The organism is Microbacterium sp. BH-3-3-3 (genome assembly GCF_007679045.1).
GTDB classification, from domain to species: Bacteria; Actinomycetota; Actinomycetes; order Actinomycetales; family Microbacteriaceae; genus Microbacterium; species Microbacterium algihabitans.
This window is the reverse complement of sequence record NZ_VEFS01000004.1, coordinates 1-56137: the sequence shown is the minus strand read 5'-3', so window position 1 is coordinate 56137 and position 56137 is coordinate 1. Positions and strand designations below refer to the sequence as shown.

Annotated in this window: 55 protein-coding genes, 1 tRNA gene and 1 pseudogene (1 of these 57 cut by a window edge); 23 read left to right on the top strand and 34 right to left on the bottom strand. The window is 70.9% G+C overall.

Annotation, left to right across the window (positions count from 1 at the left end; genetic code table 11):
• Positions 1-145 carry the end of a response regulator transcription factor gene (locus tag FS769_RS12500; protein WP_055838218.1) on the top strand. The gene continues 548 nt to the left of window position 1, outside the view, so only the last 145 of its 693 coding nucleotides appear in the window; its start codon lies off the left edge, out of view; the stop codon is at positions 143-145.
• A 137-nt stretch (positions 146-282) separates the two neighbouring features.
• Positions 283-1953 (top strand): cell wall metabolism sensor histidine kinase WalK, encoded by a 1671-nt coding sequence (locus tag FS769_RS12495; RefSeq protein ID WP_186325539.1) that lies wholly within the window; start codon positions 283-285, stop codon positions 1951-1953.
• 224 nt (positions 1954-2177) lie between these two features.
• Here FS769_RS12495 and groL read toward each other — a convergent pair whose 3' ends face one another.
• The 5 genes from groL to FS769_RS12470 all read right to left on the bottom strand — a co-directional run bounded on the left by groL (position 2178) and on the right by FS769_RS12470 (position 6200).
• Positions 2178-3797 (bottom strand): chaperonin GroEL, encoded by a 1620-nt coding sequence (groL, locus tag FS769_RS12490; RefSeq protein WP_144833920.1) that lies wholly within the window; start codon positions 3795-3797, stop codon positions 2178-2180.
• Between the two features lie 169 nt (positions 3798-3966).
• Entirely contained in the window at positions 3967-4167 is a 201-nt protein-coding gene (locus FS769_RS12485) for a cold-shock protein (protein ID WP_144833918.1), read from the bottom strand.
• Between the two features lie 144 nt (positions 4168-4311).
• The gene (locus tag FS769_RS12480) at positions 4312-4911 is read right to left on the bottom strand and encodes a LytR C-terminal domain-containing protein (protein ID WP_144833916.1); all 600 of its coding nucleotides are present in this window, start codon (positions 4909-4911) and stop codon (positions 4312-4314) included.
• A gap of 35 nt (positions 4912-4946) precedes the next feature.
• On the bottom strand, positions 4947-5201 hold the full coding sequence (locus FS769_RS12475; RefSeq protein ID WP_144833914.1) for a DUF3263 domain-containing protein: 255 nt from the start codon (positions 5199-5201) through the stop codon (positions 4947-4949).
• A 9-nt stretch (positions 5202-5210) separates the two neighbouring features.
• Positions 5211-6200, bottom strand: a complete 990-nt coding sequence (locus tag FS769_RS12470; protein ID WP_144833912.1) for a DUF2332 domain-containing protein — start codon at positions 6198-6200, stop codon at positions 5211-5213.
• Positions 6201-6272: 72 nt separating this feature from the next.
• On the opposite strand from FS769_RS12470, the gene msrB reads away from it, so the two are divergent.
• A complete protein-coding gene (msrB, locus tag FS769_RS12465) occupies positions 6273-6704 on the top strand; it encodes a peptide-methionine (R)-S-oxide reductase MsrB (protein WP_144833910.1) in 432 nt (143 codons plus the stop codon).
• Entirely contained in the window at positions 6701-7270 is a 570-nt protein-coding gene (locus FS769_RS12460) for a nitroreductase family protein (RefSeq protein ID WP_260979758.1), read from the top strand. Before msrB ends, FS769_RS12460 begins: the two co-directional genes overlap by 4 nt.
• A 60-nt stretch (positions 7271-7330) precedes the next feature.
• Here the strand turns inward: FS769_RS12460 and FS769_RS12455 are convergent, their stop codons facing one another.
• Positions 7331-8308, bottom strand: coding sequence for a DMT family transporter (locus FS769_RS12455; RefSeq protein WP_144833908.1), 978 nt, complete (start codon positions 8306-8308; stop codon positions 7331-7333).
• Between the two features lie 84 nt (positions 8309-8392).
• Between FS769_RS12455 and FS769_RS12450 the strand changes: the two genes are divergently transcribed.
• The 3 genes from FS769_RS12450 to FS769_RS12440 all read left to right on the top strand — a co-directional run bounded on the left by FS769_RS12450 (position 8393) and on the right by FS769_RS12440 (position 11131).
• Complete coding sequence (locus FS769_RS12450) at positions 8393-10300, top strand: amylosucrase (protein ID WP_144833906.1); 1908 nt, start codon at positions 8393-8395, stop codon at positions 10298-10300.
• 9 nt (positions 10301-10309) lie between these two features.
• A complete protein-coding gene (locus FS769_RS12445) occupies positions 10310-10588 on the top strand; it encodes a hypothetical protein (RefSeq protein WP_144833904.1) in 279 nt (92 codons plus the stop codon).
• A 69-nt stretch (positions 10589-10657) separates the two neighbouring features.
• Positions 10658-11131, top strand: coding sequence for a nucleoside deaminase (locus FS769_RS12440; RefSeq protein ID WP_144833902.1), 474 nt, complete (start codon positions 10658-10660; stop codon positions 11129-11131).
• 55 nt (positions 11132-11186) lie between these two features.
• Here FS769_RS12440 and FS769_RS12435 read toward each other — a convergent pair.
• The 3 genes from FS769_RS12435 to FS769_RS12425 form a co-directional block, all read right to left on the bottom strand.
• Positions 11187-11259 (bottom strand) — tRNA-Thr (locus tag FS769_RS12435).
• Between the two features lie 61 nt (positions 11260-11320).
• Entirely contained in the window at positions 11321-11698 is a 378-nt protein-coding gene (locus tag FS769_RS12430) for a hypothetical protein (RefSeq protein WP_144833900.1), read from the bottom strand.
• A gap of 42 nt (positions 11699-11740) precedes the next feature.
• Positions 11741-12724, bottom strand: coding sequence for a thioredoxin domain-containing protein (locus FS769_RS12425; RefSeq protein WP_144833898.1), 984 nt, complete (start codon positions 12722-12724; stop codon positions 11741-11743).
• 212 nt (positions 12725-12936) lie between these two features.
• Here FS769_RS12425 and FS769_RS12420 point away from each other — a divergent pair, with 212 nt between their 5' ends.
• Both FS769_RS12420 and FS769_RS12415 read left to right on the top strand, forming a co-directional pair.
• Positions 12937-14040: an ABC transporter ATP-binding protein gene (locus FS769_RS12420; RefSeq protein ID WP_144833896.1), complete on the top strand. Its 1104-nt coding sequence runs from the start codon at positions 12937-12939 to the stop codon at positions 14038-14040.
• 78 nt (positions 14041-14118) lie between these two features.
• A complete protein-coding gene (locus tag FS769_RS12415) occupies positions 14119-15441 on the top strand; it encodes a DUF4032 domain-containing protein (protein ID WP_144833883.1) in 1323 nt (440 codons plus the stop codon).
• Between the two features lie 79 nt (positions 15442-15520).
• Here the strand turns inward: FS769_RS12415 and FS769_RS12410 are convergent, their stop codons facing one another.
• The 3 genes from FS769_RS12410 to FS769_RS12400 form a co-directional block, all read right to left on the bottom strand.
• Positions 15521-16162: an NAD(P)-dependent oxidoreductase gene (locus FS769_RS12410; RefSeq protein ID WP_144833881.1), complete on the bottom strand. Its 642-nt coding sequence runs from the start codon at positions 16160-16162 to the stop codon at positions 15521-15523.
• Positions 16163-16291: 129 nt separating this feature from the next.
• Positions 16292-17689, bottom strand: coding sequence for a 2-oxo acid dehydrogenase subunit E2 (locus tag FS769_RS12405; RefSeq protein WP_144833879.1), 1398 nt, complete (start codon positions 17687-17689; stop codon positions 16292-16294).
• A complete protein-coding gene (locus FS769_RS12400) occupies positions 17689-19878 on the bottom strand; it encodes a thiamine pyrophosphate-dependent enzyme (RefSeq protein ID WP_144833877.1) in 2190 nt (729 codons plus the stop codon). The genes FS769_RS12405 and FS769_RS12400 overlap by 1 nt, the downstream gene beginning before the upstream one ends.
• 150 nt (positions 19879-20028) lie before the next feature.
• On the opposite strand from FS769_RS12400, the gene FS769_RS12395 reads away from it, so the two are divergent.
• Positions 20029-20553, top strand: coding sequence for a VOC family protein (locus FS769_RS12395; RefSeq protein WP_144833875.1), 525 nt, complete (start codon positions 20029-20031; stop codon positions 20551-20553).
• On the top strand, positions 20550-21233 hold the full coding sequence (locus FS769_RS12390) for a GntR family transcriptional regulator (RefSeq protein WP_144833873.1): 684 nt from the start codon (positions 20550-20552) through the stop codon (positions 21231-21233). Before FS769_RS12395 ends, FS769_RS12390 begins: the two co-directional genes overlap by 4 nt.
• Here FS769_RS12390 and FS769_RS12385 read toward each other — a convergent pair.
• The 8 genes from FS769_RS12385 to FS769_RS12350 all read right to left on the bottom strand — a co-directional run bounded on the left by FS769_RS12385 (position 21226) and on the right by FS769_RS12350 (position 32038).
• Positions 21226-21930, bottom strand: coding sequence for an SDR family oxidoreductase (locus FS769_RS12385; RefSeq protein WP_144833871.1), 705 nt, complete (start codon positions 21928-21930; stop codon positions 21226-21228). The genes FS769_RS12390 and FS769_RS12385 overlap by 8 nt on opposite strands.
• Positions 21927-22832 (bottom strand): NAD(P)-dependent oxidoreductase, encoded by a 906-nt coding sequence (locus tag FS769_RS12380; protein ID WP_144833869.1) that lies wholly within the window; start codon positions 22830-22832, stop codon positions 21927-21929. Before FS769_RS12380 ends, FS769_RS12385 begins: the two co-directional genes overlap by 4 nt.
• Entirely contained in the window at positions 22832-24214 is a 1383-nt protein-coding gene (locus FS769_RS12375) for a Xaa-Pro peptidase family protein (RefSeq protein WP_144833868.1), read from the bottom strand. The genes FS769_RS12380 and FS769_RS12375 overlap by 1 nt, the downstream gene beginning before the upstream one ends.
• 50 nt (positions 24215-24264) lie before the next feature.
• Complete coding sequence (locus FS769_RS12370) at positions 24265-26778, bottom strand: ATP-binding cassette domain-containing protein (protein WP_144833866.1); 2514 nt, start codon at positions 26776-26778, stop codon at positions 24265-24267.
• A complete protein-coding gene (locus FS769_RS12365; RefSeq protein ID WP_144833864.1) occupies positions 26778-27965 on the bottom strand; it encodes a substrate-binding domain-containing protein in 1188 nt (395 codons plus the stop codon). Before FS769_RS12365 ends, FS769_RS12370 begins: the two co-directional genes overlap by 1 nt.
• A gap of 103 nt (positions 27966-28068) precedes the next feature.
• Positions 28069-29094, bottom strand: a complete 1026-nt coding sequence (locus FS769_RS12360; RefSeq protein WP_144833862.1) for an ABC transporter permease — start codon at positions 29092-29094, stop codon at positions 28069-28071.
• The gene (locus FS769_RS12355; RefSeq protein ID WP_144833860.1) at positions 29091-30470 is read right to left on the bottom strand and encodes an amidohydrolase family protein; all 1380 of its coding nucleotides are present in this window, start codon (positions 30468-30470) and stop codon (positions 29091-29093) included. Before FS769_RS12355 ends, FS769_RS12360 begins: the two co-directional genes overlap by 4 nt.
• 134 nt (positions 30471-30604) lie before the next feature.
• Complete coding sequence (locus FS769_RS12350) at positions 30605-32038, bottom strand: amidohydrolase family protein (RefSeq protein WP_144833858.1); 1434 nt, start codon at positions 32036-32038, stop codon at positions 30605-30607.
• Between the two features lie 125 nt (positions 32039-32163).
• Here FS769_RS12350 and FS769_RS12345 point away from each other — a divergent pair, with 125 nt between their 5' ends.
• Positions 32164-33204, top strand: a complete 1041-nt coding sequence (locus tag FS769_RS12345) for a ketopantoate reductase family protein (RefSeq protein ID WP_144833856.1) — start codon at positions 32164-32166, stop codon at positions 33202-33204.
• 118 nt (positions 33205-33322) lie between these two features.
• On the top strand, positions 33323-34015 hold the full coding sequence (locus FS769_RS12340) for a helix-turn-helix domain-containing protein (RefSeq protein WP_144833854.1): 693 nt from the start codon (positions 33323-33325) through the stop codon (positions 34013-34015).
• A 6-nt stretch (positions 34016-34021) separates the two neighbouring features.
• Here the strand turns inward: FS769_RS12340 and FS769_RS12335 are convergent, their stop codons facing one another.
• Genes FS769_RS12335 through FS769_RS12325 form a run of 3 tightly spaced genes read right to left on the bottom strand, consistent with a single transcriptional unit; the run spans position 34022 to position 36870 of the window.
• A complete protein-coding gene (locus FS769_RS12335; RefSeq protein WP_260979765.1) occupies positions 34022-35077 on the bottom strand; it encodes a zinc-binding dehydrogenase in 1056 nt (351 codons plus the stop codon).
• A 5-nt stretch (positions 35078-35082) separates the two neighbouring features.
• On the bottom strand, positions 35083-35394 hold the full coding sequence (locus FS769_RS12330) for a Dabb family protein (RefSeq protein ID WP_144833850.1): 312 nt from the start codon (positions 35392-35394) through the stop codon (positions 35083-35085).
• Between the two features lie 9 nt (positions 35395-35403).
• A complete protein-coding gene (locus FS769_RS12325) occupies positions 35404-36870 on the bottom strand; it encodes an amidohydrolase family protein (RefSeq protein ID WP_144833848.1) in 1467 nt (488 codons plus the stop codon).
• Positions 36871-37012: 142 nt separating this feature from the next.
• Between FS769_RS12325 and FS769_RS12320 the strand changes: the two genes are divergently transcribed.
• Positions 37013-38017: a ketopantoate reductase family protein gene (locus FS769_RS12320; protein ID WP_144833846.1), complete on the top strand. Its 1005-nt coding sequence runs from the start codon at positions 37013-37015 to the stop codon at positions 38015-38017.
• A gap of 4 nt (positions 38018-38021) precedes the next feature.
• On the opposite strand, the gene rlmB is transcribed toward FS769_RS12320, so the two are convergent.
• A complete protein-coding gene (rlmB, locus tag FS769_RS12315; protein ID WP_144833844.1) occupies positions 38022-39017 on the bottom strand; it encodes a 23S rRNA (guanosine(2251)-2'-O)-methyltransferase RlmB in 996 nt (331 codons plus the stop codon).
• Entirely contained in the window at positions 39010-40410 is a 1401-nt protein-coding gene (cysS, locus tag FS769_RS12310; protein WP_144833842.1) for a cysteine--tRNA ligase, read from the bottom strand. Before cysS ends, rlmB begins: the two co-directional genes overlap by 8 nt.
• 68 nt (positions 40411-40478) lie before the next feature.
• Between cysS and FS769_RS12305 the strand changes: the two genes are divergently transcribed.
• Positions 40479-40940 carry a GNAT family N-acetyltransferase gene (locus FS769_RS12305; protein ID WP_260979756.1) on the top strand — a complete coding sequence of 154 codons (462 nt, stop codon included), beginning with the start codon at positions 40479-40481 and terminating at the stop codon, positions 40938-40940.
• Here the strand turns inward: FS769_RS12305 and ispD are convergent.
• Complete coding sequence (ispD, locus tag FS769_RS12300) at positions 40937-42139, bottom strand: 2-C-methyl-D-erythritol 4-phosphate cytidylyltransferase (RefSeq protein ID WP_144833840.1); 1203 nt, start codon at positions 42137-42139, stop codon at positions 40937-40939. The two genes, FS769_RS12305 and ispD, sit on opposite strands and share 4 nt — an antisense overlap.
• Positions 42140-42255: 116 nt before the next feature.
• Positions 42256-42738: a CarD family transcriptional regulator gene (locus FS769_RS12295; RefSeq protein WP_056229249.1), complete on the bottom strand. Its 483-nt coding sequence runs from the start codon at positions 42736-42738 to the stop codon at positions 42256-42258.
• A gap of 181 nt (positions 42739-42919) precedes the next feature.
• Between FS769_RS12295 and FS769_RS12290 the strand changes: the two genes are divergently transcribed.
• Complete coding sequence (locus FS769_RS12290) at positions 42920-43483, top strand: DNA modification methylase (protein ID WP_144833838.1); 564 nt, start codon at positions 42920-42922, stop codon at positions 43481-43483.
• A 67-nt stretch (positions 43484-43550) separates the two neighbouring features.
• On the opposite strand, the gene FS769_RS12285 is transcribed toward FS769_RS12290, so the two are convergent.
• Positions 43551-44234 (bottom strand): response regulator transcription factor, encoded by a 684-nt coding sequence (locus FS769_RS12285; RefSeq protein WP_144833836.1) that lies wholly within the window; start codon positions 44232-44234, stop codon positions 43551-43553.
• Positions 44231-45442 (bottom strand): cell wall metabolism sensor histidine kinase WalK, encoded by a 1212-nt coding sequence (locus tag FS769_RS12280; RefSeq protein ID WP_144833834.1) that lies wholly within the window; start codon positions 45440-45442, stop codon positions 44231-44233. The genes FS769_RS12285 and FS769_RS12280 overlap by 4 nt, the downstream gene beginning before the upstream one ends.
• Before the next feature lie 171 nt (positions 45443-45613).
• Here FS769_RS12280 and phoU point away from each other — a divergent pair, with 171 nt between their 5' ends.
• Complete coding sequence (gene phoU, locus FS769_RS12275) at positions 45614-46297, top strand: phosphate signaling complex protein PhoU (RefSeq protein WP_144833832.1); 684 nt, start codon at positions 45614-45616, stop codon at positions 46295-46297.
• A 57-nt stretch (positions 46298-46354) separates the two neighbouring features.
• Here phoU and FS769_RS12270 read toward each other — a convergent pair whose 3' ends face one another.
• Positions 46355-47101: a phosphoglyceromutase gene (locus FS769_RS12270; protein WP_144833830.1), complete on the bottom strand. Its 747-nt coding sequence runs from the start codon at positions 47099-47101 to the stop codon at positions 46355-46357.
• A 59-nt stretch (positions 47102-47160) separates the two neighbouring features.
• Here FS769_RS12270 and FS769_RS12265 point away from each other — a divergent pair, with 59 nt between their 5' ends.
• Positions 47161-47949, top strand: a complete 789-nt coding sequence (locus FS769_RS12265; protein ID WP_144833828.1) for a class I SAM-dependent methyltransferase — start codon at positions 47161-47163, stop codon at positions 47947-47949.
• A 2-nt stretch (positions 47950-47951) separates the two neighbouring features.
• Here the strand turns inward: FS769_RS12265 and FS769_RS12260 are convergent, their stop codons facing one another.
• From FS769_RS12260 to FS769_RS12245, 4 genes are all read right to left on the bottom strand, one after another.
• Positions 47952-49061 (bottom strand): aromatic acid exporter family protein, encoded by a 1110-nt coding sequence (locus FS769_RS12260; RefSeq protein ID WP_144833826.1) that lies wholly within the window; start codon positions 49059-49061, stop codon positions 47952-47954.
• Positions 49058-50146, bottom strand: a complete 1089-nt coding sequence (locus FS769_RS12255; RefSeq protein ID WP_144833824.1) for a folate-binding protein YgfZ — start codon at positions 50144-50146, stop codon at positions 49058-49060. The genes FS769_RS12260 and FS769_RS12255 overlap by 4 nt, the downstream gene beginning before the upstream one ends.
• A gap of 2 nt (positions 50147-50148) precedes the next feature.
• Positions 50149-50748, bottom strand: coding sequence for an FABP family protein (locus FS769_RS12250; protein WP_144833822.1), 600 nt, complete (start codon positions 50746-50748; stop codon positions 50149-50151).
• Between the two features lie 133 nt (positions 50749-50881).
• A complete protein-coding gene (locus tag FS769_RS12245) occupies positions 50882-51172 on the bottom strand; it encodes a hypothetical protein (RefSeq protein WP_144833820.1) in 291 nt (96 codons plus the stop codon).
• A gap of 117 nt (positions 51173-51289) precedes the next feature.
• Here FS769_RS12245 and FS769_RS12240 point away from each other — a divergent pair, with 117 nt between their 5' ends.
• From FS769_RS12240 to FS769_RS12220, 5 genes and pseudogenes are all read left to right on the top strand, one after another.
• Positions 51290-51982, top strand: coding sequence for a winged helix-turn-helix domain-containing protein (locus FS769_RS12240; protein WP_144833818.1), 693 nt, complete (start codon positions 51290-51292; stop codon positions 51980-51982).
• A 67-nt stretch (positions 51983-52049) separates the two neighbouring features.
• Positions 52050-54218: an RNA degradosome polyphosphate kinase gene (locus FS769_RS12235; RefSeq protein ID WP_144833817.1), complete on the top strand. Its 2169-nt coding sequence runs from the start codon at positions 52050-52052 to the stop codon at positions 54216-54218.
• Positions 54215-55153, top strand: a complete 939-nt coding sequence (locus FS769_RS12230) for an NUDIX domain-containing protein (protein WP_144833815.1) — start codon at positions 54215-54217, stop codon at positions 55151-55153. The genes FS769_RS12235 and FS769_RS12230 overlap by 4 nt, the downstream gene beginning before the upstream one ends.
• Positions 55150-55656, top strand: coding sequence for a 4-phosphopantetheinyl transferase (locus FS769_RS12225; protein WP_144833813.1), 507 nt, complete (start codon positions 55150-55152; stop codon positions 55654-55656). The genes FS769_RS12230 and FS769_RS12225 overlap by 4 nt, the downstream gene beginning before the upstream one ends.
• A gap of 239 nt (positions 55657-55895) precedes the next feature.
• Positions 55896-56137, top strand: a pseudogene (locus tag FS769_RS12220) (HNH endonuclease); the annotation flags it as partial.

The window sequence follows — 56137 nt, the reverse complement described above, 5'->3', positions numbered from 1 at the left end:
GGAGTACGACTTCAACGGCGACGCGGGCATCGTCGAGAGCTACATCTCGTACCTGCGTCGCAAGATCGATCCGCACTCCTCGGAGCCGCTCATCCAGACCAAGCGCGGCTTCGGCTACATGCTGAAGTCGGGCAAGACCGCCTGAGCGGAAGGCATCGCCCCCTGTCGCACTCCGACGATTCCCTCACGCGCTGGTGGCGCGGCCTGAGTCTGCGCACCAAGGTCACCGGCGTCACCGTCGCGCTCCTCGCCATCGGTCTGTTCACCGCGGGCATCGGCACGATGGTGTTCCTGCGCACGACCCTGGTGAACAACCTCGACGAGCAGCTCGCGCAACAGGCGGCGGGAAGCATCGCCAACAGCATCTTCACCACGGCGTCGGTCGACGGGCAGACGGTGTTCTCGCAGGTCGACAACGCCCCGCAGATCGGTTCGATGGTCGTCGTTTACGGCCCCGACGGCCAGCGCGAGGCCTTCTACAACGGGACCGCGTCGACGTCGCTGCCCGACATCCCGCAGACCTTCACGCTCGAGCAGACCTACCTGCAGATCGACAAACGCATCGAGCTCGAAGACCCCACCTCGGGGCAGCACTTCCTCGCGCGCGTCGGGGTGCTGCAGCCGCAGGGCAATCCCGGCGTCTACACGCAGATGGTGATCCAGCCCCTCGCGCCGACCGATCGGATCGTGGCGGCCTACCTGGGCATCTACGCGTTCGTCGCCCTGCTCATCCTCATCGCGACCGCGTTGCTGACGCGTCTGCTGGTCACCCTCGCGTTCCGCAACCTGCGCCAGGTCGAGACGACCGCGATGGACATCGCCGCCGGTGACTTCAGCCAGCGCCTCACCGACATCGTGCCCGACACCGAGGTGGGTCGACTCAAGACCGCGATCAACGCGATGCTCGCCCGCATCGACGGCGCCATCGGCCAGCGCGACGCGACGGTCCGCCAGATGCGCCGGTTCATCGGCGACGCCAGTCACGAACTGCGCACGCCGCTGGTCACCATGCGCGGCTACGCCGAGCTGTACCGCATGGGGGCGATCCGCTCCGACGAAGACGTGGCCCAGTCGATGGAGCGCATCGAGAAGGAGGCGATCCGCATGGGCGCCCTCGTGGAAGACCTGCTGGCCCTCGCCCGCCTCGACGAGCGTCGCGACGTCTCCATCACCGAGCTCGATCTGCGCCCCATCGCGCGCGACGCCGCCCTCGACCTGCGCGTCACCTCTCCGCAGCGCGAGGTGACGGTCGACGACACGACCTCTCGAGGCGAGCTGGTGCTGCCGACCATCACCCTCGATCCGCTGCTCGATGCCGGCGGTCGCCCCTCGACCGCGGCCAGCCGTCGCCGCGCGGCGCCCCCGACCTCGGCGATGGCGATCGCGGGCGCGACGCTCTCGCGCCTCCGCCGCCGGTCCAAGGACGCGTCCGACCCGGCGACGAACACGGGAGAGACCCCCGCGGCCGCGCCCGGTGCGGGTCTGCTGCGCGCGACCCCGCGTCTGGCCCCCATCGTGCTGGGCGACGAGAACAAGGTGCGCCAGGTGGTCGCGAACCTCCTCGGCAATGCCCGCCGGTTCACCGCCGACGACTCCCCCATCGGCCTGCGTGTGGGGGTGGATGCCGAGAGCGACATGGGGTGGATCGAGATCATCGATCACGGCGAGGGCGTTCCCGAGCAGATCCGCGAGCAGATCTTCCAGCGCTTCTGGCGCGCCGACACCTCGCGCACGCGCGAGACCGGAGGCTCGGGGCTCGGCCTGTCGATCGTCGCGTCGATCGTCGACCTGCTGCACGGCACGGTCGAGGTCGTCGACACCCCCGGCGGGGGTGCGACCTTCCGCGTCTCGCTCCCCCTCGCCGACCGACGCGACGTCGAGGAGCACGCGCTGATCGAGACGCAGCCCCTCGAGCGTCTCCCCGAGGACTACCGGCCCGATCCCGACGCCTGACTCCCGACGCGCTCTCAGCGCCAGGTCCGGCTGAGCAGATCCGCAGCGCCCCGATACCTGGCGAGCCGAGCTCCGGGTGAACCGCAGCCAGGGAGCGGACTTCTCCGTCGGCCCACGGCACGAGGTCGGTGGCCTCCATGCCCGGTCGACTCCCGGCGGATCCGGCCCGGCAACGAAGAACGCCCCCTCCCGGAGGAGGGGGCGTTCTCAGGCGTCAGCGTGGATCAGAAGTCCATGCCACCGGTCGGGTCGCCCGCGGGAGCGGCGGCCTTCTCGGGCTTGTCGGCGACGACGACCTCGGTCGTGAGGAACAGACCTGCGATCGACGCGGCGTTCTGAAGCGCCGAGCGGGTCACCTTGGCCGGGTCGATGATGCCCTGTGCGAACAGGTCACCGTACTCACCGGTCGCGGCGTTGAGGCCGTGGCCCACGGGGAGCTCGGCGACCTTGTTCGCCACGACACCGGGCTCGAGACCGGCGTTGAGCGCGATCTGCTTGAGCGGGGCCTCGATGGCGACGCGAACGATGTTGGCACCCGTGGCCTCGTCACCGACGAGGTTCAGGTTGCCGAGAGCGTTCTTGCCGGCCTGGATGAGCGCGACGCCACCACCGGCGACGACCCCCTCTTCCACAGCGGCCTTGGCGTTGCGCACGGCGTCTTCGATGCGGTGCTTGCGCTCCTTGAGCTCGACCTCGGTCGCGGCTCCGGCCTTGATGACGGCGACGCCACCGGCGAGCTTCGCGAGGCGCTCCTGGAGCTTCTCGCGGTCGTAGTCGCTGTCGGTGTTCTCGATCTCGCGGCGGATCTGGGTCACGCGACCCTCGATCAGCTCCGACTCACCGGCACCCTCGACGATCGTGGTCTCGTCCTTGGTGATGATGACCTTGCGGGCACGGCCGAGCAGGTCGACGGTCGCGTTCTCGAGCTTGAGGCCCACCTCTTCGGTGATGACCTGGCCGCCGGTGAGGATCGCGATGTCCTGCAGCTGCGCCTTGCGACGGTCGCCGAAGCCGGGAGCCTTGACGGCGACCGACTTGAAGATGCCGCGGATCTTGTTGAGCACGAGCGTCGCGAGGGCTTCGCCCTCGACGTCCTCGGCGATGATGAGGAGCTCCTTGCCCTCCTGGATCACCTTGTCGACGATCGGCAGAAGGTCCTTGATGTTGGAGATCTTCTGGTTCGCGATCAGGATGTACGGGTCTTCGAAGACCGCTTCCTGACGCTCGGGGTCGGTGACGAAGTAGGGGTTGATGTACCCCTTGTCGAAGCGCATGCCCTCGGTGAGCTCGAGCTCGGTGCCGAAGGTGTTCGACTCCTCGACGGTGACGACGCCTTCCTTGCCCACCTTGTCGATGGCCTCGGCGATGAGCTCGCCGATCGCGGGGTCGGCGGCGGAGATCGACGCGGTGGCGGCGATCTGCTCCTTGGACTCGACCTCCTTGGCGGAGGCGAGCAGCTCGTCGGTGACGGCCTTGACGGCCTTCTCGATGCCCTTCTTGAGCGAGATGGGGTCGGCGCCGGCCGCGACGTTGCGCAGGCCCTCGCGCACGAGCGCCTGGGCGAGAACGGTGGCGGTGGTGGTGCCGTCACCCGCGACGTCGTCGGTCTTCTTGGCGACCTCCTTGACCAGCTCGGCGCCGATCTTCTCGTACGGGTCGTCGAGCTCGATCTCCTTGGCGATCGAGACGCCGTCGTTCGTGATCGTGGGGGCGCCCCACTTCTTCTCGAGCACGACGTTGCGACCGCGGGGGCCCAGGGTCACCTTGACGGCGTCGGCCAGCGTGTTGAGGCCGCGCTCGAGACCGCGTCGGGCCTCTTCGTCGAAAGCGATGATCTTTGCCATAAGTGTGTCGTCCCTCCCGGACGGGTGACTTCCAGATTTGGCACTCGACGAATGCGAGTGCTAATTCATTCTGGCACTCGCCCCTGGGGAGTGCAAGCCACCGGACCCCCGTGGAACGACGAACGCCGTGGCATCCGGAGTGCGGATGCCACGGCGTTCGATGCAGCGGTCAGGCCAGGCGCACGGACTCCGCCTGCGGGCCCTTCTGCCCGTTGCCGACGGTGAATTCGACGGCCTGTCCCTCCTCGAGGACGCGGAAGCCCGACATCTCGATGCTCGAGTAATGGACGAAGACGTCCTGCCCGTCAGCGACGGTGATGAAGCCGAAGCCCTTCTCGGCGTTGAACCATTTGACAGTGCCCTGGGTCATGCGAATCTCCTGTTGCTGTACGACGAGGTCATCGTAAGCACGCCGGCTACCGCCGCGAGGGGGTTCGCGGGCATTGTTGACGCGCGTGCCCCCAAGTTGTTACGCCGCGGAAACACGCGGCTCGCGGGGGCTCGCTCGCAGCGATCAGCCCGTGGGTGCGGGCGTGGCGCCGCCGGCCCGGTCGAGGCCGATCACGACGATGAGACGCTTGACCGCGCTCTCGTCGTCGGGGGTGCCGGGGTCGTCGGCCGGCTGCAGGAAGTCGCTCTGGGCGGTCTGCGCTCCGCCGATGGTCTGGGCGAGCCCCTCCGCCGCGGCGGCGTCGGCCTCGCCCTTGTAGTAGACGGTGGTGGTGGCGAAGTCGGTGGTGTCGGAGTTGCCCGTCTCGACGTCGTCGCCCGACCATCCGGCGGCGACGATCTGCTCGCGCAGCGACGCGGCCAGACCGTCCTGCGGGGTGCCGTTGAGCACGACGACCGTGTACGAGGTGTCGATCACCGACGGCGTGGTGGGCTCGGCGGAGATGACGGGCGCGGGGGCGTCGGCGTCGCCGAACGACAGGCGTCCCGACAGGACGAGCGTGGCGAAGACGCCCGCGATGATCAGCACGAGGGTGGCGATGGCCGCCCACAGGAACACGATCCAGCCGCGCGAACGCGGACTCTCGGCGCGGTGCGCCCCGACGCGGCCGGAGGCGTCCGGCAGGTCGTCGAAGCGATCCCGCGGGAAGGTCGATCTGGCCATTCGACGATGCTACCGGTCGGAGTTTTCGGGTCTTCTCAGCGAGACGCGGTACGCCCGAGGCGTGCCCGGTGGCGGTCCGCGGCCTCATCGCGACGGCGGCGCAGACGACGCACCAGCATCGGGTCGTGGGCGAGAGCCTCGGGGGTGTCGATGAGACGACCGAGCAGTTGGTAGTACCGCGCGGGCGTCAGGTCGAATTCCGCGCGGATCGCCTCCTCCTTCGCACCCGCGTGGCGTCTCCACTCACCCTCGAAGGCGAGGAACGCGAGATCACGGTCGGTCAGAGGCACGCCTCGACGTTACTGCGGGGCGCCCTGCGATCCCGGATGCCACGCCACCCACGCCCCGAGCGGATCGACCTCCGCGACGACGTCGCCGTCGAGGGCGAGGGCGAAGCCGCCGCGGGTGACACGCGGGGGCTGCGACCAGGCATCGTGAAGCCCGGGGTCGTCGAGGGTGATCCACCGCCCGGCGGCGCGGGCCGCGGCGATCACCTCCCCGCGATGGGCTCGCGGAACGTGGGCGAGCACCCCGGGCGTCGTCACGACGAGCGTGGCATCGCGCGGAGCCCGAGCGGCGAGCGCGGGCAGCGCCGCGGCCCCGTCGCCGGCGACGAGCAGGGGCGGGTCGGCCGCGGCGACGTCCAGCGCTCCCACGATGCGCTCTCGACGCCCCTCCTCCCCCGGCCACACGAGGCCGGTCAGCCAGGCGCGGTCGCCGTCGTCGCGCGCGTCGAGGGGGTTCAGGTCGATGCCCGCGCGCCACACGATCTGCGGCATCCGTAGGTCGGGCGAGCCCGTCAGCTCGCTCTCGAGCGTGACGGTGCCCGCACCATCGGTCGGATCCAGGGCGATCGTCTCGGAACCCCGGCGGTAGCGGTACGCGTAGCGGTCGGGGTAGAGGCACAGACCCGCGCTCGCCCCCACCTCCAGCAACGCGATCGGGCCGTCGATGAGCGAGAGCGCGGGGAGCAGAGCAGCGCACCGCAGCGGCTCGTTCGTCTGCACGCTGCGCCGCGCGCATTCGGCCGCCACCTCGTCGGCGTTCGCGACGACCCACCGCGCCCACGCGTCGACGTCGTCGAGGGGCGCTCCGAGAAGACGCAGTACCGCGAAGACGAGCGGCGGTTGCCGGCGCGTCTCGGGGATCCGCGCCAGAGCGGACGCGACCGCGGGGTCGTCGACGACCCGCTGCGCCCACGCCTCGTAGACCGCCGAGCGGCCGGGGGCCTCGTCTCGCGCGAAGCGCCCGTAGCGGGCGACGGTCGTCGTCACGGCATCCGGATCCACTCCCCGATCATCCCAGCTCGACCCGATCGCCCGCGCCCAGGGGAGAATGGAGGAGACGAAGGAGAGAACCCCATGACCTACGCCGTCGACAAGTCCGACGACCAGTGGCGCGCCGAGCTCAGCCCCGAGCAGTACGCCGTGCTGCGCCAGGCGGGCACCGAGCGCGCCTGGACCGGTGAGCTGCTCGACGAGAGCCGCGCCGGTTTCTACACCTGTGCCGCGTGCGGCAACGAGCTGTTCCAGAGCGGCACCAAGTTCGACTCGCACTGCGGATGGCCGAGCTTCTACGAGTCGGTGCGCCCCGAGGCCGTCGAGCTCATCGACGACAACAGCCACGGCATGCAGCGCACCGAGGTCCGCTGCGCGAACTGCGGCTCGCACCTGGGCCACGTCTTCCCCGACGGGTTCGGCACGCCCACCGGCGACCGCTACTGCATGAACTCGCTCTCGCTGAACTTCACCCCCGCCGACTCCCCCACCGACACCCCCGCTGACGGAGCATGAGCGCGCTCGAAGCCATGCGCGACCGCCGGTCGTGGTCGAAAGTCACCGACCTCGCCCCGACCGGACCCGAGCTCGAGGCGTTCGTCGCCGCGGCAGGTCGCGTCGCCGACCACAAGACCCTGCGGCCCTGGCGCCTCATCGAGATCCGGGGAACCGACCGCGACGTGCTCGCGCGCGCGCTCAACAAGGCCGACGGCAAGAAGGGGCTCTCGTCGAAGCCCCGCCGCGCCCCGCTGATCATCGCGGTCGTCGCCGATCTCAGCTCGAAGAAGATCCCCGCGTGGGAGCAGGAGGCCGTGGCATCCGGAGTCGCCCACATGCTGAGCCTCGTGCTCGACGAGGCGGGCTTCGGCGTGTTCTGGCGCACCGACGACAACACCCGCAGCAAGGTGCTCGCCAAAGCGCACGGTCTCGCCAAGGGCGAGGTGCTGCTGGGGTGGCTCTACGTCGGGGGCAAGCCGCAGCGCTCGCGCCCCGTGCGCCGCAAGACGGTGGATGCCGCGAAGCACCTCTCGCGCATGCCCGGAGGCAAGAGGCGTCGAACGCTCGACGAGACCCGCCTCTGAGGTGATCCCCACGACGCCGTCGGCTCCGGCCGGCGGCGTCGTCGTGTGCGCCGGGACCGATCAGGTGCGTCGACGCCGCCGCCACGGCACGGCCGCCACCACGACACCCGCGATCGCGACGACCGCCGCGAGCAGGGCGACCGGGGTCGAGGGGGCGGCGGGCGCGGGCCAGAGGGCGTCGAGCAGCACCGAGGTCGACAGCAGGCCGACGACGGATCCGAGTCCGAGCAGCAGCACGCCGGTGCGGCGCACGACCACCGCCGACAAGAAGATGTAGACGACCCCGACCGCCCCTCCCACGTAGAGCCACGGCGCGGTGGGGATCGCGCGCGGCGCCCCGACGACGCTGACGTGGACGAGGGCGGCGATCACCAGCACGACCGTTCCGCCGATGAAGTTCACCAGGGTCGCCGTCAGCGGGCTCTCCACGCGCACGCGCAGGCGGCCGTTCGTCCCCTGCTGCCAGGCGACGCCGGCACCGGCGACCGCGGGGACGATCAGCATCCACAGCGGCACGCCGCCGAGGGCGTCTCCCGACAGGCACACCACGACGCCGGCGATCGCGAGCACGGCGCCGACCACGCGGCGCACGGTCACCGGCACGACACCGGCCGGGCCGAAGCCGACGCGATCGAGCACGAGACCGCCCGTGGTCTGACCGGCGACGAAGCCGACCGTGAACAGGGCGACGCCGATGGTGGCGACCGTGAGGCCCTGGCTGGCGACGGTGAACGCCCCCGCGAGCCCGCCGAGCAGCATCCACGGCGGCACGGAACGCGACCGGATGCCGGCGACCAGTCGCCCGAAACCGCGGCGCCCTTCCGGCACGATCAGCGACAGGGCGATGAGGATGACCAGGCCCGAGCTGAACGAGATCGCCGCCGCGACGATGCCGTCGCCGACCTCGGCGCCGAGCGAACCGTTGATGCGCGCCTGCAGGGCCGTGAGGGCGCCGATGAGCACCGCTCCGGCGACGGCGATGCCGACCGATCCGCGCTCCGACACCGCTCTCCCTCCGCGCTCCCGCTCGGGAGCCATCGTCGATCGTACGGGCCGGGGCGGGCCCCGCAGAGCCGCCTCGGCGCCCATCGATCCGCGGCGGTGTCGCCCGCAGGGCCGATCATGCGTCAGGCTTTGCTCGTGACACAGCTGCACTCCGGATCCCACGACGTCGCGCGGATCCTCTCCTCCCTCACCGACGCGCAGGCCGAACGCGAGTTCCTCGCGGGCGCCGAACTGCACCTCCCGCGCCTGCACGAACTCTTCGTGCGCCTGTACGGCGACCGCCCCGACGGGCTCGAGCGCCTCGCGTCGGTCGTCGATCTGGCGCGACGCTCGTGGGTCTCGCGGCCCCGCGCGCTCAAGGCGCTCGATCGCGAACGTGCGAGCGACCCCGACTGGTTCGAGAGCGAGCGCATGCTCGGAGGGGTCTGCTACGTCGATCGCTACGCGGGCGGGCTCAGCGGCATCCGGGATTCCATTCCGTACTTCCGTGAACTCGGCCTCACGTACCTGCACCTCATGCCGCTGTTCGATAGCCCCGAGGGCAACAGCGACGGCGGCTATGCGGTGTCGAGCTACCGACGCGTGAATCCGAAGCTCGGCACCATGGAGGAGCTCGCCGAACTGGCGGCCGACCTGCGCCGCGCGGGCATCTCGCTCGTCGTCGACTTCATCTTCAACCACACCAGCAACGAGCACGAGTGGGCGCAGAAGGCCATCGCGGGCGAGGCGGGGTACGAGGACTTCTACCTGATCTTCCCCGACCGCGAGATGCCCGACGCGTACGAGCGGACGACCCGCGAGATCTTCCCCGACGACCACCCCGGCTCGTTCGTACAGCTCGACGACGGCCGCTGGATCTGGGCGACGTTCTACCACTTCCAGTGGGATCTCAACTACGCCAACCCCGCCGTCTTCGAGGCGATGGCGGGCGAGATGCTCTTCCTCGCCAACCAGGGCGTGGAGATCCTGCGGATGGATGCCGTGGCCTTCATCTGGAAGCAGCTCGGCACCCCCTGCGAGTCCCTCCCCGAGGCGCACCTGCTGCTGCAGGCGTTCAACGCGGTGCTGCGCATGGCCGCCCCGGGCATGTTGTTCAAATCCGAGGCGATCGTGCACCCCGACGAGGTGGTGTCGTACATCTCGCCCGACGAATGCCAGATCTCGTACAACCCGCTGCAGATGGCGCTGACCTGGGAGGCGCTCGCCACCCGTGACGGCCGCCTGCTGCAGCAGGCGCTCGAACGCCGCCACGACCTGCCGGAGGGCACCGCGTGGGTCAACTACGTGCGCAGTCACGACGACATCGGCTGGACCTTCGCCGACGAGGATGCCGCCGAGCTCGGCATCGACGGGTACCCGCATCGCCGCTTCCTCAACGACTTCTACGTGGGCCGGGCCGAGGGCTCCTTCGCCCGCGGCGTGCCGTTCCAGGAGAACCCGCGCACCGGCGACGCCCGGGTGACCGGCACCACGGCCTCGCTCGCGGGGATCGAGGCCGGCGACGCGGGGGGCGAGGACCGCGTGATCCTCGCGCACGCGCTCGCCCTGTCGACGGGCGGGATCCCGCTGCTCTACCTCGGGGACGAGGTCGCACAGCTCAACGACTACTCCTACGCCGAGCGCGCGGAAGAGGCCGGCGACAGCCGCTGGGTGCACCGACCGCACCGCCCCGCCGAGAGGTACGCCGAGCGGACGGATGCCGACACCGCGGCCGGACGCGTGTACTCGCGTCTCACGCGGTTGACCGAGGTGCGCCGGTCGACGCCGGAATTCGCGGGCAACGAGCTCGTCGCGTTCGACACGCACGTGGCATCCGTCGTCGCCTTCCTGCGCCCGGGCGACGTCGGCTTCGCGGTGCTGGTGCTGGCGAACGTCGCCGACTCCCCCGCCGAGATCGACGCCGTCACGCTGTCGGGGCTCGCGCCCGAGGCGCTCGATCTGGTCGCGGTGCACCCCGTGTGGCTCGGGGCGGGTCTCACGCTCGCCCCGCACGGCGTGCGATGGCTGCGCGTGCGCCTGCGCTGACGGATTCGCGTGGGATCCGACGAACCCCCTCCGGGCCACCCGCGGCACGTGCTCGCGTTCGTGGCCGGTGTCGTCGCGCTCTCGACCGCCGTGTGGGCCCCCGCCGGCCTGCTCGGCGCCCTGGTGATGCTGGTGGTCGGCGTCGCGGCGTTGATGTTCGCCTGGGAGGCGGGTACGCGGCCGGGTCCGCTGCGCTGGGCGGGCATCGCGGGCGCCCTTCTGGCCGGCCTCGTGACGGTGTCGTCGGGGTTCCTCTTCCTCGTCGCGCTCGCACGGACGTTCTCGTGACGCGGTAGCACGAACCGGCCCGACGGCACACCCCGGTCCGCACCGGAGGCGCTCGCCTAGCGTCGAGCCATGAACCACCAGCAACTCTCGGCACTGACCATCTCGCGCGCGAAGGAGAACGTCGACGCCGGCGGCAAGCCGTTCGCGTGCCTCATCGTCAAGGACGGCGAGATCGTCGTCGAAGCCGTCAACCACGTCGCCCAGGAGGGCGACCCGACGGCGCACGCCGAGATCCGCGCCATCCGCGCCGCCGCCGAGAAGGGGATCAGCGACCTCTCGGGCCACGACATGTACGTCACGGCCTACCCCTGCCCCATGTGCCTGGGGGCCGTCTACTACGCGCAGCCGGACCGGCTCTTCTTCGCCGTCACCCGCGAAGAAGAGGGCGAGCACTACGAGGACGGCAACCGTCTGATGACGCTCGCCACCTTCTACGACGAGTATGCGAAGCCCGTGTCGGAGCGCGCACTCGAGAGCGAGCAGGTCGCGGTCGACGACGCGACGGCGCCGTTCCGGGAGTGGACGGCTCGGCACGCGTCGTAGGCGGGCGCGGACGCGCCTGAGCCCGCGGCATCCGGGACGGACGTCTGGAGAGAGGTGCCGGCTACAGGACTTGAACCTGCAACCCCCGTATTACAAGTACGGTGCGCTACCAATTGCGCCAAGCCGGCGTGAGACGCAGAGCATCTCGATCGACGAGTCTAGAACGGCGGACGCGCCGTTCCTGACGGGTCAGGAGCGGTGCGTCCCGCTCTCGCGGTCCCACTCGAGCGACTTCCACTGCAGGAACGAGCACAGGTTGCCCGCGACCACGAGTTCGGCGGCGAGGCTCGCCATCTCGTGCGGGGTCAGCGTCAGATCGTCGGGACGCGAGGTGAGCGTCGCCTCCCAGAGGGGCTCGTCGTAGCCCGTCGGCTGCATGTAGATCGACGCCTTGGCGTTCATCAGGTTCATCACCACGAGACCGGTGTCCTGGCTGTCGGCGTCTTCTTGCTCGACGACCTTGAGCTGACCCGCGAACAAATGACCCTGCTCGCGGAACTCCGCCACCCACGCATTCAGCTGATCACGGGACCGCCGCGGCGGGGAGTCCTCGAGCTCATCGTTCATGTGACCAGAATCCCACATGAAACCGCCTTCGGAGCGGATCGTTCAGCCCGCCGGGGTCGCAGACGGCGTCGCCGAGGGAGTCGCAGACGGAGTCGGCGTCGCCGTCGAGTAGTACGCGTTGCTGTCGACCGTGAGCACGAACTGCGCGAACTCCTTGGGGTCGTCCATGTTTCCGACGTACTCGGTGCCGTTCACCAGCACGGTGGGCGTGGCGGTCAGCGCCTGGCCGTCGGTTCCGGGCAGGCCTTTGATGGCACGGTCGGTCGCCGCCTTGGCCCACGCGGTGTAGGTCTCGTCTTCGATGCACTCGCGCACCGTGGCGATGTCGCTCACGCCCGCGCCCTGCGCCATGTCGGCCAGCTGCTGGTCGCTGTAGCCGTCGGAGTCGACCGCGGGCTGATTGGTGAGCAGCTCGTGGTTGAAGGCGAAGAAGCGGTCCGACGAGTGCGTGGCCACGCACGCGGCGGCGCCGGCGGCGCGCAGGCTGTACTTGGTGCCGTTCGACTTCGAGGTGAGCATCGCGACCGGGTAGTACGTCAGCGTCGCGGCCTTGTCGGTGACCCACTTCGACAGCTGCCCGGCGTTGGCCGTCTGGAACTCGCGCGCCTCGGTCGACATGTAGTCGACGTACACGCGGATGTCGACGGGGGCGGCGGTGCCGGTGGGCTCGGGGGTCGCCGCCGCGGAGGGCTCGGCGGTGGGCGCGGCCTGCGCCGACATGCTCGCGGCGCTGCCGTCGACGGTCTGGTCGGCGAGGGGGTCTTCGACCGCCGAGGCGCTCGTGACGACGAAGCCGTCTTCGTTCGCCGCATCGGGGAGGGCCTGCGACCGCGCCTCGCGCGAGTTGAGGGCCAGCGAGACTCCGACCGCGCCGACGGCGATGACCGCGACGGCGCCGATGCCGATCAGCGAGCGACGGGCGATGCGCCACCGCGTCTGCTTCGCCTTGACCTGCTGCGCCTTCTCGCGCACCGCCTCGCGACGATCGCGTTCGGCGGGCACGTTCGGGGACTGGTCGTGGGACATGAAACCTTCCGGGCGCGGACGACGCCGCACGAAATCAGGGGGGCCGCGCGGGTGGGGCGACCGCCCATCGATGGTAGCCAGGCTGGCTGAGAAATGACCAGACACGTGCGATACTGACCCTGCGTCCAACGTCGGGCGCACGGGGTCGCCCCCGTTCATTCCATTCACTACGGATCGTCCGGCACGTACCTGCCGGTGAAGGAGAAGAAAACATGGCGTCCGTCACCTTCGACAACGCAACCCGTCTGTACCCGGGCGGAACCCGCCCCGCGGTCGACAAGCTCAACCTCGACGTCGCAGACGGCGAGTTCCTCGTTCTCGTCGGCCCCTCCGGCTGCGGCAAGTCCACGTCGCTGCGCATGCTCGCCGGCCTCGAAGAGGTCAACTCCGGCCGCATCCTCATCGGCGACCGCGACGTCACCGACGTCCCGCCCAAGGACCGCGACATCGCGATGGTCTTCCAGAACTACGCGCTGTACCCGCACATGACCGTGGCCGAGAACATGGGCTTCGCGCTCAAGATCGCCGGCGTCGGCAAGGAAGAGCGCGCCGCCCGCGTGCTCGAGGCCGCCAAACTGCTCGACCTCGAGCAGTACCTGACCCGCAAGCCCAAGGCCCTCTCGGGTGGTCAGCGTCAGCGCGTCGCCATGGGCCGCGCCATCGTCCGTCAGCCCCAGGTCTTCCTCATGGACGAGCCGCTGTCGAACCTCGACGCCAAGCTCCGCGTGCAGACGCGCACCCAGATCGCGTCGCTGCAGCGTCGCCTCGGCGTCACCACGGTCTACGTCACCCACGACCAGACCGAGGCGCTCACCATGGGCGACCGCATCGCCGTGCTCAAGGACGGCCTGCTCCAGCAGGTCGGCACCCCGCGCGACCTGTACGAGACCCCCAAGAACGTCTTCGTGGCCGGCTTCATCGGCTCGCCCGCGATGAACCTGTTCACGGCCGACCTGGCCGAGGGCGGCGTGCAGTTCGGCAACCTGGTCGTTCCCATCGAGGCCGACACCATCGGCAAGGCCAACGGCTCCGAGGTCACCATCGGCGTGCGCCCCGAAGACATCCAGGTCGCCCCGGCCGACGGCCGCGGCCTCACGGTCGTCGTCGACCTCGTCGAGGAGCTCGGCGCCGACGGCTACCTCTACGGCCACACCGAAATCAACGGCAAGCGCACCGACCTGGTCGCGCGCGTCGACGGTCGCCGTCACCCCAACGCGGGCGAGACGGTCGTGCTGGCCCCGGTCCCCGGACACATCCACGTATTCGACCTCGAGTCGGGCGAGCGCCTGACCGACCGGGCCATCGCTTCGGCCTGACCCACGCACCGACGCGGCGCGTCCCCGATCCCGATCTTCTCGGGCGGGGGCGCGCCGCCTCATTTCCCGGAGGCATCCGTGTCCGAATCGCTCAGCATCACCGCCAGCACCGTCGACCCGGGGCTTCTGCAACTCCCCTGGTCGACCGGTCTCGCCGACTGGCCCAGCAGCCACATCGTCGCCCTGCCGAAGGGCATCTCGCGTCACCTCGTGCGCTTCGCCAACCTCTCGGGGCGGGTCGTCGCGATCAAAGAGACGACCGAGGAGATGGCCCGTCGCGAGTACGACATGCTCGGCAACCTCGATCGCCTCGCCGCCCCGTGCGTCGACCGCGTCGCCGTCATCGCCGGGCGCACCGACGCCTCGGGTCGCCCGCTTCCCGCGGCGCTCGTGACGGCGCACCTGCGCTTCTCGCTCCCCTACCGCGCCCTGTTCACCCAGGTGCTGCGCCCCCACACCGCCACGCGTCTCGTCGACGCCCTCGCGGTGCTGCTCGTGCGTCTGCACAACGTCGGCTTCTACTGGGGCGACGTCTCGCTGTCGAACACGCTCTTCCGCCGTGACGCGGGCGAGTTCGCGGCCTACCTCGTCGACGCCGAGACGGGCGAGCTGCACGGCAACCGACTGACCCCCGGCCAGCGCGCCCACGACCTCGACATCGCGCGCATCAACATCGCGGGCGAGATCATGGACCTCGAAGCCGGCGGACGCCTCGAGGGCGGGGTCGACGCGGTCGCGGTCGCCGACGGCCTCGTGTCGTCCTACCACTCGCTGTGGGGCGCGCTCACCGACAAGGAGTCCTTCGGCGTCGACGAGTCGTGGCGCATCACCGAGCGCGTGCACCGTCTGAACGCCCTCGGCTTCGACATCGGCGAGATGTCGATCCGCACCGCGAGCGATGGCACCCGGGTGTCGATCCAGCCGAAGGTGGTGGATGCCGGTCACCACCAGCGTCGTCTGCTGCGGCTCACCGGACTCGACGTCGAAGAGAACCAGGCTCGTCGTCTGCTGAACGACCTCGACGAGTTCCGCGCCCGCGTCTCGCGTCTCGGCGCCGACGAGGAGATGGTCGCGCACGAGTGGCTCACCCGCGTGTTCGAGCCGATCGTCATGGCCATCCCCTGGGACCTGCGCGCCAAGCTGGAGCCCGCCGAGGTGTTCCACCAGGTACTCGAGCACCGCTGGTACATGTCGCAGGCGCGGGGCCGGTCGGTGCCGCTGGCCGAGGTGGTCAGCTCGTACATCGACGACGTGCTGCGTCACCGCCGCGACGAGGCCACCGTGATGGGGCCTCCCACCGACACGCTGTCGATCCCGACGGTGTCGGACGCCGACGCCCCGTCGACGGGCGAGGTGCCGACCACCGACACCGACCTGGTCGATTGGCGAGACCTGGTCTGACGGACCACGCACCGCAGAACGACCGAGGCCGCGGCATCCGGAAGCTGATCCGGATGCCGCGGCCTCGATGTTCCGCGGGTCAGTACCCGACGGTGAAACGCTCGCGCGAGTGCTTCGGGTTCTCGATCTCGTCGACGACGGCAACGGCGAAGTCCGCGCCGCCGATGAAGGAGTTGCCCTCGTCGTCGGTGACGAGCACGGCGCCGCCGTCACGGTACGAGCCGGTACGCTCGCCCGGAGCCCAGGCGCCGAAGCCGCCCGCGGGGTGCACGTAGAACCAGTCGCGTCCGGTGTCGTCGGCCTCGAGGTCTTCGAGGATGCCGATGGCCTCGCGCGCCTCGGGCTTGTACTCCTCGGCGAAGCCGTCGGTGTCGATCAGGCGCGGCCCGCCCTCGGCGACGAGCGATCCGCCCGCCCCTCCGACGACCCCGATGCGCACGTTCTCCGGCAGGGCCGCGACGAGCTCGGCGACCGCGGGACGCAGTTTGCCCTCCATGTCGCCGCGCGGGGCGACGGCCGAGACGACCACATCGACGCCCTCGAGCTCCGCCACCAGGCCGGGGACGTCGAGCACGGTGCCCTCGATGTAGGTGGCGCCCTCGACGCGCTCAGCGGGAACCGTGCGCGCGACCGAGACGACCGTGTGACCACGGCGCACGGCCTCGGCCACGATGTTGCTGCCGGCGTAGCCGGTGCCTCCGATGACGGCGATGCGGGGCATGGGCGTTCCTTTCGTGAGTCCAAGGGACGAGACCTCGTCCTCGACCCAGCGTGCCGTGATCTCACCGTGCGGGCAACGCGACCCGGGGTGTTCGGCGCGCTTTCGGAGGAGAATCCTCGGCGCGGGGCCTCAGAGCAGGATCTGCAGCGGGTTCTCGATGCGGGCGACGAACGCCGCGAGCCAGCGGGCGGCGAGCTCCCCGTCGAGAACGCGGTGGTCCGCCGACAGGGTGACCGACATGACCGTCGCCACCGCCAGCTCGCCGTCGTCGTCGACGACGGGACGCTTCGTCGCCGCGCCGACGGCCAGGATCCCCGCGTGCGGCGGGTTGATGATCGCCGAGAACGCGGTAGTGCCGTACATCCCGAGGTTCGACACCGAGAACGACCCGCCCTCGATCTCGCGCTGCTTGAGCGTGCCGGCGCGCGCCCGCTCGGCGAGGTCGCGCACGGTGGCGGCGAGTTCCGACACCGAGAGGCGATCGGCGCCCCGGACCACCGGCGTCGACAGCCCGCCCGGCACCGACACCGCGACGGCGATGTCGGCCGAGGTGAAGCGGCGCGTGGCGTCGTCGGTCCAGATCGCGTTCGCCTCCGGCACGTCGCGGAGGGCTCCCGCGACGGCCTTCACCACGAGATCGTTCACCGAGATGCGCGAGCTGCGTCCGTCGTTGATGCGGGCGCGGAGGGCGAGCAACTCGTCCACCCGGCAGTCGGCCTGCAGGTAGAAATGCGGGACCGTCGCTTTCGACTCCGTGAGACGTCGGGCGATCGCGCGGCGCATGCCGGTGTGGGGCACGTCCTCGTAGGCGGCGCCGGCGGGGTCTGCGCTCTCCGCGGGGTTTCCGGCGGGCGCGGCGACGGGAACGGACGCGCTCGGGGCCGCTTCGTCGACCCCCGCGGCGGCGGGAGGGACGTACGCGTCGAGGTCACGGCGCACGATGCGGCCGCGCGGGCCGGAGCCGGGCACGTCGCGCAGGTCGATGCCCCGTTCGCCGGCGAGACGCCGCACGAGAGGCGAGGCGAAGAGTCGCTGCTCCTCCCCCGCGGGGGCTGCGACCGGAGCCGCGTGGGGGGCGGGAGCGGTCGGGGGCGTCGCGGGAGCGGAGGGGGCGGATGCCGCTTCCTCGGGCGCGGCGGCGATGACCTCGTCGGCACCGCGGGCGGGCACGGCGGGCACGCGGGGGGCCGCGGCGGCGGCATCCGTCTCCTCGCTCTGGTCGTCGGCGGGAACAGCATCCGTCGCGGAGGAGCCGCCGACGGCGGCGAGCGCGGCATCGACGCTCTCGCCCTCCTCGGCGAGCACGGCGATCGGCACGCCGACGGCCGCGGCCTCCCCCGCCGCGAGCAGGATGCCGGCGAGCACGCCGGAGCGCTCAGCCTCGTAGTCGACGACGGCCTTCTCGGTCTCGATCTCGACGAGCGCCTGACCCGCGCGGACGGGGTTCCCGACCTCGACGAGCCAGCTCTGGATGGCGGCCTCGGCGGCCCCCGTGGCGATCTCGGGCATGCGGACGACGATGGCCATCAGTTCATCCCCCCTGCCGCGCGCACGCGTTCCAGACCCGCGGCGACCTCTTCGGTGCGGGCGATGGCCGCCCTCTCGAGCACCCGCGAGATGCTGGGGCTCGCCTCGCCTCCGGTGACGCGTTCGACGGGCTGGTCCAACCAGTCGAAGAAGCGCCGTTGGATCTCGTCCGAGAGCCACCCGCCGTACGACGGACCGCGCGAGCCCTGCTCGACGATGAGGACGGCATTGGTCTTGCGGATGCTCTCGCCGATCGTCTCCCAGTCCAGCGACGCGCGGTCGAGCCAGCGCAGGTCGATCGCCTCGGCATCCACCCCCGTCTGCTCGACCGCCTCGAGGGTGTGTCCCACCATCGACAGGTAGGTCAGCACCGTCACGTCTTCTCCCTCGCGGCGGACGGCCGCGCTTCCGGGCGGAATGATGTAGTCGAGGTCGGTGTCGGGCACGCGGTCGGGCGTGCCGTACAGGTCGACGTGCTCGATGACGAGCACCGGATCTTCGAGGGCGAGCGCGGCGTTCATGAGTCCCACGTAGTCCGCGGCGGTCGAGGCCGCGACGATGCGCCACCCGGCCTGCGTGGCGAAGATGCCCGCGGGGTCCATGAGGTGCTGCGAGCCGTAGCCCGACCCCATCGCGACCTTGGTGCGCAGAACGAGAGGCATGGTGTTGTTGTCACCGAACATGTGGCGCGCCTTGCCGACCTGGTTGAACACCTGATCGGCTGCCACCCACATGAAGTCGGGGTACATGAACTCCACGACCGGCCGGAAGCGGCCGTCCATCGCGATGCCGCCGGCGGCGCCGAAGAACCCGTTCTCGCTGATGGGCGTTCCGATCACGCGATCGGGGCCGTACTTCTCGGCGAGTCCCTTCGTCGCCCCGTTGGTGCCGCCGCCGAGGCGGTGCACGTCTTCGCCGAGCACGATGATGCGCGGGTCGGTCTGCATCCGCCGGTCCATCGTCTGGGCGACGGCCTCGACGAACTTGGCCTCGCGCCACGGCCCCGACCACTCGCTCGGCTCGGTCGCCGTGAGGTCGGCCAGTTCGGAGGCGTCGCCGCGGATGCCCGTGTCGACCACGGCGGGATCGGGCCAGAGTTCGGGGCGGATGCGGCGGCGACCGGGGCGATCGGGGTCGGCCTCGACGATCGCGGCGACCGACTGCGCGACGGCGGTGACCGCCTGCTCGCGGACGGCGGCCGCCTCGGCCTCGTCGATCTGCCCGAGGCGTCGCATCTCGCTCGCGACCCGCTCCAGCGGATCGCGCGCGCGCCACTGCCCCTCTTCGTCTTTGGTGCGGTAGCCGAAGGCGCTCCCCGGGTACGGGCCGTTCTGGTGGAAGAAGCGGTACACCTCGGCCTCGACGACCGCGGGACCCTCACCGGAGCGCATGCGCTCGAACGCCTCGCCCATGGCCAGGTGCACGGCGAGGGGATCCATTCCGTCGACGCGCCAGGCGGGGATCGAGAAGCCCTGCCCGCGCACCGAGAAGCGGGTGTCGGCGCTGGCCTCGTCGGCGCGCGTCGAGACGGCGTAGAGGTTGTTCTCGATGAAGAAGGCGACCGGGAGCTTCCAGGTCGAGGCGAGGTTCATCGACTCGAGCACCGACCCGATCTGGCTCGAGCCGTCGCCGAAGTAGTTGACCGAGACGTCGGTGGTGCCGGCGTGCTTCTGCGCCCACGCGTGACCGGTGGCGAGCGGCGCACCTCCGCCCACGATGGCGTTCGTGCCGAGGGCCCCCGCCTCGAGCCACTGCAGGTGCATCGAGCCGCCGCGACCGCCCGAGAAGCCCGACGCCAAGCCGAGGATCTCGGACAGCGTGCGGTCCAGCAGGGTCTGCACGTCGGGGGTGACGAGGGCGCTCGGATCGAGCACTCCGTTCGACACGTGGGTCAGGGTCTTGGCGAGGAACTGGTGGTGTCCGCGGTGCGAGCCGTTCACGGCATCCGTCGACCGCATGCCGACGATCGAGCCGACTGCTCCGCCCTCCTGGCCGATGCTGGAGTGCGCGGGGCCGTGCACGAGGCCGGCGCCGGCGAGGTCGAGGACCGCCTCCTCGAACGCCCGGATGAGGTGGAGCTGACCGAGCATCGTGCCCAGCAGGGCCGGGTCGGCCGCCTTCCAGTCGGCGGGCGTCGTCTCGAGCTGCACCCACTCGACACCGGTGGTCAGCCTCTTCCGCTTGGCCATGTCGCTCCTCACGCGTCGTTGCGTCTGTCTATACAGAATGTTCACCGTCACTGTACGATGCGATTGTCTCCAATACAAGGCGCGAGACCAAAGAAGTGCGGCAGTATGGGCGCAGAAGACGTCCGACTGGATCCAATGGAGGAGAACGGCATGGGACTTCCCGGACTGCGCGGCAGCGACCACATCGGCGTCACCGTGCCCGATCTCGACGAGGCCGAGACCTTCCTCGTCGGCGTCCTTGGAGCGGAGTTGGTGTACACCCTCCCGGGCCGCAGCGGAGAGGGCGACTGGATGACACGGCAGCTCGGCGTGCACCCGCGCACGGCCATCCGCGAGATCCGCTTCTACCGACTGGGCATGGGCACCAACCTCGAGGTGTTCGCCTACGACGCCGCCGACGGGCAGGCCCCTCCCCCGCGCAACAGCGACATCGGCGGCCACCACCTCGCCCTGTACGTCGACGACCTCGACGCCGCCGTCGCCCACCTGCGCGCGCACGACGTCGAGGTGATGGGCGAGCCGGTCTCCAGCGGGGCCGCATCGGCCGGGCAGCGGTGGATCTACTTCCGCGCGCCGTGGGGCATGCAGTTCGAGCTCGTCAGCTCCCCCGAAGGCAAGGCGTACGAGCGCGACGCGCCCACGCTGCTCTGGCACCCCGCGAGGCCCGCCGAATGAGCGGCGCCCTGCCCCCGACGCGTGATCACGGGCGAGCCGGCACCGGGATCGCCGACGTGCTGCGCGACGAGATTCTGCGCGGTGTCCACCCGCCCGGCACGCGGATCCGGCAGGAAGACCTCGCCGCCCGGCACACCACGAGCCGCCTCCCCGTGCGGGAGGCCCTGCGTCTGCTCGAGTCCGAGGGACTCGTCACCCTCGTCGCGAACTCCGGCGCGTGGGTCTCGCGCCTGACCCTCGCGGAGTGCGAGGAGCTGTATCTGGTGCGCGAGCGGATCGAACCGGTGCTGCTCGGCCTCAGCGCTCCCCTGCTGACCCCCGCCGACCTCGACGAGCTCGACGGTCTCGCCGATCTCATGGAGGGGGCGGATGCCGAGGAGTTCCTCGTGCACGACCGCGCCTTCCACCTGCTCACGTACGCCCCCGCGCGCACCGTGATGCTGGGCGACACCGTCGTCGGCCTCTGGAACCGGACGCACCACTATCGCCGCGCGTTCGTCGCCGCCGCGCACGCGCGACACGACGGCGCGGCCCACCACGACCATCGCCTCCTCGTCGCCGCCCTGCGCCGCGGCGACGCCGAGGAGGCCGCACACGTGCTCGAGCGGCACATCCGACGCACGCGCATCGAGCTCGAGCGGCATCCGGAGATCTTCGACGCCGACGCCGCACTCAGGTGATGCGCCACCCGCGGTCGACGTAGAGGTTGGTCGCCGAGACTCCTTCGTTGTGCAGCAGGAAACGGGTTGCATCGACGACGTCGGCCATCGTCGCCAGCTCGCCTCCGGGAGTCCGTGACGAGTACGCCTCGAGCACGCCCGAGGGCTTGCCGGCCCAGAAGGGGCTGTCGCCGATGATTCCCGGATGCAGGGCGTTCACGCGCAGGGGCGCGAGCTCCAGCGCGAGCGCGGTGGTGAGTCCCTCGACCCCGCCGTTGATCGTCGAGACCGTGACCGACCCGGGGTAGGGCGCGTCCTTCGCGCGACCGCCGAAGAGCACGATGCCCGTCGAGCGCTGGGGCACGAGCCGATCGAGCAGCGCGTGCACCGTCTCGGTGTACCCCACGAGTTTGAGGGTGACGAGACGCCGAGCGCGGGCGATGTCGTACTCGCGCACGGTGTTGGCGTCGCGCTCGATGGCGGCGAGCACCAGGCCGTCGAGAGGACCGACGTCGGCGAGGGCGGGCGCGATGTGCTCGGGCTCGGAGATGTCGACGGCGATGCCCCGCACGTTCGGTCCGATCTCGGCCGCCACCGCCGCCGCGACGCCCGCATCGCGACCCGTCAGGGTCACCTCGTGTCCGTCGGCGGAGAGGGAGGCGGCGATCTCGCGCCCGATCCCCGAGGTCCCGCCCACCACCAGATATCTGCGCGTCACGCTGCGCCTCCTCTTTCGTCGTCGTCGGATGCCGCGAGCAGACCACGGCGGGTCACTTCGGCGGCCGCACCCCAGTCGAGCTCGGCCAGGTCGGGGTCGTCGAGCGCGCGCTCGAACACGGCCGTCAGCGCGGCGAGGGTCGGAAGGTGCGTGCCCGTCTCGGCGGCGATCTCGGCGCTCAACCTCAGATCCTTGTAACCGAGACCGACGGTGAAGCCGGGCGGGTTGTACGCCTGCGCGGCGATCATTCCGCCGTACCCGCCGTAGACGACTCCTCCGAAGAGCGTGGAGGTGAGGATCTCCACGAACAGGCGCGGGTCGACCCCCCGCGCCTCGACCAGGGCGACCGACTCGCCGATCGCCTGGATCGCGTGGATGATGTCGTAGTTCACCGCGATCTTGACCGCGTTGGCCGTCGGAGCCTCGGCGCCGAGGGGCCAGAGGCGCGCGGCGAAGAGCTCCAGGAACGGCTCAGCGGTCTCGACGGCGGTCGCGTCCCCCGCGACGAGCACGTTGAGCTTGCCCTCCGCGGCCACCGCGGGCCGGCCGAGGACGGGCGCCGCCACGTACCCCGATCCCGCCGCGGCGAAGCGCGACCGCAGCTTCGCCGCCGCCGCCGGGCTGATGGAGGCGAGGTTGACGTGGACGCCTCCGGAAGCGGATGCCACCGCGCCGGCATCCAGCACCCCCAGGGCCGCGGCGTCGTCGGCGAGCATCGAGAACGACACCTCGAACGCCAGGGCGTCCGCGGGGGCCGCGCACGCCACCGCGCCCGCCGCGACGAGATCGTCGACGGCTCCGCGCGAGCGGTTCCACACGTGCACGTCGTGACCGGCGTCGACGAGCCGGCGCGCGAGGGCCGCGCCCATCGAGCCGAGGCCGAGGAAACCGACGGATGCCATCACTGCTCCCCGCGGCCCCACGTGGTGTTCAAGTGCGACTGCGAGTCGCGCTGGTTGTTGAGCGGACCGCCGACGGCGATGTAACGCGGGCCCGCGATGAGCAGCTCCTCGGCGGGGAACTTGGTGATGACCTCGCATCCGTCGGCCGTCACCACGACCTCCTCCTCGATGCGCGCCGCGCCCCATCCGTCGGCCGAGGGCCAGTACGTCTCGAGGGCGAAGACCATGCCCTCCTTGAGCTCCTCGGGGTGATCGAACGAGACCAGACGCGAGAAGATCGGCTTCTCCCAGATCGACAGCCCCACCCCGTGGCCGTACTGCAACGCGAACGCCGCCTCCTCGTCGGCGAAGCCGAACTCCTGCGCCGTGGGCCACACCGAGACGATGTCGGCCGTCGTCGCACCGGGCCGCACGAGCGCGATCGCACGATCCATGTACTCGCGGGCCCGCGTGTACGCGTCCTTCTGCTTCGTGCTCGCCGACCCCACCGCGAACGTGCGGTAGTAGCAGGTGCGGTAGCCGTTCCAGCTGTGCAGGATGTCGAAGAACGCGGGGTCGCCGGGGCGGATGAGCCGGTCGGAGAAGACGTGCGGGTGCGGGGAGCACCGCTCGCCCGAGATGGCGTTGACGCCCTCGACGTACTCCGAACCGAGGTCGTAGAGGGTCTTGGCCACGAGACCCACGGCCTCGTTCTCGCGGACGCCGGGGCGGAGGAAGCGGTAGAGGTCCTCGTACGCGGCATCCACCATCGACGCGGCCTGGGTCAGGAGTCGGATCTCATCGCCGGTCTTGATGCGCCGGGCCTCCATGAACACCTGCTGACCGTCGACGACGCGGATGCCGACCTGCTGGAGCGCGAAGAGGATCGGCAGTTCGATCACGTCGACGCCGAGGGGCTGGTCGGCGACGCCGAACTTCTCGAGCTCGCGCTTGATCTTGCGCGCGACCTCCTCGGCGATGCCGGCATCCGGGGGGAACGCCCCGCGCAGCGTCGAGATGCCCGCGCGGGCACCCGACTCGAGGCGCGGACGCTTCGTGCCCTCGTGCGGGGCGTGGGGGTCGGCATCCATCTCCGAGGTCGTGACGTCGAGCCACGGGTTGTACAACGCGTGATGCTTCGCCGCGGATCCGAAGTCCCACGAGATCGGATCGGTGTTGCGGGTGAGCAGGCTGAAGCGGATGAGCTTGTCCATCGCCCACGTGCCGATGTGGGTCGCCGTCATGTAACGGATGTTGGAGAAGTCGAAGGCGAGCACCGCCCCGAGCTCGGAGCGGTCGAGCTCGGCCTTGACCCGCGCCAGCCGTTCGTCGCGCAGGCGATCGAAGTCGACGCGCGCCTCCCAGTCGACACCGTTGGTGCCCGTGGTTCCGGTGTTCTTCATGTTGGGCCTTCCTAGAGGGCTGAAAGAGGGGATGTCGCGGTCGGAGGCGTTCAGCCCGACCGCACGCTCGAGGGGCGGCGGCGGCGGACGAGCAGCATGACCAGCGGCACGACGGCCGCGAACAGCACGAACGCGCCCTGGATCCAGTACTGCCACGACAGACCGAGCGAGAGGAACGCCAGGGCGCTCGTCACCGTCTGCAGGAGCAGCCCTGCCGCCGCGACGGCGAGCGCCGACCCCGACCCGCCGAAGATGCTCGCGCCGGCGATGACGACGGCGGTCACCGAGGTGAGCGTCAACGCCTGCGCGGCGTTGGCGTCGCCGATACCCGACCGCGAGTACACCGCGAGACCCGCGACGGCGGCGAGGGTGCCGGCGGCGACGGATGCCAGCAGCCGGGTGCGCGGCACGCGCACGCCCATGCGGTTGGCCTTGACCGGGTCGGACCCGGCGGCGCGCAGTGCACGGCCCCCGCGGGTGCGCTGGATGACGAACCACATCACGACGGCGAGCGCGACGGCCAGGGCGAGGATCATCGGCACTCCCGCGATCGCGAGGCCGAGGGTCGTCAGCACGTCGGCGCGGGCGGCGCCCCCCGGGCTCGGGCGCAGCACTTGGGCCACCCCGAGCACGGCGATCGAGCTCACCAGCGTCGCGATCACCGGGGGCAGCGAGAGCCGGGTGACGAGCAGGCCGTTGATCCAGCCGACCGCGGCACCCGCGGCCAGGGCGAGCACGACGCCGATGAGGAAGAAGGCGATGCCCTGTTGCGCGAAGAACGACAGGATCACGGCCGACAAGGCGGTGACCGAGCCGATGCTGAGGTCGATGCCCCCGGTCATCACCACTACGAGCTGTGCCAGGCCGACGAAGACGAGCACGCTCGCCGCCGCGAGCAGCTGGCTGATGCTCAGCGGGCTGAGGAACGCCGACGACACGAACGACGTCACGATCGACAGGGCCACCGCGAGCCCGAGCAGCACGACGGCCTGCGTCTCGCCGGCGAAGAGGCTGCGCGAGCGCGAACGTCGCGCGTGCACAGCCACCTCGACCGATGCCGTCTCCGACGACATCACCGCGGCTCCCGTGATGGCCCGCTCGTCGACCTCGTCGCCGACGAGGGTGGTCTGCACGCGCCCGCGGGAGAAGACCACGACGCGATCGCACAGTCCCTCGAGCTCGACGGCATCCGTCGACAGCACGACGACGGCGACACCGGAGGCGGCGAGCTCGCGCAGGAAGGCGTAGATGTCGACGCGGGCGCCGGCGTCGACCCCCTGCGTGGGGTCTTCGACGAGCAGCACCTTCGGGTCGCCGAGTCGGCCTCGGGCCAACAACACCTTCTGCTGGTTTCCGCCCGACAGCGAAGACACCGGCACCTCGAAGTGCGGCGTCTTCACGGCCAGACCGGCCACTCCCTCGCGGGTCAGATCGTACTCGCGGCGACGGCGGACGAAGCCGCCGGGCATCGCGGCGCCCAGTGCACCCGCGACGGCGTTCTCGCGGATCGACATCTTGCCGAACATCGCCTCGCCGATGCGATCGCCGGGGAGGAAGACGACCCCCGCCGCCGCGGCGGATCGGCGCGAACGCACCGAGATCTCGCGTCCGCCCACGAGCACCCGGCCGTCGCTCGAGCCGTTGCCGGCGATGCCGCGCAGCACGCGCCGCTGGCCGTTGCCCTCGACACCGGCGAGACCGATGATCTGTCCGGGATAGACCGAGAACGACACGTTCTCGTACCCCTCGCCGCTGAGCTCGAGGACTTCGAGGGCGGGGGTCTCGGATGCCGCCGGAGCGGCCGGCTTGTCGGGGAAGGTCGTCTCGAGCGAGCGTCCGACGATGAGTTCGACGACCTCGTCGGCCGAGAAGTCCTCGACGAGACCGCGGCCCACGACGCGCCCGTCGCGGAGCACCGTGAGGTCGTCGCCGATCTCCATGACCTCGGGGATGCGGTGGGTGATGTAGACGATCGCCACCCCGTCGGCCAGGAGCGAGCGCACCTGGCCGAACAGCCAGGCCGTCTCCTCCGGTCCGAGCGCCTCGGTCGGCTCGTCGAGCACGAGCACCCGGGGATCGGATGCCAAGGCGGCGGCGATCTCCACGAGATGCGCCTCGCGCAACGACAGCGACGACACCTGCGCGTGCGGGTCGATCGACAGCGAAAGACGGGCGAAGTGGGCGGTCACCCACGCCGCCGCCGTGCGCCGCGAGGGGCGCTTGCTCGCCGGCAGGAGCAGCAGCACGGCATCCACCACGCTCAACGAGGGCGCCAGGGCGGGGATCTGGTAGACGATCGCCAGCCCCGCCTCGCGCGCCTCGGCGGGGCGGATGCGGTCGAACTCGCGGCCGGCGAGACCGATGGTCCCGGCATCCGGCACCACCGATCCGGCCGCGATCCCCACGAGCGTGGACTTTCCGGCGCCGTTCTCGCCGAGCACGGCGTGCACGCGACCGGCGGCGATGTCGACCGAGACCGCGTCGAGAGCGGTGACACCGGGGTAGGTCTTGGTGATGCCCGAGAGAGTGAGTGCGGAGGCCACGGCCGTGGGGGTCTCGTTCATCAGCCGAACAGCTTCGTGATCTCGTCGGAGCTCAGCAGCGTCGACGGCGTCGCGTCGGACGGCGCGTCGGGCAGGCAGGCCTCTTCGGGCGTCTTCGACCCCTCGGCCGAACCGGTGGAGTCTTCGAACAGCGACAGCTCGTACAGCGAGGGCTCGTCATCCGCGGTGCCGAACTTCGCGGCGAGCGCCTTGCGCAGGGCCACGCGTCCGATCCAAGTGCGCGACGACACGGTGGCGAGCTCGTAGCCGGGGTTCTTCGCCTTCAGGTCGGCGAAGCCGCAGCTGAGGGAGTTGTCGTCGGTGGAGGTGAGGATCGGCAGAGTCTGGCCCGCGGCCTCGTACGCGCGGATCACGCCCGAGGCGGATGCGCCGTAGTCCGCGATGATCGCGTTGATGGGCGTTCCCTGCGACAGGACGCCGGCCATGGCCTGCTGCGCCTGGGCCGGGTCCCAGTTCGTCCAGATCGGCTCGCTGTTGATGAGCGTGATCTGCGGATTCGCGTCGAAGACCTCCTTGGCTCCGGCGTACTCCTGGGTCGAGACCAGGGCGCCCGAGGGGCCGCCGAAGAACACGACGTTGCCGCCGGCGCTGCCGAGCCGGTCGACGATCCACTGGGCCTTCGACTTGCCCACGAACGAGGGGATCTGGTCGGCGTAGTCGAGGTAGTCGGTGCCCGCCGTGCCCTGGGGGTCGGAGGCGAAGTTCACGACGGTGGAGCCGGCCTGCGTGGCCTGACGGATCGCGGGCAGGTGCGCCTCGCCGGGGCCGGCGTCGGGGATGACGAGGATGATGTCGGTGCCCTTGGCCGCGAGGCTCGTGATGCCGGAGGTCGTGGCCTCGAGGTCGCCGCGACCGGCGATGAACTCGACGCCCGAGATGGCGGCGCACTTGGCCGCCTCGCTCTCGATCTCGGCGAGCACGGTCTTCGACCAGGTGTTGGTGCCGTATCCGTCCACGACGCCGACCGAGACCTTCTCGCTCTCGTCGGAGGGGCAGATGCCCGAGATGTCGGTGAACTGCGACATCGTGCCGGTGCTGCCGGCGGCGATGTCGCCGGTCAGGTTGCTCGATCCTTCGCCGCCGGTTCCGCCGCCGGCGCTGTTGGTCGACGAACAACCGGCGAGCACGAGGGCGCCGAGGGCGATGGCGGCGAGACCTGCTCGCCGCGCGGGTGCTGTGGTGATCATGGGGTACTCCTCTTCGAGTGGTGATCGGGTGGAAGAACGGGTGAGGGCGCGACGGACCGCGCCGCCGGCCGCAGAGGGCTCGCGGGCGAGGGCGATCGGGATGTCAGACCATGGGCCGACGTCGCATGAGGTTCCGGATGCGGGAGGTGGTGCCGCCCAGCTGCAACTGGGCGACGATGCCGACGCCGATGATGAGCGCCTGCACGATGTTCTGCACGGCGGTGGCCTGCGTGAACGTCTGGACCAGCTGCGTGAGCTGGGCGAGGAAGAGGGCGCCGAGCGCCGTGCCCACGACGCTGCCGCGTCCGCCGGTGAGGGCGGTGCCGCCCAGGACCACCGCGGCGATCGACGGCAGGAGGTAGTCGTCGCCGGCGGTCAGGGTGGGTGTGCGCAGCAGTCCCGCGAGGAGGATGCCGCCCGCCGCGGCGAGCGCGGCCGACAGGACGTAGGCGACGATCGTGTACCCGCGGGTGCCGATGCCGAGGTTTGCGGCGCTGCGCGGGTTCTCGCCGACCAGCTCGAAGCGGCGCCCGAGCCGGGTCAACTTCAGCACGACATGGATGACGAGGGTCAGGGCGAGGGCGAAGAACACCAGGACGGGGATGCCGCCCCAGCGGCTCAGCGCGAACTGGTTGAGGGCGTCGGGGCTCTGCGTCGCGAAGCCGCCCGAGACCGCCTGCACCGTGCCGATCATGAGCGCGTTGACCGCGATGGTCACCACCAGCGGAGGAAGACCGAACAGGGTGATGACGAGACCGCTGGCCAGGCCGAACGCGGCGACGGCCACAACGGCCGTGACGATCGCGGCGGGCAGCCCCAGGGCGTCGTCCCCGCCGAAGCGGGCCACGATGAGGGCGCCGAGGGTCACGGCCCCCGGGATCGAGAGGTCGAGCCCGCCCTGCTGGATCACAAGGGTCTGGCCGATCGCGACGATCGCGATGAGGGCGGCGAACGGCAGCATCGACACGATCGCCGTCGGTCCGACGCTCCCCGGGGCGATCAGCGGGCTGATCACGAACAGTGCCGCGACCGCGATGAACGCGCGGGTGCCGGGCCAGGCCAGCACCATCCGCGCGGCGGGACCGTGGTCCTTGGGCGCGGTGCGCGGGGGTGCCGCGAGGTCGGTCATGCCGTCACCAGAGCGGGGTGCCAGGTGCCGTCCAGGCGTGCCTCGGGCATCTCGCCGAGCAGGAATTCCCGCGAGGCCTCGGCATCCGCCTTCAGCTTCGCGATGTCGACGCCGACCAGCTCGCCGTCCTTCTTCACCCGGCGCCCCTGCACGAACACGTCGCGCACGAGGCCCGGGTGAGCGGAGTACACGAGGCTGCCGATGGGGTTGTTCAGCGGGGTGAGGGCGAGCGAGCGGTCGTCGAGCACCACGATGTCGGCGGCCTTGCCCACCGCGATCGAGCCGGTCTTGTCGGCCAGGCCCGCGGCGTGGGCGCCGTCGATCGTGGCGAACTGCACCACCTCGGCGCACGTGAGGCTGATGCGCTCCAGCACTTCTCCGGTGTCGACCGAGGGGGCGTTGTCGAGGGCGCGCTGCATGCCGATCGCGGTGCGCATCGTGGCGAACATGTCACCGCCGTTCGAGCTGCAGACGTCGATCGAGAAGGTGGGACGGATGCCGGCGCGCAGCAGGCGGCCGGTGGCGGGGAAGCCGTGTCCCATCTGCATCTCGACGTCGGGGGCGACCGAGGCGGTCCCGCCGCTGTCGGCGATGAGGCGCAACTCGTCGTCGGCCAGCGTGCAGCAGTGCACGTAGGTGATCCGGTCCGACAGCAGCCCGTCGGCGTCGAGCTTGCGGATCGGGCCGGACTTGCCCCAGTACCCGTCTCCCGCGTGCATGGTGACGCGCAGGTCGAGGTCGGCGGCCAGGCGGAAGTCGGCGACGTTGACCTCGGGGGTGACGAACTGCGGTCCGCGCAGGGCGAGCGCCATCGTGACCAGGCCGTCGTCGGAGGAGAAGTGCTCGTCGCGGACACGACGCGCGTCGTCGGGGTGCACGTTGGCCGAGGGGAGGCTCCCCCACTGGTCGGCTCCGCCGCCGTGGGCGAAGACGGCGCGCATGCCGGTGTCCTTGAGCGCGGCGACGGCGGCGTCGGCGTGCGCGGGGGTGGCGAGGTTGTGCGACCAGTCGACGAGGGTGGTGATCCCCGCGTCGAGGGCCTCGAGGGCTCCGAGGTAGTTCCCGGTGTAGGTGTCCTCGGGGCGGAAGTGCTTGCTGAGGCCCGTGTGCAGTCCGGCGAGGTACTCGGTCAGCGACCAGTCCGACGCGAGGTTGCGGACGACCGACTGCCACGTGTGGCGGTGGGTGTCGACGAAGCCGGGGTGGACGATGCGGCCTCGCACGTCGATCACTTCGGCGTCGGCGGCATCCAGCCCCCGACCGATGGCCTCGATGGTGCCGTCGGCGCCGATCAGGATGTCGGTGTCGGTGAGGACCTCGCCGGGTCGGACCGCGGTGATCACGGTCCCTCCCCGCAGCAGCGTGCGCGTGCTCATGGAATGGTGACTCCCTCGTCGAACCGGAGCGTCGTCGCGCCGGTGGTGTTTCGTGATTGGATGCTAAAAAGCCTGACTGAACATGTCAAGTATTTGTTACCACTCTGCTGCACAACGTGCAGTCGAACTGCACCTCAGGCGCGTTCCCGGTACAGCGGGATGTCGATCGGAGGCTGCGGGATGAACGACCGCGCCCCGCCCATCTGCGCGTAGAGGTGCTCGTGGGAGCGCTCGAGCGCGTCGGTCGCCGCGCGCACGTCGACGTGGGCGAGCGCTCCCCCGCGCTTGACCACCTTCCCGTCGACGAACACCGTGTCGATGCAGCCGGCGTTGCCCTGCGAGACCACCGCCCCGGTCGGATCCTCCCGGTTCCACCCCACCTGGCTGATGCCCGACATGTCCACCAGCACGATGTCGGCCCTCTTGCCGGGCGTGAGCGAGCCGACGAGGTGGTCGACGCCCGCCGCCCGCGCCCCGTTCAGGGTGGCCCACCGCAGGGCGTCGCGCGTCGTCCACGCCATGCGCTGGGGCGCGCGCATGGCGGCGTACTCGGGCTCGTCGGCGCGGTACCGCGAGGCCTGCAGCACCAGCCGCGCGTGCGAGAGCATGTCGCCGCCGTTGCCCGAGACGCAGTCGATGCCCAGACTCGGCCCGGGCGTGTGGGCGGTGGTCTCCGCGATCGCGGGGTATCCCATGCCCATCTGCATCTCGGTCTCGGCGCACACCGACACCGTCACCCCGCTCCCCTGCAGCAGCTCCCACTCGCGCGGGGTGTTGAAGGTGCAGTGCACGAGCAGCAGATCCTCGGCGAGGAGCCCGTGCGCGTGCAGCACCTCGACGTCCTGGAAGAGCTGGCGCACCATGACCTGATTGGCGTGGAAGGTGATGCGCGCCCCGAGCTCCCGCGCGAGGCGGAACTCCGCCGCGACGTCGGCGACGGGCGCGATCGCGAGCTCCTGAGGGGCGATCCCGAAGCGCAGGAGCTGGTCGTCGGTGGAGAAGTAGCGCTCGCGGATCTCGGTCGCCAGCCGCGCACGGGTGGCGAGGGCGGCGGGATCCGACCCGGCCGCCGAGCCGCCGCGCGACTGGCTCCAGGTGTTGGTGGTGATCGGGGTGAGCCCGTGGGCGTAGAGGGCCCGGATGCCGGCATCCCGCAGTCCCGTGACCGCGGCGTGCGCACCGTCGGGGTCGAGGATGTTGTGGCAGTAGTCGACGATCGTGGTGATACCGGAGTTGAGGGCGTCCAGGGCGCCGACGTAGTTGCCGGCGTACATGTCGTCGGCGCGGTACAGCGGCGCCATGTGCAGGCGGATCCCGCGCAGGTAGTCGGGAATGTTGCCGTCGGCGAGGATGCCGCGCAACGCCGTCTGCCACGTGTGCCGGTGCGTGTCGACCATGCCCGGGATGGCGATCTTGTCGCGGCCGTCGATCACCTCGGCGTCGGCGACGGAGATGTCGGGGCGGATCTCGCGGATCACCCCGTCCTCGATGAGGATGTCCGTGCGCGGGATGTCCCCGAGCCGATCATCGACGGTGGCCGCCGCCACGTTGCGGATGAGAGTGCGCATGCTCGCTCCTTCGCGATCCGTGGGGTCTTCCTCGACCCGACGTTGTGCTGAACTACACGCGACTGTACAGTCACACGCAGATTTGTAAAGTCACAGCAAACGCTTGTCGGAGTCGAGGAGGACCCATGACCAGAGCGAACCCCCGGATCGCCGTGCTCGGAACCGGAGCGCAGGGCGCCAGCATCGGCGCCGACCTGCTGCGCGCCGGACTCGACGTCACCTACATCGAACAGTGGCCCGCCCACGTCGAGGCCATGCGCGAGCGCGGCATCGAGGTGCGACTGCCCGACGAGACGCACGTGACACCGGTGCACCCGCTGCACCTGTGCGAGGTGGCGACCCTGCGCGAGCCGTTCGACATCGTGTTCATCGTGGTCAAGGCCTACGACACCCGGTGGATCGCCGAGCTCATCGCCCCCCACGTCGCCGACGACGGTCTCGTGGTGGGGCTGCAGAACGGCATGACGCAGGACGCGATCGCGGCCGCGGTGGGGCCGCACCGCACGATGGGCGCGGTCATCGAGGTCGCCTCGAACATGTTCGAGCCCGGCATCGTCAACCGCCAGACGCCCGTCGCCGGCTCCTGGTTCGCCGTCGGCGCGTACGACGACTCCGCCCGGGGCCGCGAACCCGAGATCCAAGCCGTGCTCTCGCACACCGGTCGGGTCGACGTCTCCGACGACATCCGCTCCTCGAAGTGGATGAAGCTGGTCGCCAACGCCGGAGAGCTCGTACCCTCCGCCATCCTCGACCTCCCCCTCGCGTCGGCCGTGGCGCTCCCGGGCGTGCACGACTTCATGATCGAGTGCGGAAAGGAGGCGGCCCGCGCGGCTCTCGCCGACGGCAGCCGTCTCGTTCCGATCTTCGGCCTCACCGACGACGCCGTGACCGATCCCGACCGCTACGCCTCCGACCTGCTCGGGGCGGTGCTCGACAGCTTCTCGCTGCCCGACACCAAGACGACGGTGCTGCAGGACTGGATGAAGGACCGGCACGGCGAGTACGCCGAGGTGAACGGTCTGATCGTCTCGGTGCTCGAAGCCGCGGGGCAGGACGCCCCCTACAACGCCCACACCGTCCACCTCGCGCGCGAGATCGAGGCGGGGCGGATGCCGCGGTCGACGGCGAACCTCGAGATCCTCCTCGACGTGCCTCGGCGGGGCTGAGGCCGCGGGTGTTCAGGCGCGGCGCACAGAACCGGCGCACGGCGGCGGGTAGCGTGGACCCCCGAGAGGCGGGGGCTCCGTGACGGGGATCGCCGCCCTCGGACGAGGAGGCGCCGAGATGACCGACGACATCGGCAGCAGACTGCGCGACGCACGGCTGCAGAAGGGCTTCAGCCTGCGCAGCGTGGCCACCGCGCTCGGGGTTTCGGCGAGCTTGATCTCGCAGGTCGAGACGGGCAAGACCCAGCCCTCCGTCTCGACCCTGTACGCGATGGTCACCCACCTCGGCATCTCCATCGACGAGCTGCTCGGCGTCTCGCCCACCTCGCACGTGGGCGCGGCAGCCCCCGCCCCCGAGCCCGTGGCGGGCGACCCCACGGTGCAGCACGCGGCCGACAACGCCGTGCTCGACATGGAGAACGGCGTGCGCTGGGAGCGCCTCGCCGCCGGAGCCGGACCCGCTGACGCCCTCCTCGTCACCTATGAGCCCGGGGCGTCCAGCTCGGTCGAGGGCAAGATGATGCGCCACGCGGGCATGGAGTACGCCTATCTCCTCGAGGGCGAGCTCACGCTCCGCCTCGAGTTCGACACCTTCACGCTGCACGCCGGAGACAGCCTGCACTTCGACTCCGTGCGACCGCATCTCTACGTCAACAGCAGCGACGCGATCGCCCGCGGGATCTGGTTCGTCGTCGGCCGCCGCGAGCACAATCAGGCCATGCCCTCGGCGGGGCAGAACCTCGGCGCCCCGCGCGACACGATCGGCTCGGCCGTCGACGTGCTGCGCGCGATGGACGACCTCGATCGCTGAGCGCGCTCAGCGCGCCGATCCGTGGCGCGCGGGTCGACGCTGCGTTGCTGCGGGGTCGATCACCGTCTTGATCTGACGCGCGCCCCCGTCGGTCAACGGCACGAGCGCCCCTTCGGCGACCTCGTCGAGCGGAAGGACCTCGGAGGCGAGGTCGCTCCAGTCCGCGCGCGCGGAAAGCAACTCGACGGCACGCGGGAGGTCGGCGGCCATCGCGTGCGCGACGGTGCCCACGATCGTGTACTCGCGCAGGGTCCACGCGCCCAGCGGCACGGGGATCTCGTCGCGCTGGATGCCGACGGGCACGAGCACCGCCCCGGGAAGCGCCGCGGCGACCACCTCGTCCCAGCCGGCCCGCGAGCCGCTCACCTCGAACAGCACGTCGGCCTCACGACCGGCGTCCGCGAGAGCCTCGGCGAGCGAGCGCTCTCCGGCGAGCAGCGTCGACTCGGCTCCGAGCGCGCGCGCCAGATCCAACCTCTCCGCGGAGCGGTCGACCGCCAGCACGCGCGCCCCCACGGCCGCCGCCGCGTGGGTGAGGAAGGCCCCGATGCCGCCGATGCCCAAGACCACGGCATCCTGTCCCGCCGTCAGTCCACTGCGGGCGACCGCGTGCACGGCGATGGCCATCGGCTGCGCCAGGGCGAGGGTGTCGGCGGTGAGGGCGCTCGCGGTGACATCGAGCAGGGTCGCCGCGGTCACCGCCACGAACTCGGCCAGTCCCCCGTCGACCTGGAGTCCCGCGGTGCGGTACCGGCGACACAGGTTCGTGCGTCCTGCACGGCACGGCTTGCAGCGCCCGCACGAGATCCCCGCTCCGCACACCACCTGCGCTCCGACGGCGAGATCGACGCCGTCGCCGACCGCCTCGATCGTCCCGGTGAACTCGTGTCCGAGCACGACCGGCAGCTCGGTCAGCACCGGGCCGCGGGTGTACTCGGTGGCATCCGACCCGCACACCCCGCACCCGGTGACGCGCACGAGCGCCTCGCCCGGTCCCGGCGTCGGGATCTCCCTCTCCTCGATGCGCAGGTCTCCCGCGGCGTGGAGCACCGCGGCGCGCATGCGCGTCACAGCGCGGTTCCGTCGGGCACGACGATCTGCACGGCCTGGCGCGTCTCGATCATGCGCGCGAGGTGCGCGTCGTAGACCGCCGCGTGCTGCGGCGAGTCGAGGTAGGCCGTCAGCGCCGCGTCGTCGTCCACGAGGGCGACCACGCCGTAGTCGCTGGGGCTCGGACGCAGGCGCAGATTGGGCCCGCAGCGATAGGCGTGCAGCATCGGCAGAGCGGATGCCATGTCCTCGAGCGCGGCCGTCAGCGCCTCCACCTCCTCGTCGCCGACGTCGGCCTTCCAGGTGAACAGCGCGGCGTGCAGGATCATGCGGTCCTCTCAGTCCTGGGCACGGGCGACGACGTGCGCGTCGCCGTCGGTGTAGCGGTAGGGGTTCTCGATCGCCTCGTCGACGGGGATCTCGGGGTGCATGCCCTCGGCCCACGCCTTCTCGCCGAGCTTCGAGCGCACGTACTCGACCGAGGCGGCGACCTTGTCGCGCACGGGCGCGAGCGGAAGCCCGATGCGCACGCCCTGGTACTTCACCACGCGTCCGTCGACGACGACGGTGTGCACGTCGGCCGTGCCGGCCTGGTACACCACGTGGGCGTAGGGGTGCAGGATCGGCGTCATCGCGGGCGACTCGTCGTTCTTGATGAGCACGATGTCGGCGCGCTTGCCCGGGGTGAGGGAGCCGATGCGGTCCTCCATCCCGAGCGAGAGGGCGCCGCCCATGGTCGCCATCCGCAGCACGTCCTCCGCCCGGAGGCGGTTCGCGACGATCGTCTCACCGCGCGCGTGGGCCTCGAGGTGGTCGCGCGATCGGTCGGCGCTGAGGGTGGCGCGCATCGCGGAGAAGAAGTCGGCGCTCCACCACACGCTCGTGTCCATCGACAGCGAGGCCGGAATCCCGTGCTTGCGAATCGCCCAGGTCGAGGGGTATCCCTGCCCGGCGCTCTGCTCCGACTCGGTGGCCACCGACACCGTGCCGCCGGTGGCCGCGATCTTCTGGTAGCTCTGCTCGTTCAGCGACGCCGAGTGCACGTAGCAGACCTCGGGGGTCATGAATCCGGCGTCGTACATCTGCGTGATGGCGGTGTCGGTGGTCGCTCCCCACACACCGGCGTGCGTGGTGACGCGAAGACCCAGGTCGCGTGCGGCCTCGAAGGCGCCGCGCTCGGGGAAGTCGGAGGCGCCGGGCACGTCGAAGGCGAGCTGCAGGCCCATCATGTCGTTCGGGCTCGAGAAGTTCCGCGAGACGAAGTCGCGGAACTCGGGGGCGTTCGCCCATTCCCATGGGGCGCCGAGGTAGTTGCCGTAGCCGAGCACGAAGCGCCCCGGGATCTCGCGCAGTGCCTGGAGGGCGGCTTCGCCGTACTCGGGGGTGCGCAGACCGTGCGACCAGTCCAGGGTCGTCGTCACGCCCGTGTCGACGGACTCGAGGGCACTGAGGAGGTTGCCGGCGTAGACGTCCTCGGGGCGGAACACCTCGCCCCAGTTCAAGTAGTAGAAGACGAAGTACTGGCTCAGCGCCCAGTCGCCGCCGAAGCCGCGCAACGCCGACTGCCACATGTGCCGGTGCGTGTCGACGAAGCCCGGCGTCACGATGCCCCCGGAGGCGTCGATCTCGAGGGTGCCCTCGGGCACCTCGAGTCGGTGCCCCACGGCGGCGATGTCGCGACCGATCACGAGGACGTCGGCGTCGTCGAGAACGCCCTGCTCATCCATCGTGATGACGGTGGCGCCTCGGAAGACGAACGGGCGGTCGGCCGAGAACTGCTCGGCCGCGGGTGCGGTTTCGGTCATGGCTTCTCCCCATCGAGAATGTTCGTTCCTGGTTTACACTCTCTCGTAGGATCCGGCAAGAGTCCGCTTTTCGTTCAGCATTGTTGGATTAAGTCGCGGCACACACCCCATGCGTTCGCTCTCACTCCAACGAAGGAGCACGATGTCCATATCGTCCATCGCCGTGCTGGGCACCGGCGCCAATGGAGCGTCGATCGGCGCCGACCTCATCGACGCGGGTCTCGACCCGGTCTTCATCGAGCAGTGGCCCGCGCACGTCGAAGCCATGCGGGCGGAGGGGCTGCGCGTGCACACACCCTCGGGCACGCGCCACGTGCACCCGCGGGTGCTGCACCTGTGCGAGGTGGCGACCCTGCGGGAGCGGTTCGACCTCGTGCTGCTGGTGACGAAGGCCTACGACGCGCGATGGGCCTCGGCCCTCATCGAGCCGTACCTCGCGGACGACGGGGCCATCGCGGCGGTGCAGAACGGCATGACGACGCAGACGGTGGCCGACGTGGTCGGCCCCGATCGCTGCGTCGGGACGGTCATCGAGATCTCCTCGACCATGACTGAGCCGGGGATCGTGCATCGTCACGTCGACCCGGAACGCTCGTGGTTCGCCGTGGACGCCACGGCCCCACGGGGGCCCGACGTCGCCGACGTGCTCTCGCACGCGGGCGAGGTCGCCCGGGTGGACGACATCGGATCGGCGAAGTGGATGAAGCTCGTCAGCAACGCCTCGGTCCTCGTCCCGACGGCGGCGCTCGGCCTGCCCATGGTCGACGCGATCCGGGTCCCGGGCATGCGCGAGCTCATGCTCGACGCCGGCCGCGAGGCGCTGCGCGTCGCGGGTGAGCACCGAGTGCTCCCGATCTTCGGGCTGACCGAGGCGTCCATCGCCGAATCCGACGACGTCGTCGACACGATGCTCGACGTGCTCTACTCGCGCTTCACCGTGCCCGGGGCCACCACCACGGTCCTGCAGGACTGGGGCAAGGGTCGTCGCAGCGAAGTCGACGACATCAACGGCGCCGTGGTCGCGGCGGGCCGGCGACTCGGCATCCCGACTCCCGTCAACGACGCGATCGTCGCGGTCGGGCACGCGATCGAGCGCGGCGAGTTCGAGCCCTCCCTCGCCACGCTCGACCGGATGCGTCCGGCCTGAGCCGTCAGCGCGCCGCGCGCATCGTCGACACCTGGTACAGGGCGACGGATGCCGCGATCCCGGCGTTGAGCGACTCGGTCGCCGTCGAGATGGGGATCGACACGACCTGGTCGCAGGTCTCGGTGACCAGGCGCGACAGGCCCTTGCCCTCGGAGCCCACGACGATCAGCACGGGGCGGTCGGCGAGCTCGAGGGCGGGAAGCGACACGTCGCCGTCGCCGTCGAGGCCGAGCACGAACACACCCTGCTTCTTGAACTCTTTGAGCGTCGCCGTCAGGTTCGCCGCGAGCGCGACGGGGATGCGGGCGGCCGCTCCGGCGCTGGTCTTCCAGGCGGCGGAGTTGACGCTCGCCGAGCGGCGCTGCGGAATGATCAGGCCCTGACCGCCGAACGCGCCCGTCGAGCGGATGATCGCGCCGAGGTTGCGGGGGTCGGTGACGCCGTCGAGGGCCACCAGCAGCGGCACCTCGCCGCGGTCGATGATCTGCTCGAGCAGGTCCTGCGGGTGGGCGTAAGAGTAGGGCGGCACCTTGAGCGCGACGCCCTGGTGCACGCCATCGAAGCCGGCCATGCGGTCGAGCTCGGGGCGCGTGACCTCGAGCACCGGGATGCCGCGGTTGGTCGCGATCGACAGCATCTCCTTGACGCGGTCGTCCATCTCGACGCGCTGGGCGATGTACATCGCCGTGGCGGGGATCTTCGCGCGCAGCGCCTCGAGCACGGAGTTGCGGCCGGTGACCGTCTCGGTGTCGTCGGCGGCCTTGGGGCTCTTGCGGTTGGGGTTGCCGACCGCACGCACACCGGGGCGGCCCTTACCGCCGGCGGCGGCATAGCGCTCTTCGGCGGCCTTGCGCTTGCCGGCGGGGTGCCAGGCGCGGTCCTCGGCCTTGGGGGTGGGACCGCGACCCTCGAGCGCCTTGCGGGAGTGCCCGCCGGTGCCCTTGAGCGGCCCCTTCTTCTTGCCGGGGTTGCGTGCTCCCGGGCGTCCAGGCTTAGCCATCGATACTCCAATGTGTTCCGGCTGGAGTGTCTTCCAGCGTGATTCCTGCGGCGGCGATCGCGTCTCTGATGCGATCCGCGGCCGCCCAATCCTTGTCCGCACGCGCGTGTGCGCGCTGCGTGATCATCGTCTGGACCAGGGTGTCCAGAGCGGCGGTTTCGGCTCCTCCGCCGACGCTGCTCCACTGGGGAGAATGCGGATTGATCCCCAGGAGGAGCGTCATCTGCTGGACGTCCGAGACGTCCTGCTTCGCTTCATCGTACTTGCCCGCGTCGAGCAGCGCATTTCCCGACCGGATGCTGGTGTGGATCGCGGCCAGCGCCCGGGGCACCGAGAGGTCGTCGTCCATCGCCTCGACGAACTCCGTCGGAAGGCCTTCCTTCGCCTCCGACCAGCCCGGGCGAGCGACGCGCTCGGCGCGCTCGAGGAAACTGCGGATGCGACCGAGGGCCGACTCGGCCTCGGCCCACGACGCCTCGCTCAGGTCGAGGTTGGAGCGGTAGTGCGCCGCGGCGAGGGCGTAGCGCACCACGAGCGGGTCGTGGGCGTCGAGCACGTCGGCGGCGAGCGTGAAGTTGCCGAGCGACTTCGACATCTTCTGTCCGTCGACGGTGACGAGGCCGTTGTGCACCCAGTAGCGGGCGAAGGCGTCACCCGCGGCAGTCGACTGGGCGATCTCGTTCTCGTGGTGCGGGAAGCGCAGGTCGAGACCGCCGCCGTGGATGTCGAACTCCGGACCCAGGTATCGGCGCGACATCGCCGAGCACTCGATGTGCCAGCCGGGTCGTCCGGCGCCCCACGGCGATGCCCAGGTGGCCGAGGCGGGCTCGTCGGCCTTGGAGCCCTTCCACAGCGCGAAGTCGCGCGGATCGCGCTTGCCCCGGGGATCGGCGTCGGTCGCCGACTCCATCGCGTCGAGGCTCTGGCGGGTCAGCTCGCCGTAGGCCGGCCACGAGCGCACGTCGAAGTACACGTCGCCGGCGGCGGCGTAGGCGTGACCGCGCTCGATGAGCTCGGCGATCAGTTCCTGCATCTGCGTGACCGATGCGGTCGCGCGCGGCTCGTAGGTCGGGGGCAGGATGCCGACGGCGGCATACGCCCGAGAGAACTCGAGCTCCATGCGATAGGCCAACGCCCACCAGGGCTCGTCGTCGCTCGCGTTGGCGAGCACCTTGTCGTCGATGTCGGTGACGTTGCGCACGAACGTGACTCGGCCGTAGCGGTGGGCGAGCCATCGGCGCAGCAGATCGAAGGCGAGGGCGGCGCGCACGTGACCGATATGGGGACCGGACTGCACGGTGGGCCCGCAGACGTAGACCGTGACGTTCGAGGGGTCGAGGGGAACGAAGTCGCGCAGCTCCTGCGCTTTCGTGTCATACAGCCGAACGGTCACCGGGCCAGCCTACCGGCCGCCCCTCGCGGCGACCCGTGCGTGAAACACGCAGCGGTTAGGGTGCCGACGTGAACCTCACCATCCGCCCCGACGACCTGTCCGGAGAACCCACGCGCGCCCTCGTCGCCGCCCACCTCGCCGGAATGCACGAGAACACCCCGGCCGAGAGCGTCCACGCCCTCGACGTCGACCGCCTCGCCTCCGACGGCGTCACCATGTGGTCGGCCTGGATCGACGGCGAGATCGCCGGCATCGGCGCCTGCAAAGACCTCGGCGACCAGCGGGCGGAGCTCAAGTCGATGCGTGTCGTCGAGGCGCACCTGGGTCGCGGTGTGGGCCGCGCGATCCTGCGTCGCATCATGGCCGATGCGCGAGAACGCGGCATCCGGAGCCTCTGGCTCGAGACCGGCAGCACGGCCGACTTCGTCGCGGCCCGGCGGCTCTACGCGAGCGAGGGTTTCGTGGAGTGCCCGGCGTTCGCGTCGTACGCACCCGACCCGCTGTCGACCTTCATGACGCGCGAGCTCTAGGCCGGCACGACGAGCGCGGTCGCGAAGGCCGCGACCCCCTCGGTCCGTCCCGTGAAGCCGAGTCCGTCCGTGGTGGTCGCACTCACCGAGACGGGGGCGCCGCCGAGGGCGCGGGAGAGGGCCTGCTCGGCCTCGACGCGACGCGCGGCGAAGCGCGGGCGATTGGCCTGCACCTGCACCGCGACGTTGCCCACCCGCCACCCGGCCGCCGCCAGCAGGCCGACCGTGTGCGTGAGGAAGGCGGTGGCGTGCGCGCCGGCGAACTCCGGCCGATCGGTGCCGAAGTGCGTGCCGATGTCGCCGAGCCCCGCCGCGGCGAGCAGGGCGTCGACGATCGCGTGCGCGACCGCGTCGCCGTCGGAGTGGCCCGAGAGCGCCTGCTCCCCGGGCCATTCGAGACCCGCGAGCCAGAGGGTGCCCTCGCCGCCGAAACCGTGGACGTCGGTGCCCAGGCCCACGCGCGGGATGCCGGTCGCCGGCGTCGGCGCGGCCTCGACCTCGGGGGCGGCCGTGACGAGCGAACGGGCACGCTCGAGGTCGGGAGCGGTCGTGACCTTGAAGGCGCGGGCATCGCCCTCGACCGTGACGACGGGGTGCCCGGCTGCGGCGACGAGAGCGGCGTCGTCGGTGTGGTCCGCGTCGGCGGATGCCGCGGCCGCCTCGAGCACGGATCGACGGAAGCCCTGCGGCGTCTGGGCCGCGGCGAGCTCCGACCGATCCACCGCGGCGACGACCCGGCCCGCTCCGTCGACGCGCTTGATCGTGTCGACGACGGGGAGAACGGGGATCACGGCGACCGCGCCGTCGTCGAGCGCCGCCACGACGCGCTCGAACACCGCGGCCGGGGTCAGCGCCCGGGCGGCGTCGTGCACGAGAACGGTGTCGACATCGCCCCACAGGGCCGTGAGCCCCGCGGCGACGGACTGCTGCCGGGTCGCTCCGCCCGTGACGACCGTCACGAGCTCGCCCCGGTCGCCCGCGGCGTCGAGCGCGTCGGTCGTCGCGTCGCCCTCGTAGCCCTCGGGCACGACCACCACGACCTGCGCGGCCGGGGCGCAGAACACGCCCCGCAACGCGTGGTGCAGGATCGACCGGGCGTCGAGGCCGACGAACGCCTTGGGTGCTCCCCCGCGCAGGCGGGTGCCGGAGCCGGCCGCGACGACGATGACCGCGAGGTGGGGGACGGGGGTGAGAGTCACCCGATCACGCTAGCGCGAGCCGACGCACCCCGGGGAACGCCGAAAGCCCCGGCCCGCGTCATCGGTTCTCGACGACGGGGACGGGGCGTCAGCGCGGGGGTCCCGGCGCCGGAGCGTCAGGACGCGAGGACCTCGTCGAGCACGACGCTCGCGCGGTCTTCGTCGGTCTTCTCGGCCAGAGCCAGCTCGGAGACGAGGATCTGACGCGCCTTGGCCAGCATGCGCTTCTCGCCGGCCGACAGGCCGCGGTCCTGATCGCGGCGCCACAGGTCGCGCACGACCTCGCTGACCTTGATCACATCGCCCGACGCGAGCTTCTCGAGGTTCGCCTTGTAGCGACGCGACCAGTTGGTCGGCTCCTCGGTGAAGGGCGCACGCAGCACCTCGAACACGCGGTCGAGACCCTCTTTGCCGATCACGTCGCGAACGCCGACCAGGTCGACGTTGTCAGCAGGGACCTCGATGACGAGGTCTCCCTGGGTGACGTTGAGCTTCAGGTATTTCTTCGTCTCGCCCTTGATAACGCGTTCCTTGACCTCGATGATCGTGGCCGCGCCATGGTGCGGGTAAACGACGGTCTCGCCAACCTCAAAAAGCATGGAGTTATGTCCTTTCGGCAACATCCAGGATACCACAGGCCCGCATGCGCTAAGGTTCCGCCCACCCGGGGCCCCTCCCCCACCCGCACGCGGAGCGACCGTGGACGTGCGCGCGGGAACGGCCGCGCAGCGCGGACCCCGTAGGATGATCAGGATGCCGTCCGTCGATCTTGGAGGATCCGTGAAAACGCGCCTGATCGCGTCCGTCGCCCTGGGTGCCGCTGTCCTGGTGGGCACGACCGGGTGCAACCTCATCGCCCCCCAGGCGACCACCATCCCGTACTCGGCGTCCGACGGCGTGAACGTCCCCGCAGACTCCGGCCCCCTCGACGTGCGTAACGCGCTCATCGTCGTCGACGAAGAGGGCACGACCGGCAACCTCGTCGCCGCCGTCGTCAACTCGACCTCCGACCCGCTCACGCTGCGCGTCGAGGTCGGCGAGGGCTCCTCGGCCGTGCGTTCGTCGGTGAACGTGCCGGCCAACCGCACGCTGAGCCTCGGCGACATGTCCGACGACGTCGAGCCCCTGCGTCTCGACGGCATCGACGCCGCCCCCGGCACCACGGTGCCCGTGTACTTCCAGTCCGGCGACGGCCAGGGCGCCCTCATCCAGGTGCCCGTGCTCGACGGGGCCCTCGAATATCTGTCGACGCTCGCGCCGACCCCGCAGCCCTCGGGCTCGCTGACCCCGGTCGGCGGCCTGCCGACGGTGACGCCGACGCCCAGCGCGACGCCCGCCTCCTGAACGCACGCGAAGGCGCCGACGGTGATCCGTCGGCGCCTTCGTCGTTCCCGCTGAGCGGGGCCCGGGCTCAGGCCTCGAAGCGGTAGCCCAGGCCGCGCACCGTCACGAGCATGACCGGCTCGCTCGGGTTGCGCTCGATGCGCGAGCGGATGCGCTTGATGTGCACGTCGAGGGTCTTGGTGTCGCCGAAGTAATCGGTCCCCCACACCCGGTCGATGAGCTGACCGCGGGTGAGCACGCGACCGGCGTTGCGCATGAGCACCTCGAGGAGCTCGAACTCCTTGAGGGGGATGCTGATCTCGCCTCCGTCGACGGCCACCGTGTGCCGGTCGATGTCGAGCACCACGCGACCGCCCGAGAGGACGCGGTCGTCGAGGCCGGCGTCGTCGGGTGTGCGTCGCCGCAGCACCGCGCGCATGCGGGCCAGCAGCTCGCGAGTCGAGTAGGGCTTGGTGACGTAGTCGTCGGCGCCGAGCTCGAGACCGACGACGATGTCCACCTCGGAGTCCTTGGCGGTCAGCATGATGATCGGCACCTGCGAGGTCAGCCGCAGTTGACGGCAGACCTCGGTCCCGGGCATTCCCGGCAGCATCAGGTCGAGCAGGATGATGTCGGCTCCGCGCTCGCGGAAGGCGGCGAGGGCGAGCGCGCCGTCTTCGGCGATCTCCACCTCGTAGCCTTCGCGGCGCAGCAGGTAGGCGAGCGGGTCGGCGAGATCGGGCTCGTCCTCGACGATCAGAACGCGGGTCATGCGGTGTCTCCCTTCGCGGGTACGGGTGTCGTCGAGGTCTTGCGGGACTTGCGACGGGGCTTCGGACGAACGGTGTCGAGGTCGGGTGCCTCGGTCATCGGCAGTCGGATGGTGAAGGTCGATCCCCGCTCGGGGCGCGACCACAGCCGCACCTCGCCGCCGTGGCGCTGCACGGCGTGCTTGACGATCGAGAGGCCGAGGCCGGTGCCGCCCGTGCGACGCGAGCGCGCCTGGTCGGCCCGGTAGAAGCGCTCGAACACACGGTGCTGGTCGGTCTCGGGGATGCCGATGCCGCGGTCGGTGACGGCGATCTCGACCACGGTGTCGTCGAGCTTCACGCCCACGCCGACCTTCGAGCCCTGCGGCGAGTAAGCGATGGCGTTGGCGACGAGATTGCCGAGCGCCTCGGTGAGGATCTGCGGCTCGCCGCGCACCCACAGCCCCTTGGTGCCGCCGCGCACGACGGTGACCTGGGCGGCGTCGGCCTGCACGGTATAGGCCTCGAGGGCAGCGGTGACCACCTCGTCGATCGAGACGTCGCGCACATCGCGCAGCTCGTCCGAGGCCTGCAGGCGCGAGAGGCTCATGATGCGGTTGACGAGCGACGCCAGCCGCGTGACCTCGGCCTGCATGCGCGAGGCGAAGTGCCGCACCTGGGCGGGGTCGTCGGCGGCCGACTCGATCGCCTCGGCGAGCAGGCCCACGGCGCCGACGGGGGTCTTCAGCTCGTGACTGGTGTTGGCGACGAAGTCGCGGCGCATCTCCTCGACGCGCTCGCGCTCGGTGATGTCGCGCAGCACGAGGAGCGTCAGCCGGGCCGAGATCGGCGTCGCGCGCACGGCCACGAGTCGGGCCTCGGCCGGCGCCGCACCGCGACGCAGACGCAGGTTCTCGCTGATGCCGGATCCGGTGTCGCGGGCGACGCGCGCCACGCGCTTGAGCTCCTCGGCCGCGATGACCTCGCCGGCGTGCACGCCGAACACCTCGGCCGCGGGTGACAGCGCCAGCACCGTCGACGACGTGTCGCAGACGAAGGCGGGGTCGTCCATCGCGTCGAGCATCGCCTCGACGCCCTCGGGGACGTCGACCGCGGTCTGCGCCATCGAACGGTCGCGGGCGCGGAGGGCGCCGACCACGAGGCCGACGATCGCTGCTCCGACGAGGAGGCCGGCGAGGAGCGCGAGCAGCACGAGCTGCGTGTGTTCCATACGTTCAGCGTAGAGGGGTCGATTCGGCGTCACCGGCCGTTCACCCCCGCCACCGGCACGGCAGAGGCTACTATTCACTGTCACTGCACCACTCGTTAACCTTCGCTGGGAAGAATCCCCGAAGGCCGCGGGACTCCCTGTGCCGTGCCGCCGACGAGGAAGGTACCCGCGATGCGCGAAGTATTCCACCAGTCCCTCGAGGACGTCCAGAGCCGCCTGGTCGAGATCGCCGACCTCGTGACCATCGCGATCGACCGCGCCACCCGTGCGTTCGGAACCAGTGACGTCTCCCTGGCCGAAGAGGTCATCGAAGCCGACGCGATCATCGACGAGAAGGCCGTCGAGCTCGACGAGCTCGCCATCGAGATCCTCGCGCGCCAGCAGCCCGTGGCCCGCGACCTGCGCATCGTCGTCACGGCGCTGCGCGTCAGCGCCTCGCTCGAGCGCATGGGCGACATGGCCGAGCACATCGCCCAGCTCGCCCGCTCGCGCTTCCCCGAGCGGGCGATCCCCAAGGGCCTCAAGAGCACCTTCACCCGCATGGGCGAGCTGGACGTCGAGGTGGCGCGCAAGCTCGCCGAGCTGCTGCGCACGCAGGACCTACGCCTCGCCGAGGCGATCCGCGACGACGACGACGCCATCGACGAGCTGCACGTGAACGTCTTCGAGAAGGTGCTGGGCGACTCCTGGAAGGGCGAGGCCACGGCGACCGTCGACGCGACGCTCGCCAGCCGCTACCACGAGCGCTTCGCCGACCACGCGGTCTCGGTCGCGAAGAAGGTCATCTACCTGGCGACCGGCGATTGGGCCGGCGCCGACGACGACAACGTCGCGGAGCCCAGCCCGGTCATCTGATCGCGAACGACGAAGGGGGCGGATGCCATGGCATCCGCCCCCTTCGTCGTTGCGGTCTCAGTGCTTGTTGCCCTGCGCGGCCACGGCGGCGGCTCCCGCGGCGGCGGCCTCGGGGTCGAGGTACTCGCCCGGGCCGAGGGGCTTCATCTCGTCGTCGAGGCGGTACACCAGCGGGATGCCGGTGGGGATGTTCAGCTCGGCGATGTCGGCGTCGCTGATGCCCTCGAGGTGCTTGACCAGTCCGCGCAGCGAGTTGCCGTGGGCCGTGACGAGCACGGTCTTGCCGGCCTGCAGGTCGGGAACGATGTCGCTGTGCCAGTACGGCAGCATGCGGTCGATGACGATCTTCAGCGACTCGGTGTCGGGCACCTCGCCGTCGATGCCGACGTAGCGGGGGTCGCCGACCTGGCTGTACTGGTCGTCGGCGGGCAGCGGCGGCGGCGGAACGTCGAACGAGCGGCGCCAGAGCATGAACTGCTCGTTGCCGAACTCCTCGAGGGTCTGGGCCTTGTCCTTGCCCTGCAGGGCGCCGTAGTGGCGCTCGTTCAGGCGCCACGAGCGCTTGACGGGGATCCACAGGCGGTCGGCCGCGTCGAGGGCGAGGTTGGCGGTCTGGATCGCGCGGCTCAGCACCGAGGTGTGCAGCACGTCGGGCAGGATGCCGGACTCGGCGAGCAGCTCGCCGCCGCGCTTCGCCTCCGCCTTGCCCTGATCGGTGAGTCGCACGTCGACCCAGCCGGTGAACTGGTTGGTCTTGTTCCATTCGCTCTGCCCGTGGCGGAGCAGGATCAGCGTGTGAGGCATGGGTCCATGCTACCGAGGCGCGCGCCTCGCACCCGAGCCCGGGCTGGCATCATGTCGGAGTGACCCCCTCGCCCGTCGGACGCCCCACCCGGGGCACGACGGGCGTCAACCGCCTGCGCCGCATCGATCGCTGGATCGCGCGGCATCCGGTGCTGCGGCGCACCGACGATCCGCTCGTAGTCGATCTGGGTTTCGGGGCGAGCGCTGTCACCCCGCTCGAGCTCCTCGCGCGGCTACGCAGTCAGCGCTCCGACGCGGAGGTGCTCGGCCTCGAGATCGACCCCGACCGCGTCGCCCGTGCGCGGGAGCAGTCCGTGGGCGTCGAGGGAGTGTCGTTCGCGCGCGGCGGGTTCGAGGTGCCGCTGCCGGGTGGGCGTCGCCCCGCGGTGATCCGCGCCCTGAACGTGCTGCGCCAGTACGACGAGGCCGACGTGGCCGACGCCTGGGCCCGCATGTGCGCGCGGCTGCAGCCCGACGGCATCCTGGTCGAGGGCACCTGTGACGAGATCGGGCGCATCGCCACCTGGGTGGAGGTGGGGGCGGATGCCGTGCCCCGGTCGCTCACCGTGTCGCTGCGGCTGGCCGAGCTCGACTCCCCCGCCGTCGCGGCCGAGAGACTGCCGAAGGCCCTCATCCACCGCAACGTCGAGGGCGAGCGCGTGCACTCCTTCGTCACGGCTCTGGAGCGCGAGTGGGTCCGCGCCGCCGTGGTCGCCCCGTTCGGTCCCGTGCACCGCTGGCGCATCGCGATGCTCGCCCTGCAGGAGGCGGGGTGGCCGCTGCTGCGCCGCGAGCGGTGGCGGCTGGGCGAGGTCGGCGTCGCCTGGCACGCGGTGGCTCCGCGCTGAGCTCAGATGCGCGGCAGCAACGACTGCGCCTCGGCGGCCGGCATGCCCGCCGCCACCATCAGGTCGACGGCGAGCGGTCGCAGCGCGGACACGAGGTTGAGCTCGCCCACACCGCCGTCGGGGAGGAGCGCGGCCGGGTCGAGGCGGCGCGCCACGGCGGCGACGGCCTCTCTCGCGACCGGCTCGATCGAGATGTCGTCGAGGCTCTCGCGCACGAGCGCCGCACCGCGGGCGAGGTCGGAGAGCAGGTCGGCCGGAACCGGGCGACTCACGCCGTCGGCGCACAGATAGGCCGCACGTCGCGCCACGACGCGGAGGTTGCGGGTGGTGAGGTCGAGGGCCGCGCGCACGCGCTCGTGCCGCTGCAGCTCGCTGCGCTGACGCCGCAGGAACGGCGAGATGCGCGCCACCTCGCGCCCCGACTCGAGCGAGCCGCTCCACGCATCGACGTAGGTCTGCAGCGACCGCGCGCGTTCGAGCGCGCGCTCCGCGCGGACGCGGTCGCCCCGTCGCAGCGCCCGCACGATGCTCGCCATCGCCGCATCGAGCGCGTCGAACAGTTCGTCGGCGTCCCGCAGCTCGGTGCGTCGCAGGGTGCGGGGAATGAGGGCGGTGACCACGAGCGCGGCGAGCCCGCCGACCGCGCCGTCGACGAGACGCAGGAACGGTGCACCGGTGACGAGCACGAGGGCGATGAGCGACTGCGTGACCGCGGCCAGGGCGAACCCCGGTTGCGGCGAGAGGAAGCGCGCGACCACGAGCGTCAGGGCCATCGCGACCGCGATCTGCCACCACCCGGCGCCGGCGAGCAGCAGCACGAGCTCGGCGATCAGGATGCCGACGAGCATGCCGGCGACCGTCTCGGCGACCCGCCACGGCCGCGCGTCGCGCACGAGCCCGAGACTCGACACGGTCACGGTGGCCGCGAGCAACGGCACGGGGTGGCCGAGCACGAAGTGGGCGAACGCGTAGGCGGCGGTGGCGGCGACGACGATCTGCGCGGCGGCCGGGAGCGACTCGCGCACCCGGAGCACCCTGCGGCGCAGCGTGGTGCGCAGCCGGGATCGGGGCACGACGACCCCGACGGTCGTCGAGGCGTCGTCGTCGGTCATTCCGCGGAGCGGCGGCGGCCCAGGCGCGGAAGACGCGGAACGGAGGCGGTCGCCCCCGCGTCGGCGGGGACGACGGTCTCCGCGGCGGCGGCGAGGGGGCCGTCGGCGGTGTCGACGATCAGCGGGACTCCCTCGGGCGCGTTGCGCTTGACCAGCGCGAGCGCGATCGGGCCCTCTTCGTGGTGCACGGCCACCGAGGTGATCGCACCGATCACGTCGTCGCCGGCGCGCACGGCGTCGCCGCGGACGGGGAGCACGTTGTCACTGCCGTCGAGCTGCAGAGCGACCACCCGACGCGGCGGGTGACCGAGGTTGTGCACCTTCGCGACGGTCTCCTGCCCGCGGTAGCAGCCCTTCGACATGTGCACCGCGGTGCGCAGCCAGTCCATCTCGTGCGGGAGCAGTCGCTCGTCGGCATCGACCGACACGCGCGGGCGCCAGGCGGCCACCCGGAGTGCTTCGACGGCGTCGAGACCCGCGACGGAGATCTCGCCGCGCGCCGCGCGCCCGACGAGGGCGTCGAATTCCGCGGCATCCAGGATCGCCTCGGCCCAGTCGCGGTCGGCTCCCGGGTGCGGATCGACGCGGGCATAGGCCCACCCGCCGGGAGACACGTCGGGCCACGGGTCGATCCAGACCGGCGCCACGGCGGGCAGCCCGCTCACCGCGGCGCGGGTGCCGCCCACCACGAAGAGATCGGCCGAGCGGTCCTGCACCTCCACCCGCAGGCGGAAGCGCATGCGCGTGAGCCAGGCGGCGAGGCCCTCGACATCCGCCGCATCGACGATCAACCAGGCGGTCTCGCCGTCGTCGACGACGGATGCCGCGTGCTCGACGCGACCCTGCGGGTCGAGGATGAGCATCTCGGTCGACACGCCCGGGGCGAGGTGCGTGAGGGCCTGCGACGACAAGGAGTCGAGCCAGCTCCGGCGGTCTTCGCCCGACACGGACACGACGCGGCGGTCGCCCAGGGGCGCGACGGCGGTTCCGGATGCCAGGCGGCGCTGCTCCGCGACGGGCGAGCCCACGTGGCGGAGGCCGCGGTCGTCGAGCACGGCTCCGGGGATCTCCGAGAGGGAGGCCATGATCACTCCGCCCGGGCGAGACGCGCCGAGGCGTGCGAGCCGAGCTCGCGGCCCAGGGCGGCGATGTCCCACGCCCACAGAAGGTGGTTGTCGACGAGGCCGTACAGCCGCGTCGCCGCGGTGTAGGTCTTCGCGCCCGAGGCGCGCACGACAGCGTCGGTGGCGAGGTCGATGCGAGGACCCTTCACCTGCCCGACGTAGAGCTCGAGAACGCCGTCGGCGTGCACGAGGCTGACCTCGATGTCGAAGCCGCCGTCGGCGTTGCGCAGGGCCTCGACGTCGTCGGCGGTGCGCTCGACGGCCGGGGCGGTGGGGGGAAGCAGGGCGGGACCGGCATCGGCGTCGCCGGCGGGGCGGGCCAGTCGCCAGTAGCCGATCTCCGACACGAGAGGACGGCGGTCGCCCGCGTCGATCAGCCAGGCGTCGGCGGAGTAGTTGAGGAACGCGCCACCGTCGTGGCTGAAGCTCACCCGGTGGGCGAACTCACCCGAGTAGGAACGACCGTCGACCTCGTAGTCGATGACGCCAGTGCCCTCCCAGACGCCGACGAGCCACGAGAGGGGGACGAGGTCGGCAGGAAGATCGGTCGGAATCTCGATCACGAGACGACCGTCAGCGCTGACCGCGGAAGAGGTTCCAGATGACTGTTCCGGACACGAAGGCGATCGCCAACGAGGCGAGGCCGAGGAGTCCCAGGAAGAACAGTTCGAGCGCGAGGAGGTCCATGGCCCAACTCTATCCCGAGACGACGGCCCCCAGCGCGAAACCGGCCGTGATGAGACCCAGCACCACCGCGGCGCCCAGGCTGCTGATCGCCATGCGCTGGATGAAGGCCTGCGAGCGGCCGTACCAGAGCTGGACGGCGAACGAGACGATCAGGCATCCGCCCAGGGCGACGCTGATCCACTGCGCGCGCCAGTGCGCGGGGGCGAGCAGGCCGATGAGCACTCCGGCGACGGCCGCGAGCACCCACACGGCGACGATGCCGCCGAACGTACGGCGCGGCGCGAGGTCGGGGGTCGACATGTCCCCATCATCACCCACGGGTGCGCTCCCGCGCACGCGGAACGCCGGTGACACGAGCGGCGCGCCGGGTCACCCTAAGATGATCGGGTGCGCGGCAGACCGCGCGGGGAGGTCTCCTTGGCTCAGCTTCTCGTTCTCAGCTCCGCCCCCGGCGGTGGCGCGGCGTTGCCCGCGCTCGAACTGCTGAGCCACCGCGTCCGCCAGATCCCGGCCGAGGCCGCCCAGCTGGTCAACGCGCCGAGTGCCGACGTGATCTTCGTCGACGCCCGCTTCGACCTCGTCGGCGCCAAGTCGCTGTGCAAGATCCTCTCCACCACCGGCATCGAGGCTCCCCTCGTGCTCATCATCACCGAGGGTGGTCTCACCGCCGTCTCGACCGACTGGGGCATCGACGACGTCGTGCTCGTGGGAGCCGGCCCCGCCGAGATCGACGCGCGCATCCGCCTGGCCATGGGTCGGCGCAGTGCGGAACAGGTCTCCACGCGCATTTCGACGTCGGGCATCACGATCGACGAGTCGTCCTACTCGGCGAAGGTGCACGGCAAGCCGCTCGACCTCACCTACAAGGAGTTCCAGCTCCTCCACTTCTTCGCCACCCATCCCTCGCGGGTGTTCACGCGCGAGCAGCTGCTCAGCGAGGTCTGGGGCTACGACTACTTCGGCGGCACGCGCACGGTCGACGTGCACGTCCGGCGCCTGCGCGCGAAGCTCGGCGATCTCGAGCAGCTCATCGGCACCGTGCGCAACGTCGGCTATCGGTTCAACGTCTACGAAGACGACCCCCAGCCCGCGGCATCCGCCCCCGCCTGAGGCCGCGACGCGGCCACGCGCACCCCGTGTTCACGCGCGTGTCACCGACCCCTGCAATGATGTGGGGATGATCGAACACGACGCGCTGGATGCCGGACTCGGCGACGCCGACGACGACGACTTCGACGAAGCCGTAGAAGTCGAAGACGACCAGCTGCCCGACCACCGCTACCTCGACCGCGAGTTGAGCTGGCTGGCGTTCAACCAGCGCGTCCTCGAGCTCGCCGAAGACCCCACCGTCCCGGTGCTGGAACGCGCGAACTTCCTCGCGATCTTCGCCAGCAACCTCGACGAGTTCTTCATGGTGCGCGTGGCCGGCCTGAAGCGTCGCATCGTCACGGGTCTGGCCGTTCCCACCAACGTCGGTCGCGCCCCCCTCGACGTGCTCGCCGATATCTCGGCCGAAGCGCATCGTCTGCAGTTGCGCCACGCGGCGGCGTGGACCGAGAAAGTGCGCCCCGCCCTCGCCGAATCGGGCATCGAGGTCGTGTCGTGGGGCTCGCTCGACGAGCCCACCGCCGAACGCCTCACCGAGTACTTCCAGCGCAACGTCTTCCCGGTGCTCATGCCGCTGGCCGTCGACCCGGCGCACCCCTTCCCCTACATCTCGGGTCTGTCGCTGAACCTCGCGATCCGCATCCGCAACGCGCGCACCGGCCGCCAGGAGTTCGCGCGCCTCAAGGTACCCCCCATGCTCCCCCGCTTCGTCGAGATCGGCGGCGACGGGCCGGGCGTGCGCTACCTCCCGCTCGAGGAGCTCATCTCCAACCATCTCGGCGACCTGTTCCCGGGCATGGAGGTGCTCGACCACCACGCGTTCCGCCTCACGCGCAACGAAGACATGACGATCGAAGAGGATGAGACCGAGAACCTCATCCAGGCGCTCGAGGCCGAGCTGCTGCGCCGTCGATTCGGACCCCCGATCCGCCTCGAGATCACCGAGGACATGGACGAGGTCACCCGCTCGCTGCTGCTGAGCGAACTCGACATCACCGAGCAGGAGGTCTACCGCCTGCCCGGCGCCCTCGACCTGCGCGGCCTCTTCGACCTCTCGCGCATCGACCGGCCCGACCTGCGCTACCCGCCGCACGTGCCCAAGACGGCGCTGGCCTTCCAGCCGCCCGAGCAGAACGGCCGCGCCGACTTGTTCGGCGCGATCCGCAAGGGCGACGTGCTCGTGCACCACCCCTACGAGTCATTCGCGACGAGCGTGCAAGGCTTCCTCGAGCAGGCCGCCCGCGATCCGCACGTGCTCGCCATCAAGCAGACGCTGTACCGCACCTCGGGCGACAGCCCCATCGTGCAGGCGCTCATCGACGCCGCCGAGGCCGGCAAGCAGGTGCTCGCCCTCGTCGAGGTGAAGGCCCGTTTCGACGAGGCGAACAACATCGTCTGGGCGCGCAAGCTCGAGAAGGCCGGCGTCCACGTCGTGTACGGCCTCGTGGGACTCAAGACGCACTGCAAGCTCGCCCTCGTCATCCGCGAAGAAGAGGGCCGTCTGCGCCACTACAGCCACGTGGGAACGGGCAACTACAACCCCAAGACGAGCCGCATCTACGAGGACTTCGGCCTGTTCACGGTCGACGACCAGGTGGGCCGCGACCTCACGCGCCTGTTCAACGAACTGAGCGGCTACGCGATCGAGAAGAAGTTCAAGCGCCTGCTCGTCGCCCCCCTGCACCTGCGCAAGGGCCTCCTGCGGCACATCGAGAAGGAGCGCCAGAACGCCCTCGCCGGCAAGACCGCGGGCGTGCGCATCAAGGTCAACTCGATGGTCGACGAGCAGATCATCGACGCGCTGTACCGCGCCAGCCAGGCGGGCGTACCCGTGGAGGTCTGGGTGCGCGGCATCTGCTCGATCAAGCCCGGCGTCGAGGGCATGAGCGAGAACATCACGGTGCGCTCGATCCTCGGCCGCTACCTCGAGCACTCGCGCATCTTCTCGTTCGCGAACGACGGCGACACGCAGATGTTCATCGGCAGCGCCGACATGATGCACCGCAACCTCGACCGCCGCGTCGAGGCGCTCGTGCGCGTGGTCGACCCGGGTCAGGTGCGCGAGCTCACCTCGCTGTTCGACCTGGCGATGGACGACGGCACGAGTTCGTGGCATCTCGGGTCTGAGGGCGAGTGGACGCGTCACAGCGTCGACGCCGAGGGCGCCCCCCTCGTCGACCTGCAGGAGCACACGATGAGCCTGGTGCAGCGCAAGCGACGCTCGCGGACGGCGCGGTGACCGAGACCGCCGTCTACGCCGCCGGCGGTGTCGTGTGGCGCATGGTCGAGGGCAAGCTGCGGATCCTCGTCATCCACCGCACGAAGTACCGCGACGTCACCCTGCCCAAGGGCAAGGTCGACCCCGGTGAGACGCTGGCCGAGACGGCCGTGCGCGAGATCCGCGAAGAGACCGGCATCCGGGTGAGCCTCGGCGTGCCGGTCGGGGTGTCCCGGTACCGGATGCCGAGTTCGCGCACCAAGATCGTGCATTACTGGGCCGCCGAGGCCACGGATGCCGCCGTGCGCACCTCGAGCTTCGTGCCCAACAAAGAGGTCGCGGCGATCGAGTGGGTGAGCCTGAAGAAGGCGCGCAAGCACCTCAGCTACCCGGTCGACACCGAGATCCTCGACGAGTTCACGCGGATCGTCGACGAACGCGCACTGCCGACGTTCCCGATCGTGGTGCTGCGCCACGCGAAGGCCCGCTCGCGCGACGAGTGGGACGGCACCGACGCCGCCCGGCCCCTCACCCCCCGCGGACGCCGGCAGTCGCAGGCGATCGTCGGCCCCCTCCTCGCCTTCGGCGTGCGTCGGATCGTGTCGAGTCCGGCCGAGCGATGCGTGCGCACGGCGACCCCCATCGCGCAGGCGCTCGGCCAGCGCATCGTCGTGAGCGCCGCGATCAGTCAAGACGCGTGGGAAGAGGGCACCGCCGACGCGCGTGCTGTCGTCGGAGAACGCGTCCGCGCGCGCAAGCCCGTCGTCGTGGTCAGCCACGGTCCCGTGCTGCCCGACATCATGCACGAGCTGGCGTTGGCCACCGGCACCATGAGGGGCTCGTACCTCGGCAGCTCGTCGGCACTCGAGCCCGCGGCGTTCTCGGTCGTGCACGTTCCCGTCGAGCATCCCGGTGCGGGGATCGTCGCGATCGAGACGCACGAGCCGCAGGTGTGACGCTCCGTCCCGGCATCCGCGTCGTCTGGCGCGCGGTGCCCCCCGGAGTCGACCGTCGAACGGTGTCGCGCGCGGTGCTGGCGGAGCTGCTGCCGTCGGCCCGCTTCGTCTCGCGGTGTCCGTCGTGCGGCGGCGAACACGGTCGCGTGCGGGTGGAGGGGGCGGATGCCGCGGTCTCGGTGTCGTACGCGGCCGGGTGGACGGTCGTCGCGATGACGCAGGAGCATGCGGCGATCGGAGTGGATGCCGTGCCCGCCGACGCCGCGGGGCTCGAACGCGTGCTGCCGGGCGGCGCGGACGCGCTCTCGTGGGCGCGTGTCGAGGCGGTGCTCAAAGCCGACGGGAGGGGGCTCGGGGTCGATCCGGCGCGCGTGGAGATCTCGCTCGCCGCATACGGGTGGAGCGGGCGCGTGCAGGGGGCGGGGGCCGACGGTCGCGTCTGGCGGGGCGAGGATGTGAAGGCACCGACGGGCATCGTCGCGGCGGTGGCTCGCGGTGCGTGAGCGCGGGGCCCTCGCGCGATGGTCGCGCCCAGGACAGCCGGTGGGTGCACAGCGGTTTTCGGACGTGTGCGGATGCCGCGGCGGACTTCACCCGCAAGATCACCCGCTTGCCTCTGACCTGGGTTTTCAGGTCTCGTGCTCGCGGATTGCGTCCTCAACGCCCCTGGATCCGCCGAAAGTGGGTCGGATGCGCCGTGATACCCGGACTCAATGTCGGAGGTCGTCGCTAGCATGCGAACATGTCATCGGAGGCCTCGTCGACACCCGCAGGGAACGGCCCGCGTGGCCTGTCCGCGGTGCTCGCCGAGGTCCGCTCCACGGGCGCTGTGCTGGCCGCCGCGGAGGTCGCCCGCACCCGCGCTCTCGCTGAGGCCGGGCACCTCGCCCTCGACGTCCTCGCCGACCAGCGCGCGCCCGCCCGCGCCGCGCAACTGGCCCTGAGGGAGGTGGCGTCCGAGCTCGCCGCGGCCGAGAACCTCTC

Bases quoted from the DNA above. Each gene is read 5' to 3' on its own strand.
- FS769_RS12345 (WP_144833856.1), top strand. From the start codon at position 32,164: ATGACCAGAGCGAACCCCCGGATCGCCGTGCTCGGAACCGGAGCGCAG.
- FS769_RS12270 (WP_144833830.1), bottom strand. From the start codon at position 47,101: ATGCCTCACACGCTGATCCTGCTCCGCCACGGGCAGAGCGAATGGAAC.
- FS769_RS12375 (WP_144833868.1), bottom strand. From the start codon at position 24,214: ATGAAGAACACCGGAACCACGGGCACCAACGGTGTCGACTGGGAGGCG.
- FS769_RS12260 (WP_144833826.1), bottom strand. From the start codon at position 49,061: ATGACCGACGACGACGCCTCGACGACCGTCGGGGTCGTCGTGCCCCGA.
- FS769_RS12285 (WP_144833836.1), bottom strand. From the start codon at position 44,234: ATGACCCGCGTTCTGATCGTCGAGGACGAGCCCGATCTCGCCGACCCG.
- FS769_RS12360 (WP_144833862.1), bottom strand. From the start codon at position 29,094: ATGACCGACCTCGCGGCACCCCCGCGCACCGCGCCCAAGGACCACGGT.
- FS769_RS12400 (WP_144833877.1), bottom strand. From the start codon at position 19,878: ATGGCCAAGCGGAAGAGGCTGACCACCGGTGTCGAGTGGGTGCAGCTC.
- FS769_RS12295 (WP_056229249.1), bottom strand. From the start codon at position 42,738: ATGCTTTTTGAGGTTGGCGAGACCGTCGTTTACCCGCACCATGGCGCG.
- FS769_RS12365 (WP_144833864.1), bottom strand. From the start codon at position 27,965: ATGATCACCACAGCACCCGCGCGGCGAGCAGGTCTCGCCGCCATCGCC.
- FS769_RS12425 (WP_144833898.1), bottom strand. From the start codon at position 12,724: ATGTCCCACGACCAGTCCCCGAACGTGCCCGCCGAACGCGATCGTCGC.
- FS769_RS12245 (WP_144833820.1), bottom strand. From the start codon at position 51,172: ATGTCGACCCCCGACCTCGCGCCGCGCCGTACGTTCGGCGGCATCGTC.
- FS769_RS12340 (WP_144833854.1), top strand. From the start codon at position 33,323: ATGACCGACGACATCGGCAGCAGACTGCGCGACGCACGGCTGCAGAAG.
- FS769_RS12355 (WP_144833860.1), bottom strand. From the start codon at position 30,470: ATGAGCACGCGCACGCTGCTGCGGGGAGGGACCGTGATCACCGCGGTC.
- FS769_RS12420 (WP_144833896.1), top strand. From the start codon at position 12,937: ATGGCGTCCGTCACCTTCGACAACGCAACCCGTCTGTACCCGGGCGGA.
- FS769_RS12325 (WP_144833848.1), bottom strand. From the start codon at position 36,870: ATGACCGAAACCGCACCCGCGGCCGAGCAGTTCTCGGCCGACCGCCCG.
- FS769_RS12430 (WP_144833900.1), bottom strand. From the start codon at position 11,698: ATGAACGATGAGCTCGAGGACTCCCCGCCGCGGCGGTCCCGTGATCAG.
- FS769_RS12395 (WP_144833875.1), top strand. From the start codon at position 20,029: ATGGGACTTCCCGGACTGCGCGGCAGCGACCACATCGGCGTCACCGTG.
- FS769_RS12350 (WP_144833858.1), bottom strand. From the start codon at position 32,038: ATGCGCACTCTCATCCGCAACGTGGCGGCGGCCACCGTCGATGATCGG.
- FS769_RS12255 (WP_144833824.1), bottom strand. From the start codon at position 50,146: ATGGCCTCCCTCTCGGAGATCCCCGGAGCCGTGCTCGACGACCGCGGC.
- FS769_RS12405 (WP_144833879.1), bottom strand. From the start codon at position 17,689: ATGGCCATCGTCGTCCGCATGCCCGAGATCGCCACGGGGGCCGCCGAG.
- FS769_RS12235 (WP_144833817.1), top strand. From the start codon at position 52,050: ATGATCGAACACGACGCGCTGGATGCCGGACTCGGCGACGCCGACGAC.
- FS769_RS12410 (WP_144833881.1), bottom strand. From the start codon at position 16,162: ATGCCCCGCATCGCCGTCATCGGAGGCACCGGCTACGCCGGCAGCAAC.
- FS769_RS12440 (WP_144833902.1), top strand. From the start codon at position 10,658: ATGAACCACCAGCAACTCTCGGCACTGACCATCTCGCGCGCGAAGGAG.
- FS769_RS12330 (WP_144833850.1), bottom strand. From the start codon at position 35,394: ATGATCCTGCACGCCGCGCTGTTCACCTGGAAGGCCGACGTCGGCGAC.
- FS769_RS12390 (WP_144833873.1), top strand. From the start codon at position 20,550: ATGAGCGGCGCCCTGCCCCCGACGCGTGATCACGGGCGAGCCGGCACC.
- FS769_RS12455 (WP_144833908.1), bottom strand. From the start codon at position 8,308: ATGGCTCCCGAGCGGGAGCGCGGAGGGAGAGCGGTGTCGGAGCGCGGA.
- FS769_RS12480 (WP_144833916.1), bottom strand. From the start codon at position 4,911: ATGGCCAGATCGACCTTCCCGCGGGATCGCTTCGACGACCTGCCGGAC.
- FS769_RS12335 (WP_260979765.1), bottom strand. From the start codon at position 35,077: ATGCGCGCCGCGGTGCTCCACGCCGCGGGAGACCTGCGCATCGAGGAG.
- FS769_RS12370 (WP_144833866.1), bottom strand. From the start codon at position 26,778: ATGAACGAGACCCCCACGGCCGTGGCCTCCGCACTCACTCTCTCGGGC.
- FS769_RS12320 (WP_144833846.1), top strand. From the start codon at position 37,013: ATGTCCATATCGTCCATCGCCGTGCTGGGCACCGGCGCCAATGGAGCG.
- FS769_RS12460 (WP_260979758.1), top strand. From the start codon at position 6,701: ATGAGCGCGCTCGAAGCCATGCGCGACCGCCGGTCGTGGTCGAAAGTC.
- FS769_RS12485 (WP_144833918.1), bottom strand. From the start codon at position 4,167: ATGACCCAGGGCACTGTCAAATGGTTCAACGCCGAGAAGGGCTTCGGC.
- msrB (WP_144833910.1), top strand. From the start codon at position 6,273: ATGACCTACGCCGTCGACAAGTCCGACGACCAGTGGCGCGCCGAGCTC.
- FS769_RS12450 (WP_144833906.1), top strand. From the start codon at position 8,393: ATGCGTCAGGCTTTGCTCGTGACACAGCTGCACTCCGGATCCCACGAC.
- rlmB (WP_144833844.1), bottom strand. From the start codon at position 39,017: ATGGCTAAGCCTGGACGCCCGGGAGCACGCAACCCCGGCAAGAAGAAG.
- phoU (WP_144833832.1), top strand. From the start codon at position 45,614: ATGCGCGAAGTATTCCACCAGTCCCTCGAGGACGTCCAGAGCCGCCTG.
- FS769_RS12280 (WP_144833834.1), bottom strand. From the start codon at position 45,442: ATGGAACACACGCAGCTCGTGCTGCTCGCGCTCCTCGCCGGCCTCCTC.
- FS769_RS12380 (WP_144833869.1), bottom strand. From the start codon at position 22,832: ATGGCATCCGTCGGTTTCCTCGGCCTCGGCTCGATGGGCGCGGCCCTC.
- FS769_RS12495 (WP_186325539.1), top strand. From the start codon at position 283: ATGGTGTTCCTGCGCACGACCCTGGTGAACAACCTCGACGAGCAGCTC.
- groL (WP_144833920.1), bottom strand. From the start codon at position 3,797: ATGGCAAAGATCATCGCTTTCGACGAAGAGGCCCGACGCGGTCTCGAG.